This window comes from Bacillus sp. AFS037270, assembly GCF_002585305.1.
Window position 1 is genome coordinate 1 of sequence record NZ_NUNF01000039.1, and the last position, 57,671, is coordinate 57,671.

A 57,671-nucleotide genomic window follows, 5' to 3' on the forward strand; every position below is an offset into this window, starting at 1 on the left:
CGACAGCGCCACCGACGACAACGCCGCCGAAGCCAAAACCGGAGCCAAAACCGAAGCCAGAACCGATAGAAGCACCCAAGCGGAATAAGAAGAAAAAATAAGAGGAAGAAAAAACGGATGCAAGAATGGCAAAAACCAACAGGACTAAAGTTTCAAAAATGAACATCAACCAGCAATTGGCCTCCTAATTAAATTTAGTTTCACTGATTTAGGTCGTTAATTCTTAAAAAGGAGTTATTCGGAAATGAATACTCAGTCAAACACTGTTTCGGTTATAATTCCTGTTAAAAATGAGGGAAACCATGTACAAAATACCTTAGAATCTCTAATGGAAGCAAAAACAGATTATTCATACGAGATTATAATTGTTGATGACGGATCTACAGATGGTTGTTGTAATTTCATCTCTTCCTTAAAAAGTAAACGGCCCATAATATTATTTAGAGGAGAAAACTTAGGGGTTGCCAATGCCAGGAATTACGGAGCAGATCGTGCAAATGGAGATTTTCTAATATTCTGTGATGCGCATCTTTTCTTTGAGGATTTCTGGATGGATCGACTGCTCGAGTTGATCGAACAGGGAAAAGCAGCAGCAGTTGGCCCCGGTATAGCAGATGCATCAAATCCGGACAATGTGGGATATGGATATACTTGGAATGAAGAATTAGAACCAAAGTGGAATATTTATAAAAACAAAATATTTCAATCGCCGCTTCTAGCTGGAGGATGTATGGCGATTACAAAGGAAGCATTTGAGGATATTGGTGGTTTTGAACGGAATTTTAAAATCTGGGGTGTAGATGATGAGGAGATTTCTCTCAAACTATGGCTATTTGGATATACTTGTTTGGTGAGACCTGATGTAAAAATACTTCATGTTTTTCGGCCAGAAGCTCCTCCCTTCCATTTTAGCTGGGACGATTTAAATTTTAATCGGCTTCGGATGGTGTATAGTCATTTCAATGAATCTAGAATAAAAAAATTAAAAAAGATGATAAAACACTCAGACCCGGATACCATTGAAACGATGGTGAAAAATAGTAATATTTCGGCCCAAAGAAGCTCCTATATTGCACGACGAAAATATAATGATGACTGGTTTATGGAAAAATTTAAAATACCATTTTAATCAGTGAAGGACGTCCAATCTTCAAAACCGCTTGTGACCTGCGTGCAAGGTCTAGTGGGTTCGATTCCCACGCAGTCCCGCCAAAACTACAAAAATCTGATATTCAGCCGCACGGTGAATTTTTTACTAGTGCGGTTTTTTTAATTTTTTCGGTAGATCGAGGAAAAATGGCCACTACGGAGATGTTGGTGTTGCTGTTCTACCAGATTTCGATGCAAAAGAAAACAAGAAACTAAAGACGTTATATAATATATCTTAACAGCTTGATTTTATAAAACTTTATGGTTCTCTTTAACAAGAAATTCAAAGGTACTATATTCATATTTGAATCATCTTCTATTCATCAGTATTTCCCCTGTGGTTTCAGGAAGCACTAGGTAAAAAACTTTTACCTTTTTTTATTGGAGGATGGAATAGATGAGAAAAAAAACTGACTTAGTTTTAGATATTGCAGGAATGATTGCAACTATTTTTCACCGATATTTTGAGAGGATTTATCTTCAAAATTTGAAGTCTCATATGATGAGCTTATTAAGTTTAGAAAGGAAGTCCGTGAAGAATTATGGAAGGGGAAAATTAAAGATGAAGAATTTTGGGCTAAGTTGATAGAAAGGTTCCCAACAATGGTTAGTGAATATGCCGCAACCAAATTATTATCTGTGATTAAACCTTTGCCTGCTCTTGAAGAAATCCCGTTATGGAGTAAGTATGCTAATATTCATTTGTTAAGTAATCATCGCATAAAATGGGTGAACATATAATTAGACCTGTTGAAGACTACATAAAAAGTATAATCCTCTTTACCAAGAAGTGCTGGATGTATTTCTGCTCCTCTTCAGTAGTTCTTACTACTGGACTTCCGCTTGGCTCAGTAGGGTCACCTTTTAAATCCTAATTGTCAGATAGTCATCTTCGAAATTAGAGAAGTCTTCTTTTAGCCATTTATCTAAGATTTTCTAATACGGTTCGGAAGCTTTTAAATCAACTGCCTTGTTTTTCAAATATTGAAGGTTCGCTCGATCAAACTGAATTCTTTTGATACTATCAGTAGTATTTGGGAGATGGTAATTTTCTTCTCCTTTGAACTCAGTGTAAAGAAACACTTTTTTCTTGGGATAAAGTATCACAAACACATACTGTTTATGGTGTTTTTTTGGTTGGGACCATATGGATATTTTGTTTTAAATTAAGAAAACAGCCTTTGAATTAAAAAATGAAAAGCACTCTCTTGACAGAGCATCTCTGATAAAATACAATATTTCTAGAAATACTGAAATAACCATTGCTGAAAGGAGGTTTTTAGCGGTGAGTGATGATATTGCAGTAAAAGTCTATAAGGCACTAGGTGAATCGACTCGTTTACAAATCGTAAAATTACTTGCTCAACAATCAGAGTTAGCTTGCCTGGAAATGGCAAATCAATTAAAAGTCCCTGCCAATTCAACATTGACACATCATTTAAAACCACTACTTGATTGCGGATTATTAGCAGTTCGCAGAGAGGGAACCTTCAGATATTACAGTTTACAACGAGAAGTCCTTGAACAATACGCTCCCGCTTTGCTTTAATGTTAAAGCGGAATAATTTTAATTTTAATTTCAGTATTTATAGAAATACCGAATAATTGAAATGAACGGGGGAAAATGTATGGGTCAAATTAACAAAGAAACAAATTCTTGGGGAAATTTAAAAAATGGTTTAGAAAGTAAATTGTTTGAACCGATAAAAATCGGAGCTTGGAATTTACGCTCTCGTATCGCAATGGCACCGTTAACAAGATCCTTTGCAGATGATCAGACGGGCGTAGTAGGAGAGGATATTGTTGAATATTACCGAAAACGTGCTGCCGATGGAGTTGGTTTAATCATTTCAGAAGGAACCGTCATTAGTCCTCGTGGAAAAGGCTATCCTGGAATTCCAGGCATTTATTCAGACGAACAAATAAAGGGATGGAAAAAAGTAACTGATGCTGTGCATAAAGAGGGAGGAACAATGATCGCTCAAATATGGCATGTTGGTCGTTTATCTCATCACGAGCTTGCTGGAAATCTGCCTCCTCAAGCACCATCAGCTATTTCAGCTGAAGGCCTTGTCTCTCGTTTCCGTAAGCCATATGATGTTCCTGAAGAAATGACAATTAAAGATATTAATGAAGTAATCAATCAATATGCGCAAGCTGCGAAAAATGCAATAGCAGCCGGTTTTGATGGTGTGGAAATTCACGGTGCCCACGGATACTTAATTGACCAATTTAATTCAGATATAACAAATCATCGTACAGACGAATATGGTGGTGACCTTGCTCAAAGATTAACGTTCATGAAGGAAGTAATTAAAGCAGTTATCGACGCAATCGGTACAGAACGAACAATGATCCGATTCTCTGCTCATAAAGCAGATATACCAAATTACATGTGGGAAGATCCAGAAATGGCTATTCGTACATTTGTTGAGGCATTTAAGGAAGCGGGTGCAACAATGATTCACCCATCGATTATGCAATTTGATCGAGTGCTTGCAAATGGAAAAACGATGCATCAATTAGTCCGAAAATACTGGGATGGTGTCATTATTGGGGTAGGTACATTAAATCCAGAATTGGCGAATCAGGCGATTGAAGAAGGAATAATTGATGTCGCTGCTTTCGGACGTCCATTAATTTCTAATCCTGATTTTATTCATCGTTTAAAAAGTGGTGAAGAATTGGAAGAATACGATGTTAAGAAGCATCTTAATACATTAATTTAAAGCACTAGAATAGGAAGAAGCTTATATAGCTTCTTTCATTTTGTATGATATTTCAGTGTTTATGGAAATATAGAAATTAATAGTGATATTGAGGAGAAAATTTCACATGTCAAATACAGCAAAGATTTATATTTTAGCATTGATAAGTTTTTTAGTTGGTACTTCACAGTACATCATCTCAGGTATTTTAGATAAAATGGCAGATGCCCTAGGAGTGTCAATTGGAGCGGCTGGTCAATTAATTACAGTCTTTTCATTAGCCTATGCAATCGGTACACCTATATTAATGGTATTAACGGCTAAAATGGAAAGACGTAAATTACTGATCTATACGTTATTTGTTTTTATTATAGGAAATCTACTTTCAGTAATTGTTCCAGGGTATGGATTATTTATGATTGCTCGCATTATTATGGCTTTAAGTACAGGTGTAGCGGTCGTTACAGTTTTAAGTATCGCAGCAAAGATTACACCTGCTAATAAAAAGGCAAGTTCAATTGCAACAGTTGTCATGGGATTTACCGCATCATTAATCATTGGTGTTCCTATTGGACGTTTTATAACATCTACGTATGGCTGGAAATTTGTATTTATCGGTATCGCATTATTAGTTTTACTTGTCATTTTTATTGTTTTAAATACCATACCAAAAATGAATGGTGATGCTTCAATTCCTTTAACGAGACAAATTGCTATGTTCAAAAAACCAAAAATTGCTTTAGCATTATCAATCACCTTCTTTTTAATGACAGGGTACGGGATTATTTTTACTTATTTATCTCCATACCTTGTAAATACTGTAGGTATGAGTGATCATCTTTTAAGCATTACTTTACTTGTTCTTGGAGTTGCAAGCTTATTTGGTTCTAAACTAGGTGGCTTAAGTGCAGATAAAAGAGGCGTAATTTTTACATTAAAAAGAGGGTTACTTGTAAACGGAACATCTTTAGTTGTGCTTTCATTCATATCACATTCAATTATTGCAGTATTTATTATATTGATAGTCTGGTCATTTGCAGGATGGTCATCAGGTGCAACTCAGCAATATAATTTAGCAACGATATCTCCTGAATCCTCAGATGTGTTGCTAGGTTTGAACCAATCGATGATGCAATTAGGTTTTGCAGTTGGTGCAGGTTTAGGTGGAGTAATTGTGGGGCAAATATCATTATCTTCAATTACATGGTTCAGTGCGTTAAGTGTTGTGTTTGCAAGTATTACAACATTTGGATTATCACGTTTCTTAAATAATAAAAAGATAGTCAACCAAGGTTTGCTGGCACAAAAGCGAGCTTGATCAAATTGGGAGTCTGAAATCGTTATCTTTGCATTTTGTTTACACAATTTGGCTAGTCAATCGACTAAAGGTTCAGAGCTTTTGGCTCAAGAGTTTAAGGGTCCGCAATGGTTCCATCCAAGAGCATCCGCGGCAAAATATGACCCAAAAGCATCTGCTGCACGAATGCTGCCGTTGTATCAAAAGAATACATTCAAATAGAGAAAGACATTGTGAATCAATTAAAATAGGAAAATGGAAATTTAGGTGACACGATTCCACCAGATCTAGTGACAACTTCCGGTTTCTTCGTCTTTCCAGTATGTAAAAGGACGTTCCATGCCTGAGTGCGGAACGTCCTTTTTTGTGTGTCACAAAACAGTCGTTGGTGTGAGCGAGTGAGCACACAACATGGAGAAAAAATAACCCTTAAGAACAATTCTTAAGGGCATCAAAAAATATATAAAAGGGGGTCAGTGAAAAAGTATTTCACTTCATGTTTATTATCTTAAATTATCAACCTTAACTAATTCTTAATTTTTATGGAGGATTAAGGAATTATTATGAGTGAAAAAAGATAGAGCTTCTATTATTTTAAAGAAGGACAAAAGCAAGATGAGAATCAAAAAAAAGCAATGAATAATTGTTTAAACTGGAAGTTTGGGCAAAAATGGTGCCATGCTTGGTGCCCAAATATTTAAAATTACAAAACAAAAGAAAACACTAGAAGTCAAGGACCTTTGATTTATCAGTACTTCAAGGTCCATGAAGATACTATAAAAACAGGTGCCAGCAAACTTCAAAACTGCTTGAGACCTGCTTGCCAGGTTGGTAAAAGTCGTTAGCCAACAACTGAAAAAATTATCTTTAGTCCAATCCTGGTAAATTTGGATTATAAACAATTTACTAAAGCTTTTAATGAGCTGCTCGAATTGAAGGGCAGCTTTTTTTTGCATCTTTGGTTAGACATGAGTATATTTGTCTATCGTGAAACCAATTGTCGAATGTCATATTCGCTGATACAACTTTTGCACCAATTCTTACTCCAATAAGTAAACCGGCAGTAATTCAGTGGAATAAATGAGTATCAAGTATGGGCTAATATAGCATAATTCCACTTCGATTAAATAAAATGGATTGGAGAGTTTTATCCCGTTTTATTTCATTTGATCTTTCAATGGCTCTCAATTGTAAAGATCTTTTTTGATTTAATACAAGAAAGGGAGATTTTATGGATGTCTTAAGTTTAGACCCTTATTTACATGTTCGTACTGCGAAAAATCCAGTATACGCTCCTGTTGGTAACAAGTTACGCTTTATTGCTGATTATACTGGTGTACCTCAAGTATGGGAGCTCGATCGAGGTGAAGCCTGGCCTGCCCAAGTCTCTTTTACACAGGATAGAATAACCCTTATTAAGTATGTAAACGGTACATCTAATTTAATTATTGGGATGGATATTAAGGGAAATGAAAATGAGCAATTATACTTACTAAAGAAAGATAATAAACTAATAGATCTGACAAACTCACCAGAACATATTCATCATTATGGAGGAAGCTCTCCTGATGGAAAATGGATTGCCTGGTCTAGTAATCGCCGGCAACCAGCCTATTTTGATATATACATTCAAAATCTGGAAACACTAGAAATCCTTCTTGTTTATTCGGATAATGGGCTATTTTCATCCCTTAAATGGGCTCCAAAAGGAAATTCTCTATTAATTGAGAAAACAAATACACCTCTTGATAATGATTTAGGTATACTTGACCTTTCAACTGGAAGGGTGAACTGGATAACAAAACATTCAGGGGAAGCAAGCTTTAAAAATGTTCATTTTAATAAGGATGGAACTCATCTCTATTTATTATCCAATAAAGATAGAGAATTCTTTGGGCTTGCATTTATTAACTTAAAAACAAAACATTTCGATTGGATGGAGCATGGAGAGTGGGATTTCGAAAATCTAGAAATGAGTAATGATAAAGATAAGCTTGCCTTTACGATAAATGAAGGGGGAATTTCCAAAGGGATTATTTTAGACTTAAACACAAGCTATCTTTATACATGGAAAACACCACTTGGTGTCATATCAAAAATGAAATTTTCCCCTGATAATCAAAAACTGGCATATCAATTTAATGGACCAGCATATCCACCTGATATATGGGAACTTGATCTCAAAACAATACAAGCTGAGAGGCTTACATATGTTTCCCGATCACCAGCTCTGAGGGATAAATTGATTGAACCTGAAATCATAACCTTCCGCTCCTTTGACAACCTTCAGATTCCAGCATTTTACTACAAACCGAAAAACATCACTAAAAAACTGCCTGTTGTCCTTTATATTCACGGGGGTCCTGAGAGCCAAAGCCGTGCTGTTTACAACTCGATCCAGCAATATTTATTAAATCTTGGTTATGCTGTTTGTGCACCAAACGTTCGGGGTAGTACGGGCTACGGAAAAACGTACACCCATCTTGATGATGCCCAAAAAAGATTAGATGCTGTAACGGATCTGATTTATTTAGTTGAATGGCTAAAGACAAATAGGAGCATAGATTTTGAAAGGATTGCCATAATGGGCGGCAGCTATGGTGGGTTTATGGTTCTTGCTGCCATTAGCCATTTTCCTAAGTATTGGTCTGCCGCCATTGATATTGTGGGAATGTCAAGTCTTAGAACTTTCCTTGAAACAACAAGCCCCTGGCGTAAGAAGCAAAGGGAGACTGAATATGGAACAATAGAAAGAGACGGAAAATTTTTTGATAGAATTGATCCATTGAATCATACAGATAGAATCACTTCCCCGCTAATGGTTCTCCATGGGGAAAATGATCCCCGTGTCCCGATAACAGAATCCGAGCAAATGGTAAATAAATTAAAGGAACGAAATCATCAAGTTGAATTTATTCGGTTTGAAGATGAAGGCCATAAATTCGAAAAACTTAAAAATAAAAGTACTGCCTATAAAGAAATGATACAATTTCTCAATCGGCATATTGGTAAGTGATTTCTAAATGATGTCCTTTTATATCAGAAAGGAAATAAAAAGAATAGGAACTTCACAATGTGAGGTCCTATTTTCCAGATGATGGTTTTCTGTTAGAAATATTAAAGCACAGTTCGTATAATATTATGGGACTGCTCAAGTAGAGTTACCCACGTCACTAGTAAAAGTTGTTCAATAATGTTTAGGATATTCGTCTGACAAGTAAACAGTGGCAAAAAGGATACTTCTTGAGTCTTGAAAATGGTAGTTGGTTGTCTGGAATCTGAAGAAGGACCCAATCTAATCAATCGATTAATATCTTAAGTTGCCTTAGCTCGATACTCACATAGGCTAAGGCAGCCTAAGTTAAAGCCTAATGAATTTTACATAAAGTACTGGGCACTATGCATGATAAATCACAAAAAACTAATGCACATATTTTTAGCCATATATTACCTTCCGGGAGAAATTTGATAGGGAAGAAGTAAGAACAATGGAAAACATCCAATTTATAACATCAAGGAAAAACGAATGCAAAGATGGAGAAAATGGATAAATGATAATGTAATTCAATGTATCCGATCCAACAAAAAGTTTATTTTCAGTAATTACTCCTAAAAAGAATAGGTGAAAAATCCTCTGCATTGCATGTTCTATTAATAGTTTTTCAGTATAGGAAGTATTAGTATATATTTTGTTTGAATTTTGGAAGAGCCAAGATTGCTTATCGAACTTAATGTTAAATAAGTTCAAGCAAATTCTTAAATTGGCGGATTTGACAAAGGTACAAGTGATTTCTTTTGAGAAATACTAGTGATTCTTCCGAATATAGTTCATTAAAGCCTGTCAATTTAGCGCTGGTGAACACAAACTAGGACTCTCCAAAACTTTCAATCAGTTAAAAGCAGTATGTAAATTAGTTAATGGAAATTCAAATTTAAATTCCTAGTTGACACATTGGATTAATTTGTTTATTATAATGTAATAGATACATAATATTCCAAAAATGTATATAAAACGTATGAGCTTAGCTTATCAGTCAACTGAAGGCTGCTTCCATTCTAAATGGGAGCAGTCTTTTTTATTTAGTGTTAGAAGGGAGCAAAGAGCATGCAGGACTTATTTGTAAAAAATAGCAAACAGCGTAAGTGGCTTGAACGGCTGTACCCATTAGAAGCGGACTTTAAAGCACAAGCCTCGCAAATCGACAAGGAGGGCAGCTTCCCTAGGGAGAATATCCAGGCGTTAAGAAAAATCGGTTATACCAAATTGACCTTACCAGAGGAATTTGGCGGGGCAGGATTTTCTCTATATGATACCATTCTCTTACAAGAAAAACTGGGAAGCTATGATGGCAGCACCGCGTTATCGATTGGATGGACATTAATGACCGTTGGGGAATTATTTGAAAATCGGTATTGGAATCCAGAAAAGTTAGCCTTTTTTGCTGAAGAAGTGAACGATGGGGCCATCATTAACCGAGCAGTAAGCGAAATGGCTACAGGCAGCCCCATTCGCGGGGGCCGGCCCGAAACAAGTGCTAAGCGTGTGGCTGGCAAATGGGTGATTAATGGGCGGAAGAGCTATACAACCTGCTCACCGGAACTGGATTATTTTTTAACTTCTGCTTGGATAGAAGAAAAAGGAACGGTAGGATTTTTGCTGATTCCAAAAGAAGCGGAAGGACTAACCATCGAGGAAAATTGGAATGTGATCGCGATGCGTGGTACCGGCAGCCATGATCTTGTATTAGAAAACGTGATAGTGGATGAGTCGGACTTAGTCGAAATTCCCAGTTATCATACGGGGTTTAAACTGAATGGCTGGGGTCTGCTGATTCCTGCCACCTATTTAGGGATCGCGCAGGCGGCCAGGGACTATGCACTCGAATTTGCCAATACCCATTCACCCAATAGTATTAAGGGTCCAATCGCTCAGCTGCCGAACGTGCAGGCGTTATTAGGCGAGATGGACTTGGAATTATACAAAGCAAGATTTGCCCTATATGGTACGGCAGACGCTTACATTGATGAGGATCGTCAATCGGATATCACAAATGAAGCACTTGTAGCCAAACATATTGTGACCAACTCCGCGATTAGGGTGGTCGACAAAGCTATGCGATTAGTCGGAGCAAAAAGCTTACAGCTGACCAATCCACTGCAGCGTTATTACCGAGATGTTCGGGCAGGCCTGCATAATCCGCCAATGGATGATCTAACCATTTTAAAATTAGCTCAAACAGCTATTCAACAATATGAATCTAAGGGAGGAAAAGACAATGAAAATGAATAAGTTTTTTAAAATCGCCGCTACAGGAATCGCTTTAGTAACCCTCATCGCAGGCTGCGGCTCAACGGCAACAACTGGGGCAAAATCGGATGCGGGAGCTGTTAAGAAAGAAGTCAGAAAAGTAAAAGTAGCGTTTGATCAAGGTGGTAAACCAATCGGATACCTAGATGAAAAGGGCAACCCAACGGGATATGAAATTGAAGTCATGAAATTAGTGGATAAGGCATTGCCAGAATATGAATTCGAATATGTGCCAACATCCAGTGAAGACTTATTGGTAGGGGTGCAGCAAGGCAAATATCAAGTAGGGGTAAAAAATGCCTGGTTCACAGAGGAAAGAACGAAGAGTTATATCTTTCCGAAAGAATTCCTCGGACTCAGCGGCGTTGGCATTTTGTTAAAAAAGAAAAACGAAAATATAAAAGACTTATCAGACTTTGCTAAAGCTAAGCTTTCGTTAGCACCTATTGCGGCAAGTAATGCTCAATATACCATTGTGGATGAGTATAACCAAGCCAATCCAGACAATAAAGTTAAACTGGAAGCCGGAGATGCATTCTCAGTGGATGTCGTTCAATGGGTAAATGAAGGACGTGTAGATGGAGGCATTTATTTGGGAGCAACGTATGAAAAGCAAGTTCTTGCAAAGGACGGTCCTTATCATAATTTAGCAAATGACCTTGTTTTTAATGAGTTTGCAGTTGTCAAAACGTGGCCATTATTCAACAAAAAAGAACAAGAATTTGCAGATGCCTATGATCAAGCCATCAAGAAAATAAAAGGGGAAAAGAAGACAAACAAACTGATGGTTAAGTTCTATAATACTGATTTATTTAAACTATTGGATACTGTAAAAAGGTAACCATCTAAATAGAGGTGGAATATGCAAACGTATTTTGATAGTACTTACATTTGGGGAGCATTGCCACAACTTCTTTCGTTTTTACACGTAACCTTTATAGTTGCAGGTCTATCGGTTTTGTTCGGTACGATTCTAGGATTTATCTTAGCCGTAATGAAACTCGGAACGAGTACGGCTGCCAGAAAAATTGCCAATGGGTTTACCACCATATTAAGGTGTACCCCTTCTATTGTTCTTTTATTTTTAGTGTATTACGGGCTTCCGGCAATAGCCAGTAACTTTGGTACAGAACTGAATCATCTTCACACTTCGATTTATGTTGTGATTACCTTTTCGCTGCAATTTGGGGCCTTCATGTCTGAGGTGATGAGAACGGCCTATGAAGCGATCGACCGGGGACAATATGAGGCAGCGGTTAGTGTCGGGCTTAGTCCTGCCCAGGCATTTCGGAGAATTGTGTTGCCGCAAGCATTTGTTGTCGCATTGCCCAATTTCGGCAACAGCCTCCTTGAATTAATGAAAGAAGGATCATTAGCGTATACTATTGGTTTGGTTGATATTATGGGGAAAGCAAGCCTTATTATTTCAAATAACTATAATTCTCATTCCTTAGAAATTTATCTTGCCTTATCTCTTATATACTGGGTTTTATCCATTTTGATTGAACAGTTCTTTTCAAAGTTAGAAAAGATTTTTAGTAAAGGTAAACTGGTTATAAAAACGACATAGGGGGTGACAGCATGTCGGTCGGATTGGATGTTTCATTTTTAGTAAAAACCTTTTTTGTTGCATTATCTGGAGTGCCTATAGCCTTACTCATTACGATTGTCTCCTTACTCATTGCTCTGCCTTCAGGATTTTTGCTCGCCTTATCACGGATTAATCGAATTCCAGTGATAAGCCAGTTGGCACGAGTCTATGTTTCGTTTGTGAGAGGGACTCCTGTCATTGTTCAAATTTTTATTATTTTTACAAGTGTTCCGTTACTATTGGCTCCCATATTCGAGAAGTATCATGTTAAAACGAGTATCTACGATATCAATCCGATTTGGTACGCATTTATTGTTTTCTCGTTGAATACAACGGCTATTTTAATAGAAGTATTTCGTTCTGCTATTAGCACGGTCAGTAAGGGGCAGCTGGAAGCAGCTTATTCCGTTGGGTTGAACAATGTGCAAGCGTTTAGAAGAATACTCATTCCACAAATATTAGTGGTGGCATTGCCCAATATTTGTACAGCAACGGTCAATCTTATTAAAGCTACCTCTTTGGGTTATGCTTTGTCATTGAGAGAGATTACGTTAAAAGCTCAAGTGGCGGCCAATGTTGGCTACAATTTTATTGAAGCGTACATCGATATCTTTCTTGTCTATCTCATTTTATGCAGCTTAGTGGAAACCTTATTTAAGCTGTATGAAAAACGGTTAAGGAAGTATAAAGCAGCCGCTGCCTAAGATCATGATTGGAGGCAAAGTCATGTTAGAGATTAAAAATATCCACAAGTCCTTTGGTAAGAATGAGATTTTAAAAGGAGTAGATTTACAGATTGATAGGGGTGATGTGGTTGTCATTCTTGGCCCGAGTGGCTCTGGTAAGACCACATTGCTTCGGTGCATTAACTTTCTTGAACGAGCCGATCAGGGGCAAGCCATTTTTGGTGATATTCATGTAAACCTTAAATCAGCAACCAAAAAACAAATACATCAAATCAGGCAAAAGATTGCTTTTGTGTTTCAGAATTATAATCTGTTTACGAATAAAACAATATTAGAGAATGTGACAGAAGGTCTTATCATTGGAAGAAAGGTTCCGAAAGCAGATGCCAATGAGTTGGGGCAACAGGCCTTGGCGAAGGTCGGATTGGCAGATAAATTGAATGCCTACCCTAGTGAACTGTCTGGCGGTCAGCAGCAGCGGGTTGGCATTGCAAGAGCGATTGCGTTAAATCCAGATATTATTTTATTTGATGAACCAACGTCTGCACTGGATCCAGAATTAGTCGGCGAAGTCTTAACCGTCATGAAAAATATTGCAAAAGAAGGAACAACCATGTTAGTGGTGACCCATGAAATGTCTTTTGCAAAGGATGTAGCCAACCGAGTCATCTTTATGGATGGCGGTGTGATTGTAGAAGAGAATTCTCCAATGGAAATTTTCTCAAGACCAAAAGAAGAAAGAACGCAGCATTTCTTAAGACGGGTCATACCTGAGGATTTTATTTATAATATTTAATGAATGAGAAACCTCTAGAAATGGAGGTTTTTCTTCATTGCTCCCATCACAATGTCTTGTAACTAACACTTTAATCTGATTTGGTATAAAAAGATTAAAGTTTAATGATTTAGTTATAATTATATTTATTGGTTAAAATTAACTTTCATGTAAACGTGGATTAGAAAAAACAAATTAGACGAATGGGTCTGGTATCTAGGTTTAGCATTATAAGGTTCATTGTCAAAATACAAGAAATGTCGTTTATCTGAATTTTTTTATCACTAATTATTCTATGCATCATTCTTAAGCACGAAATAGTGTTCAATGAAAAATAAAAACATTGTATCTTTAAATTTGTTCCACTTTAACAATGACTATAAAAAATGGTCACACCTTTGGTAACAACTTGGTCACAGATTAGATGATTTTATAATTAATTAGATGGTTCGAATTTTGTAAAAATATTTTTACAAAAAATAAAAAATATTTTACAGAGTCTCAAAATTTTTTGGTATATTCGTTGTCTTATTTACTAAATCTTCAGGAATTAAGTGATTAATTTTGCCGAGAATAAAAGATTTTAAGGTTGAAAGAAGAACATTCACAAAATCTACAAATAAAGTTTAAAAAATTGGCACAATTATTGCAATATCTAAAGGCGAGGAAGCAAATGATGAATTCATCCTTCCGATGTAAGCGATTTCAGTATTAACAAAATGAGAGGAGAAGAAAGCATGAGCCAAAGCAGCAATGAATTAACATTTATTAATGGGAAAATTTTTACATCCAATCCAGAACAGCCTTATGCCAGTGCCATGGTCGTCCGAAATGGCAGGATTGCCTGGATCGGTGAAGAAGAAGATTTGAAAAAAATAGAAGGAAAGTGTGTCGACCTTAATGGTAAAAGAGTTCTTCCCGGATTGATTGACGCCCATTTACATCCGTTATATTTGGCTGGAGCTGCCAAGCAAATAGCTTGTACCCAGCCTCTAATTCATTCCATATCAGATTTACAAGAACAAATTCGTTTGGTGCTTGCATTACAATGTCAAGATTCCTGGATTCAAGGCTGGGGCTATGATGAAGGTAAATTATTAGAAGGAAGAGCCCCAACGCGCTGGGATTTGGATCAGGCAGCACCCGATGTTCCGGTAGTCATTACTCGAACTTGCGCCCATATCATATCAGTCAACAGTAAAGCATTGGAATTGGCAGGGATAACGAAGGATACTCCCGACCCGCAGGGTGGCAAAATTGACCGTGATGAAAACGGTGAGCCAACAGGTATTTTACGTGAGAATGCCAAAGATCTTGTTAATCAAGTCATGCCTGAAACGACATTGGAAGATGATGCGGCATTACTTGCAGAACTCAGCCCTGTTTTACTTTCACACGGGATTACAGCCATTACGGAATTAATGGGGCGGACAAAGCCAAATGGTTACTTAGAAATGTATCAATTGGCTACTGAAAAAGGACTAAAGCAGCGTTCCGTTCTTTATTATATTTGGGAAGATTTAAAAGAACATCCTGTCATTGAACAGCAAAAAATGGTAAGAGAAAATCAAATACACATTGGCGGAATTAAATTGTTTTCCGACGGAAGTGTCTCCGGGCAAACAGCCTGGGTCAACCCGCCATTTTTAGGGGAGGAAGAAAATTATGGCATCCAAATGACAACCAGGGAAGAATTATTGGCTGCCGCAGAAGCAGCAAAAAAACATAACATCCAGCTTGTGATCCATGCCATGGGTGAACAGGCAATCGATTTGATTGTTGATACCTTCTATGGGCAAAAAGGCTGGCTGACAGACGCACCATCGATCAGAATTGAGCATGCGGCCATGCCGACACCTGGTACACTGAAGCGGGCAGCAGAAACGGGAATTGCATTTGTTTCGCAACCCATCTTCCTGTTTGCAGAAATTGAAACCTATCTTCGTAATTTAGGTGCGGAACGAACTAAGCAAACCTATCCATTTAAAGCTATGTTAGAGGCTGGAATAAAAGTAGCATTTTCATCCGATGCTCCCGCCACCGCATGGGCTGACCCCGTAAATCCTTTCGTCGGAATCAAATCGGCCGTTACCCGTCTTGCCCACGACGGAACAGATACCGGAAAAACACAAAGGGTAGATGTTGAAACAGCGATTACGCTGTATACCCGAGCGGCACAGGAAATCATCCGGATCCCAAATGTTGGCCAGCTGAAACCAGGCTTCCATGCCGACTTCATTGTCTTGGATATAGATTTATTGGTCATAGATCCGGAGGAAATTGATCAGATACAAGTAGTGGAAACCTATATGGCTGGTAATTTGGTTTATAAATTAGATTCAATCGAAAAATTAGTAGTAGAATCATAAAATTTCAACTAAAAGAGGATGGGATGGTATGAAAGAAAAGGGGAAGGTTTTTTATGGTTGGTGGATTGTTGTAGCAACCTTTTTGATTATGACTTTAATTTATGCTCCGATTGCCAACTTGGTTTCATTATTTATTCTGCCTGTAACGAAAGAACTTGGATTTGGTCCACCTCAGTTTATGCTGTATTTTACCATAATGGCTTTGGCTGCCATGGCTGTAGGTCCAATAGCAGGTAAATTAATGAGAAAGATGGATGTAAGAGTATATATAACATTATTTATTTTAATTGCTTCTGCTGCATTTGTTGGTTTTTCATTTTCAACTAAACTGATTCATTTTTACCTATTTGCGATCCTAATGGGGGCAGGTATGGCAGGAGGTGCAATGATTCCTGCATCCGTTCTCATCACCAACTGGTTTAATAAAAAACGTGGTTTATGTTTAGGGATTGCTTTGTCAGGTAGTGGATTTGGGGGCGTAATCCTTAGTCCTTTAGTTAATTGGCTTATTACAGTCTACGGGTGGAGATCAGCCTATCTAGTCTTAGGAATTTTAATAGCTGCTGTATTAGTTCCGTTGGCTGTATTTGTAATAAGATTAAATCCAGCTGACAAAGGTCTATCACCGCTTAGTGAAGAAACGACTTTAATAAGTACACAAAAGAAAGAATTAACAGGTACAACTCAGGGCGAAGCATTAAAGTCCCTATCATTTTGGACTCTTTGTTTAGCGATCTTAGTTGGCGGGCTCGTTGTTAACGCAATGCTAATCAATCTTGCCCCCTATCTGGCTAGTATCGGTACAACTGCTAAAACAGCTGCATTGCTATTATCTTTAGGCTCGGGAATGGTAATTGTCGGAAAACTGTTAGTAGGTCGGTTATTTGACAAGCTGGGATTAGTCACAACATTACTTATTATATCTGCAGGAAGTCTGGTAAGTTTTCTATTTTTAATGAAAGCAAACATAATCTTACCAGCTATACTTTATACTGTTTTTTCAGGAATAGGCTCAACAGCGGTTACTGTAACACCTGCCTACATGACAGGAGCTCTTTTTGGTGAGAAGGAATTTGGAGCAAAATATGGAGTAGTAGCAATTTTTATTTCATTAGGTGCAGCCATAACGCCAATCGTGTCAGGTGCTATTTACAATATAAGCCATTCATATGGTTCACTTCTAACTGTTTTAATGGTTCTTTCTATTGTCCAATTTGGTTTATTTTTCATTGCAGCTAAAATAAAACCAAAGTTTGATTTAAATACTTTTAATGATGATAGAGCAAAAAGTGAAGGAGCATTATTATGAATAAAACCCTAGGAAAAGATTATATTTTAGCACGTGCGGAGGAAATAAAAGAGGAACTAATCAAATATCGTAGATATCTCCATCAAAATCCCGAAATCGGCTTTAATTTACCAAAAACGGTTGCCTACGTGGAAGAAATTTTAAAAAACATGGGTCTTGAACCTATAAAGGTAGGGACCTCCGGGTTAGTTGTAACTATTGGTAAGGGAAAGGGTAAAACTCTTTTGTTAAGAGGAGACATGGATGCTTTACCTCTAAAGGAAAATACAGATCTGCAATTTAAATCCACTAATGAATTTATGCATGCATGCGGTCATGATATCCATACGACATTCATGCTCGGTGCGGCAAAGTTATTAAAGGAAAAAGAAAATGAGATTAATGGAACGGTCAAGATCATGTTCCAACCAGCCGAGGAAATTGGCGCAGGTGCTAAGGATATGGTGGCGAATGGGCTATTGGAAAATCCAAAAGTAGATGCGGCACTGGCCCTGCATGTTGATCCAAGCTTAGAGGTCGGAAAATTCGGATATAAGCCGGGGATTGCAGCATCGTCATTGGATGGCTTTTTCCTAAAAGTACAGGGAAAAGGCGGGCACAGTTCTGAACCACAAAAAGCCATCGATCCATTGATGATTATTAATGCGATCTACTCGCAATTAAATAGTTTAGTTGGGAAAGTAGTAGACCCAAGAGAAATGGCCGTTCTTGTTATCGGGAAGATGGGTGGAGGAACTGTGGCAAATATTATTCCTGATTCTGCCCACCTTGATGCCACTTTACGTACATTTAATCCGAAAGTAAGGGATTATTTATTTAAAAGAGTTCCAGAGATTATTGATGCAACCGTTAAAATGTTACGCGGTACCTACAGCCTTGAAACAGTCTCAACCCCTTCTTTATTTAATAATGAAGAAATGTGTGAGCAAATGGCACCTTATGTAAAAGAAGTCATTGGAGAGAACAATTTGGAGGTCAACAAGGAGCCGTTGGCGGGCACAGAAGATTTTTCCTATATCAGCAATATTGTGCCAACGATGTTTATGTGGGCTGGTGCCAACGGTTTAGGAGAGAACAATTATCCGCTTCATAATCCGAACGTTGTATTAGACGAAGGAGTTATTCCATTGGGAGTAGCAGTCGTTGTTCAGACAGCCATAAATTGGTTAAACCAATATTCCAATAAGTAATAACTAAAAATATATTTTTTCTAAATGAATGATACCTTATTACTAAAGAAATCAAAGTGATAAGGTATCTTTTTCTATTCTTTAAAAAGGGCTGTTCTTTGAATTTAAATTTACCCTATAATAATGATAAAGTGTTTTGGTATAACTTTTCTTTAAAATACAAATTGAAATAAGGATAGTGTTCTTCCTTTAACAATAGAGGAATGGAGGTTGAATCTTGAAAATAGATATCAGAAATATCGAAAAATTAGTGGATTATGATAATATTTTAGTTGCCGATAAAGAAGGAATAATCATTTTTTTTGATTTAGCCGATTTAAATGTTCTTAGAGAAATTGGTCTTAGACCTGAGGAATTTATGGGAAAACATATAACCTCATTTTATAAAAACCTTACAAATGAAAACAGCACCATTATGAGAGTTATAAAAAGTGGAAAAGCCGAAAGTAATGTTAGACAACTGTTAGTTACAAAAAGCGGAAATCATTTCGAATCGATAAACTCCACATATCCGATTATTGACAACAATAAAGTAATTGGAGCAATTGAGTTCTCAAAACACATTTATTCCAAGGAAAATATCCAGTCTTTAGATAAAATGGCGAGCCATAAAGTTTATCGAAAAAATAATACCATTTATACAATTGAAAATATGATTACTGCCAATCCAAATATGATAGCCATTAAGAATAAGATAAAGAAAGTTGCAAAAACCAATTCTACTGTCTTAATAAATGGTAAAACAGGCACAGGAAAAGAGGTTGTTGCCCAGTCGATACACAATTTAAGTGATCGATACGGATCGCCTTTTCTTTCACTAAATTGCGGTGCGATTCCACCTAACCTGCTGGAGAGTACTTTGTTTGGTACGGTGAGAGGAAGTTTTACAGGCGCCACAGATATGCCAGGATTGTTGGAACAAGCTGAAGGTGGAACATTATTTTTGGATGAAATTAATTCTTTAGATTTTTATCTTCAGGCAAAACTGCTCAAAGCGATTGAAGAAAAAATGATAAGAAGAGTTGGTGGGAACAAAAATATTTATGTGGACATAAGGATCATTTCGGCAACAAATGAAGATCCGGAAATCCTAGTTTCTGAAAAAAGATTGCGGGAGGATCTTTTCTACAGATTGGGAGTTGTTCAAATTGATTTACCTACTTTAGCTGAAAGAGAAGAAGATATTGAAACATTGCTTGAGTATTATATTCATTTTTACAATAATCACATGAATATGTCTATTGACGGTGTAAAACCGGAAGTGTTGGATTGTTTTAAAAGGTATTCATGGCCAGGGAATATTAGAGAATTAAAGAATGCAATCGAAACAGCTTATATTAATGCTACTTCTAATCAGATTTCTATTGAGGATATACCTAAGAGAATTAGAAAATACACTGAGGTAGCAATAAGTAATCAAAAGAATACGAAGGAATGGACTTTAAAAAATGCGATTGTGGAGTTTGAGAAATCGATCATTATTAGTGAATTAAAAAATACAAATGGGAAATTAACAGAACTGGCAACACGATTAGGAATTTCCAAACAATTATTAAATTATAAATTGGAAAAATACAATTTGAGGTAAAATTTTTTTACTACTAGGTAAAAAATTTTTACCGTTTTTTATTTAGTTAAGTAATGGCAAAAAAATTATACGTTAAAGGAACACAGGGACGGTTTTCATGGCCTTTTTCGTTCATAAGTTAAAACAAAAGAACCGACAGCAGCCGTTCCACGGGCTCTGTAAAGTAAACTAATACTCGTATTAAAAGAGAGCAGATGCTCTATTTTTTGATAATATATTTAAATTGGTTAACTAGCTTTATAAACATTAATTAAGTGTTTAATTAAAACAGAAGTGTTAAAATAAGGTAATAAAAGTATAGTGGCATTATTTTAATTGAGCATAGGGAGAAATTTAAATGAAAGAGATTGAAAGAAAGATTTTATCCTTCCGGGATGAAAGAGATTGGAAAAAGTATCACAACGAAAAAGACTTGGCGATTTCTATTTCTCTTGAAGCAAGTGAGTTGCTCGAGAACTTTCAATGGAAGACCCCTGGAGAAGCACTAGCTGAATCAAGAGAGAATATTAAAGATGAAATAGCTGATATATTCATTTATCTAATCCAGTTAGCAGATAAAATGGAAATTAATCTTGAAGAAGAGGTCACAAGAAAGTTGATTAAAAATGCAGAGAAGTACCCAGTTAAGAAATAGGAGGACACGGTCAAGTGATCATTTATAATGAGACATCTTCCGCCTTTTTAAATCATATCTACGAAAATAAAATTGGCTATGTACTAAAGGAAAAAGTATTAAGTAAAATGAATAAGGTCGTTTCAAGCAGTGAATTACAGTCTTGGGAAAGATCTCTTCCTCAAATGGCAAAGGTACTGCGTGATGCTGATTTAAAAGAGGACACACACGTTTTATTAGAATATAAACTACCTTCCACTGAGAAAAGAATTGACTTTCTGATTACCGGACAGGATGACAAAGGTACAAAGAATGCGGTGATTATTGAATTAAAGCAATGGCAAAAGGCAAAAACTGCTGATGGGGACGGAATTGTTCGAACCTTCTTGGGCGGGAGAGAAAGAGAAACAGTTCATCCTGCATACCAAGCATCATCATATAAACGATACCTTCAAAATTTTAACGAGTCTTTGTATAGTGATACTTCTATAAAACTTCACTCATGCGCCTATTTACATAATTATATTATGGCTAGTATTGGTGAGCCGCTGCTCGACAAACGATATGACAAATATATTAAAGAATCTCCATTGTATTTTCAATTTAGTGATCGGGATCTAGCTAAGAATATCCGGCATTTAGTGTCAAAAGGAAATGGTAAAGAAATAGCCGATACGATTGAGAATGGCAAAATCCGTCCTTCCAAAAAATTAGTAGAGACTGTGGGATCACTAATTGCTGGTAATGAAGAATTTGTATTACTAGATGAACAGAAGGTTGCTTATGAAAAAGTAGTAAGTCTTTATAACCAATTAAAAATTCAGACGGACCAAAAGCATGTGATTATTATTAAAGGAGGTCCAGGTACTGGGAAATCGGTTATAGGATTAAATTTAATGAGCCATATGTTAAATTCAAGAGCATATGTAGAGTATATAACACCTAATCAGGCATTCAGGGAAGTGCTTCGCAAGAAGTTAATTGGTTCATCTGGTCATGTGGAAGTCAGGGATTTGTTTAAGGGTTCCGCTTCCTATGTACAAACACCTGAAAACTATTTTGATGTCCTTATTTGTGACGAGGCTCATCGGTTAAAAGAACATGGTCATATGAAGAAGAAAATTGAGGGAGAAAATCAAATTACACAAATTATTCGCTCCTCTCGTATAAGCGTGTTTTTTTATTGATGATTTTCAAAAAATCTCCAAAAAAGATATCGGTAGCGTTAAGGAGGTAGAATTGGAAGCCTCAAGGTTAGGTGCAAACGTTCACGCTGTAGAGCTTGAATCTCAATATCGATGCTCAGGTTCAGGTAATTACATTTCATGGTTAAATAGCTTATTACATAATGAAAAAGAAAATTTCTCTTTGGAAGGAGATTTTGATTTTAAAATTGTTTCAAGTCCCCAGAAGTTAAAAGAGGAAATCGTTGATAAACGCGGCGGTAGACTATTAGCTGGATACGCGTGGGAATGGACAAAAGAGCTAGTTGATGGAGAGCTTGCGAAGGATGTGGAAATCGAGGAACATAAATTTGCCTTGCCGTGGAATGATCCGAATCGACTTGACTGGGCTATTCATCCGGAATGCGCGAATCAAATTGGGTGCATTCATACCGTTCAAGGGCTTGAGATGGATTATGTTGGTGTGATTATAGGAAAAGACCTTGGTTTTGATGAGGAAACAAAGAAAATCATTGTAAGAAGAGATGAGTTTAAAGATAAAGGGGCAAGGCCTGCGAAGCCCAAAAAAGGTCAAGTTGATCCTTTAGATGAACTAGTTAGAAATACATATAAAACGTTGATGACTAGGGGGATGAAGGGGTGCTATGTTTATTGTTGTGATAAAGGATTATCAAAATATATTCAAGAATATACTTTTAATAAAATTAATTAAATGTTCCTACAATCCACGCATGTGGAAGCTGTTGCAAAATTAATATTGAAATAGATTCTAACTTTAGATTGGATGAGCTTTTATAAGAAATCTAAAGTATATTTTTATTAAAAATTTTGGATGGTTTATAAAAAGGGGTACCCAAGTGAAATTTTATTCATTGGGTACCCCTTAATCTTTATTTAAAACACTTTCGTAGTCCAATCCTCACAATTCCAAATATCGGTCGCAATTTCACGATAGAAATCAGGTTCGTGGGATACCATCAAAATACTTCCGCGATATGTCTTTAAAGCACGCTTCAATTCTTCTTTTGCGTCCACATCCAAGTGATTGGTAGGTTCGTCTAGAATTAATAAATTCGTTTCTGTGTTTAAAATTTTACACAATCGAACTTTGGCTTTTTCGCCACCAGAAAGGACTTCGATTTTACTTTCAATATGTTTCGTCGTTAATCCACATTTTGCAAGAGCAGCACGGACTTCAGCCTGATTCATACTTGGGAACTCGCTCCAAATCTCTTCAATACAAGTGTTGTAGTTGGACTGTTTAACTTCCTGTTCGAAATAACCGATGTATTGATACTCACCACGTTCCACTTTACCCGAAATTGGATTTATCAACCCAAGAATACTTTTTAAAAGAGTAGACTTACCAATACCGTTCGCACCCACGAATGCAATTTTTTGTCCGCGTTCCATTTTCAAATTCAGAGGGCGAGAAAGTGGTTCATTGTAACCAATAACAAGATCTTCAGTCGTGAAAATCCAACGACTAGTTGCACGAGCTTCTTTGAAAATAAACTCTGGTTTCGGCTTCTCTTTCCCCAATTCAATAACTTCCATTTTGTCGAGCTTCTTCTGACGAGACATCGCCATATTACGAGTCGCAACACTTGCCTTGTTACGAGCAACGAAATCTTTCAAATCAGCTATTTCTTGTTGTTGACGCTTGTAAGCGGACTCTAGCTGTTGCTTCTTCATTTCATATATTTTTAAGAAGTTATCATAGTCACCAACATAGCGATTTAACTCTTGGTTTTCCATGTGATAGATCAAGTTAACAACATTGTTCAAGAATGGAATATCATGTGAAATCAAGATAAATGCATTCTCATATTCCTGTAAATAGCGCTTCAACCATTCGATATGCTGTTCATCCAAATAGTTCGTAGGCTCGTCTAGTAATAGGATTTCAGGCTTTTCTAGTAAAAGCTTAGCTAGCAAAACTTTCGTACGTTGCCCACCGCTAAGATCATCTACATCTCGATCGAGTCCAACATCGTCTAATCCTAGACCACGAGCAACTTCCTCGACTTTTGAATTAATTCGATAGAAATCATTACTATCTAAAGTTTCTTGTAGCTCTCCAACTTCTGCAAGTAATGCATCGATATCAGCGCCTTCCTCACCCATTTTTGCATAAAGTTCATTGATCTCTGATTCAGCATCAAAAAGATATTGAAAAGCAGTACTCAAAGCCTCACGCATCGTGGTACCTTTTTGAAGTACAGCATGCTGATCTAAATAACCAACACGAACTTTTCGTGACCACTCAACCTTCCCCTCGTCGGGTTGCAACTTCCCAGTAACAATATTCATGAAAGTAGACTTACCCTCACCATTTGCCCCAACTAGTCCAACGTGCTCTCCTTTTAAAAGTCGAAAAGACACATTATTAAAAATCGCACGATCACCAAAACCGTGACTTAAATTTTGTACGTTTAATACGCTCATTTTTTAACCCCTTATCTAATGTCACATGTGGATATTTTACTAGATTTTTGCTGCTTTTTCTATCCTGAAGTTATTTTTTGTGAAAATTAAAGTCTGCCCCATCTTAATAAATGAGATTTTTGAATTATATTTACTTGGGCGTATAACAATTGCGTAAGAGTCTATTATACAACCGAACTTGGAGGTAAGATATAAGTTATTCCCATATGGGAATAAATGTAGAAAAAATGAAAGAATTGGTTGAGTTCTAAACTAAAATTTTTAAAAAACAAGTGTAAACTCATCAGCACCCCATGTGTTGCTACATACACTCTTCGCATGTGGAGTGTGCGGCGAAACGCATTTTAAAAGGGTAAACCAATAATACACTCCTGATATTCAAAACACATTCTTGGCATAATCAAAACTTAGTTCTGATATTCTGTGGATAACGTCTGTGTAAATGCAGGAAGAAAAGAAATAAAGAGGGTGGGAACAGAAATCCCATCCTTTTTGCCTGAATAAAAGCGAGAAAAAAGCCTAAAAACTAAGCCAAATACGCGTACTTTTAGGTGAGTCACAGCGAGATCATTATTGTTTCTTTCAAAAAGTATATAAGCAAACTGGCGAGAGTGAAGCGGATTATCAGTATAATTTAGCTCGCCAAGATTTGAGAATAAAAGATTTACGCGGTTATGGGATACAAGCCGTTATTTTAGATAGTTATGACGAAATTACGGAGATTCTTCAACAAATAGAGCGTGGATATCTGTTGAAAAATATTTTTATCTCAGGCAGTATTTCTGAGTTTGGGGAGGTATGGACAAAGCAGAAAGTTAATGATTTTACTCATAGATTAGCTAGAAAACTAGTTATTGAAGATTACCGAATTGTTTCCGGTTTCGGTTATGGTATCGGCTCAACAATTATTAATGGTGCTTTAGAAGAAATCATGAGGAGCAAATATAAGCATGTCGATGAACATCTGTGTTTACGTCCGTTCCCTCACTTCTCATCAGGGGACATACCCATGAATGAACTAAAAAAGAAATACCGTGAGGATATGATTCAGCAAGCTGGAATCGCAGTATTTATCTTTGGCAACAAAAAAGATGAAAATGGGAACATTATTGAGGCAGATGGGATGATTGAAGAGTTCCAAATAGCAAAGGAACAAAAAAAAGTTATAATACCAGTTGGGAGCACTGGTGGAGCAACTGCAACAATTTATAGTGAAATTTAAAAAAATAGTGAGCACTATCCATATTTGTATGGATACATAGATAGATTAGGAGAAGTAACTGAACCTGATTTAGTAATAAATTTAATAAGTGAAATCATTAAAAACCTGCAAATTATCTAAGAGGGTGGAAAAAGATTATGGCTCATAAAACTTTCATATCCTATAAGTACAGTGAGGCAAGAAGTTTAAGAGATTCGATAATTAAATCATTAGGTGAAGATGCTTTCTATTATCAAGGTGAAACTTCTGATTCTCCTGATTTAACGGATAAATCCACCGAAACTATAAAAAAAAAATTTGGCAGATATGATGTACGATACAAGTGTTACAATAATAATTATTTCGCCTAACATGAAAAAAAGTAAATGGATTGACTGGGAGATTGAATATAACCTTAAGAACATAAATCGAAAAGGGCCATGGACTAAGCTTTATAGATGCTTTATTTGAATCAACTTCAGCGGTATGTGTTACAGGTTTGGCCGTTGTAGATACGGGAACAACGTTCACATTATTTGGTCAAATCGTTCTTCTTTGTTTGATTCAAATGGGCGGTTGGGGCTTTATGACGACAGGAATATTTATGTTCATTATTTTAGGAAAAAGAATCGGATTAAAGGAGCGTTTATTATTGCAAGATTCATTAAATGTATTTACTCTCTCAGGAGTGGTCACTTAGGAAAGCGAATTATTCTTATTACCCTTATCGTTGAGTTGATGGGTGCGATAATTTTAGCAATAAGATGGGCGTTTGAGATGCCATTGAAGAAAGCCATCTATTATGGGATTTTCCATTCTATCTCAGCCTTTAATAATGCTGGTTTCGGCTTAGAATCTGACAGCCTTAGTAAATGGGTTGGAGATCCAACTATCAATATTGTAATAACGCTCCTTTTTATTATTGGAGGTATTGGTTTTACAGTAATCCTGGATTTATTTAATAAAAAATCTTTACGTAAGTTGTCCCTACACTCTAAAGTAGCTTTGTTGATGACACTCATTCTAAACATTGTAGGGACTCTAATAATATTGGCCTCAGAATATGATAATTCAAAGACGATTGGAAACTTTGGGTTAGGAGATAAACTTTGGGCATCCTATTTCCAAGGAGTTGTGCCTCGAACAGCAGGTTTTAATACCATAGATATTTCGCAAATGACCATTTCATCTCAAGTATTTATGATGGCCTTAATGTTTATAGGAGCTTCTTCGGGTTCTACAGGCGGTGGGATAAAAGTAACCACTTATGCCATTATCATTTTCGCATTTTGGACAGTCCTAACGGATCGGAACGATGTAAATATCTTCAGAAGAAGAATTTCATGGCAATATGTGAATAGGGCTTTATCAATCGTCGTTGCAGCTATCATTTTTATTTTCATCATTTTCTTTTTATTGACATATACAGAAAAGGCTGAAATGAGCAAAATCTTGTTTGAAACAATTTCCGCATTTGGGACAGTTGGTTTATCAGCAGGTTTAACAACGGATCTGACGCCCATTGGAAGAATATTGATTACCATCATGATGTTTATAGGTAGACTTGGACCCTTAACGATGGCTTTTGCACTTTTAAAAAATCAAAAAGAATCAAAAGTAAGATTTGCAGAAGAGAAAATACTAATTGGTTAGTAAAATGTTTTCTTATGGGGTGAACGCAGAAATATGGTAAAGCAAAGTTATGCAATTATTGGGTTAGGGCGATTTGGAACCAGTATAGCATCTAAATTATTTGAAGCAGAGCAAGAAGTGCTGGGGATTGATATAAATGAAGATCGAGTAGAGAATGGAAAAGAATTTGTTACGCATGCCGTTGTACTTGATTCCACCGAGAAGAATCACTTAAATCTGTAGGTATTCGTAATTTTGACTATGTGATTGTTGCGATAGGAAACGACATGCAAGCAAGTATATTAACCGTTTTGCTTTTAAAAGAATTAGGTGTAAAAAAAGTTATCGCCAAAGCCCTTAATAAACGTCATGGACAAGTATTAGAAAAAGTTGGTGCAGATTGGGTTGTTCATCCTGAAAGAGATATGGGGGCACGTGTAGCACATCAGCTTCTTTTACCTAATGTATTGAATTATATTGAGCTGTCAAATGAATACAATATAGAGGAAATTGTAATCCCTCCAAGTATGTCGGGGAGAAGTTTACGGGATTTTAATCTAAGAGCAAAATATGATTTAAATGCCATTGCAATCGTAAAAAATCAGGAATTGTTCATTTCTCCTTCTCCAGATCAAATTTTGAATGACGGAGATAAGTTAGCTGTTATTGGGCATCGGGACAAAATAAATGATTTTGTAAATAGGAAGTAATAAATGTCTTGAATGTTGTAGTTGATGGGACACCTAGCATTGATTGAAAGAAAAGAACCTAAATTAACTTAATAAAAAAAGGAAAAAAACGGCAGCAAATTAGCTGCCGTTTCAACTTAATAAGAACCTACAAAGTACCAGTCTTTCTCCATCTTATCAATTTCCACAAAGTCTCCATCAAATGCTTTTTTAGAAGTTGATCATTTGGTGTATTTTTATGTTTATCATATTAGGAAAGAAAATAGGGCTAAAAGAGAGGCTGCTGCTTCAGGAAAAGCTGTAATAGAGCGGCATGGAAAAGTTCTAACTCAAATCTGATCTGAGCAAGTGGTCTTTCCTGAGCGAAAAACAGACTTATGGATAGCTAAGGACCTTTTGTACCAAATTTCCTTGATGACCACGGCTCAATACCGAGGTCATCTTTTAGCTGCAAAGGATCTTTTTTTAACTGTCTATATTAAGGGTACAGTTCACACATTTCCTACCCTTTTTTATAAAGTTTTTTAAACGGACATAGTGAGATAAAATTATTATAGACTTCTCTCTAACAAAATTCCTACTTGTTCTGCCATAACTATAGTTGGATAAGGAATTCCATTCGTGATCCACCATTCCACAATCATATTTCAAATGACTGTTTAATCTTTACTTATAGACCTTCATCGGTAAATAAGTTAAGGACTGTCCCGTAGCAGAAGCAGTTAAATTTTCTTCTAATTGAAACCCTTCTACCGGTTCGATGCGAGAAAACTTTTGTAAGACTGCCTCTAGAGCAATTTTCATTTCTAATCGTGCAAGAGGGGCACCTAAACAGATATGTGGACCATTTCCGAATGTCAAATGTCTTTTATTATTTGAACGATGAATATTTAAAGAGAATGGATCGTCAAACATATTTTCATCCATATTACAAGCACTCATCCACGCAATGACAACATCTCCTTTTTTTAAGTCAGTGCCTAATAAATTATTGTCTTGTTTAACAGTACGATCTCTTCTAGACATATGAAAACGATATCGGAGCATTTCATCGACTGCGTTTAGCACTAATTCTATATGGTCTTTTAGTTCTCCATATAATGACTGGTCATCATAGAGCAATGAATAGAAAGTATTGGCAATCGCATGACTTGTTGTTTCAACCCCCGCACCTAAAAGCAACATTGTGGTCTGTACAATCTGCTCATCCGAAAACCCTTCGCCATCTATTTCAGCTTGGATTAAGTCAGAGATAATATCATCCGAAAGGTTCGATCGTTTTTGAACGACAATCGGGTAGAGATATTGGAAATATTCTTTGGCAGCATTTTGTTTCTCCAGCTCAATATCTTCCAATCTTTCTTTGTCATAAGGTTGGAAAAGAATATCAACCCATTTTTTGAACTGATACCTATCTTGTACCGGTACCCCAAATAAATCTGTTATGACCAGACTAGGAAATGGCGCAGCCAAGGCTTCAACAATATTAATAGTAGAGTTTTCTTGTATGGCTTCCACAAGTTCGGTTGCAATCTGTTGAATACGCGGTTCCCAGTTTTTTAAACTGCGGGGAGTGAAAGCAGCTGCTAACAAGGAGCGTGCTTTCCGGTGCTGAGGTGGATCTATGAGTGTAATATTCATAATAGGTGAGGTTTTTTCTTGTTTGTCTTTAGCTCCAACAAAAATTGTGGTTCTTGGACCTTCACTTGAAAAGTATTCATAGTTACTTAACACCTGTTTAACATCTTCATATTTAAAAACATTCCATGTATTTGTTTTTTCATGATAATAAATAGGATGATTTTGAAGCATTTCTTTGTACCAATTAATAGGAAAAAACTCTTCCGTACGTGATTGGAAATTAGTGATTTCATTCATTGGAATTACTTCTTTATTCATAATATTCTTCCTCCTGTAAATAAATTTACACAAAGTAATATTAATGGTTAATTGCTAATTATGTATTACTTCATGTCTTTTACTAATTACAAATTTACTCTAATCAGAGTAGTTTATATAGAGTAAATTGTACTAAAGAATTTTATTTTTGTTCTGTTGCAAAATTATATAAATGGGCTTTATTACTCTTGCGACTACACGCTTTCAGAAGCAATTTGGTTTAAGAAAAGTAAACGTTTCAGCGGCTGAGAATGAAGACAAATGGAGGTATGATGATTACTATTATGATAAAATTTAAAGGATTAAAGGACTAATTATAAGAAAGGAGATTTTCCAATGTCTCTTTCGTTATTTATACTCGGGAGTTTGGCTAATGAAAATAGTAACCCCTATCAATTAAAGAAAGCATTATTAGATGTAATTCCCATAAAAATAAGTGAAGGAAAATTTTACTATAATTTTGAGGCACTACAGAAAAAAGGACTAATTGAACCTGTTGAAACAATTGAGATAGTTAATCGCCCGAACAAAACCCTGTACGGGATAACTAAAGAAGGAAGGCGCTTCCTTGAGCAAGAGATTTATAACAGCTTTAAAAAAGTCTCAAAGATACAAGATTTGTACATATCCATTTATCTGTTAAAATACATTGATCCAGCGAAGGCAGCTTTTTTCCTTGAGGAAACTTTAAAACGAGAAAAGAATCGGTGGGCGGGATATAAAGAGGCTAAAAATAAAGAAGAATTCAAAGTGCGAAATGAATTACTTGATGAGAAACAGCAGAGGGCGGTTCAATTTATTAGTGAACATGCATTTAGTCAATCAGAACATAATATTCGTTGGATGGAAAAGCTCTTAAAATTTTTAAAGCTGTTCGAAGAATGAAATAAAAAGTAGGATGTCTATGTTCACAAATTACATAGGCATGCTGTTTAACAATTTTCTTCTCTTATTGTAGTATTATTAACGTAAAGGAAATCGGACCAACAATTCCTAATGATGCATTGGATCAATGTATTCCTAATTGAAAATGATAAAAAAGTATCCTCTTCTGAAGAAATGAATTGGGACTAATTACCAATACCGTGTAAATAAAAAGTATATGAGAAAGGCTAGGTATTCACATTTCCTAGCCTTTTTTATAAAGTTTTTTATTCGGTTATAGTGATAAAAATTATTATAGATTTCTCTCTAACAAAATTCCTACTTGTTCTGCCATAACTTTAGGTGGATAAGACATTCCATTCGTGATCCACCATTCCACAATCCCAACATATGAAGTGACAATAAATTGAAGAAGAACATCTTCATTTAATTCATGGTTCTTTCCTTGTGATGTATCGACTTCATCCTTGAACTCTTCAATAAGAAACTCATGGAACTGCCTACGGAAAGAAGGGGCTCCTTTACTTGCTAACATGGTTGAAAAGAATAAATAATGACTTTTGAGGTATTCAAACCATGGCAGATTCGCATCTTTATACTCCATTTCAGATGTCGATTCGCAAATTTCCCCCATTTTATCAATATGCTCTTCAATGAGCTTATCCAATAGGTCAAATTTATCCATGTAATGAAGATAGATGGTTCCCCGGCTAACATTTGCCCTGTCGGAAATATCCTGTATCGTGATGTCATCAAAACTTTTTTCTGACATTAGTTCAACTACTGCTTTTTTTATCGCTTCTTGGCTTTTAGCTATTCTTCTATCCACTTTAGTCATTTAGATTTAAACTCCTTTAAAGATAATTAACAATTTTTATTTATATGTTCACTAATGAACAAATTGTGTCCAATTAACAATTGCCAGTATTCAATTTCTATTTATAATTATATACAGTTGTTCATTAATGAATCAATATTTATTTTTGGAAACACTGGAGTTACGGATATTTGCAGTATCATATAAAGCAGTATAATCGGGGGGATTAAGTTACAACAGAAGACTTTAGCGTTACAATCAACCAAGTTATTTACGAATAGGGATTTATTCGTATTATTTTTGCCACTTATCATAGAGCAGGGTTTAGAATATCTGGTGGGATTGGCAGACTCCATTATGGTAGCCCACGTAGGTGAATCTGCTGTATCTGGAGTTTCCCTTGTAGACTTTGTTATGGCTTTACTCATTAGTTTGTTTGCGGCACTCGCAACAGGTGGGGCAGTAATTGCGGGACAATACTTGGGTAGGAAGCAGCTGGAAGAATCAAGGGAAGCAGCAAATCAATTGGTATGGTTTGCTGGCGCTGTGTCTATTATCATCACGCTCATTATCTATCTAATCAAACCACTAATTTTGAATGGACTATTTGGAAAATTACCGATGAAGTACGCACTAGTGCAAATACTTATCTGATGATCACTGGCATATCTATTCCATTCCTTGCGTTATATAATGCTGGAGCTGCCATATTTAGGACAGTGGGTAATGCAAAACTTCCCATGTATGTAATGTTGGCCATGAACATTGCTCACGCAGTAGGGAATGCCATCCTTATTTATGGCTTTCACTTTGGAGTTGAAGGCGTGGCCATACCGACACTTCTATCACGTATTACGGCAGCAGCGATTATTATCACGTTGGCTTTTAACAAAAAGCAGCCATTATATATAAAGAAAAGTTTAAAACACAAATTTAACTGGTCCATGATTAAAAGAATCTTAGGTATTGGTGTTCCATATGGATTAGAAAATGGTTTGTTCTATTTCGGAAGAATTGTTGTACTTAGTCTTGTTTCCACTTTTGGTACAGCAGCCATTGCAGCTAATGCGGTGGGAGGCACTATTGTAATGTTTGAAGTCCTGCCAGGTATGGCAATCGGCCTTGGGCTGACTGTAATTATAGCAAGATGTATCGGTGCAGGAGATTATGAACAGGCTAAATATTTTACCAAAAAAATTATGGGGATTGTGTATTCGGCACAAGTAGTAAGCTGTGCAGTGGTACTTGTTTTACTACCTGCCATATTAAATGTCTATGGATTATCAGAGACTGCAAGATCATTGACGACACAAATCGTTTGGTGGCATGCAGCTTTCGAAGTCATCATTTGGCCGCTAGCTTACACTTTGCCTGTAACGTTCCGTGCATCAGGAGATGCTAAATTCCCGATGTGGGTAGGGATTTTATCGATGTTTTTCTGTCGTATTGCGTTGGCTTATCTCCTTAGTATTTATTTTAACATGGGAATGTTCGGTACTTGGGTGGCTATGTTTATTGATTGGATTGTGAAAGCATTCATTTTCGTCGGTCGATATATAAATGGAAAATGGAATAAATATCATGCAATTTGATTAAGAACATTTATGTAAGTTTGTTATGATCTAAAGTATTGTTTTAATAAAAAACGAAAAGCTTAAATATAATTTTTAGAATGTGGGCTACGCAATGGTAGCCCATTTCTATTTTAATAAACAGGCCATATCTTTGTGCTTTACAAAGAAGACTTGGTTAATGAAAAATTTCTTAAAGTTAATAGACAATTTCAATTGATTTGTTCATTACTTAACAAAGTGAGTTGATTTAACCATTGATAACATGATGAATCAACGTATAATAATAAACAGATGTACATTAAGGTATTGGTGTTTATATTATTGATGGTTAATGGTTAGCCAAATATCCATTAATGTAAATCCAAATTTTAGCGATAACAAGAAAGGATTGTGTTGTGTCTTATGTGTAATAAACATCAAAACATTACAACCAGTGTACTTAGTGTTCCAAGTGCAAAAGCACCATTTGAAAAGACGACAATTGAACGGAGAGATTTACAGCCAGATGATGTCTTAATAGATATTAAGTATTGTGGAATCTGCCACTCCGATATTCATAATGCACACAATGATTTTGGCAGTGGTGTCTTCCCGATGGTTCCTGGTCATGAAATTGCAGGCGTTGTGACAGCTGTAGGTTCAGAAGTTACAAAATTCGCTGTTGGTGATCGAGTTGGTGTGGGTTGCTTTGTTGACTCGTGCGGAGAATGTGAATTCTGCCTTAGAGGCGAGGAGCAATTTTGTAAGAAAGGTGTTGTCGTTGTATTTAATTCAATAGGCTACGACGGTAATCTAACATACGGTGGATACAGCCAAAAAATCGTTGTAAAGGACAAGTTTGTTGTCCGTATTCCAGACGGACTTGATCTCGATGTAGCAAGCCCATTATTGTGTGCAGGCATCACGACTTACTCTCCAATGAAACATTGGAATGTCGGCCCGGGTAAGAAAGTTGCGATTGTAGGAATGGGAGGTCTTGGTCACCTCGCTGTACAATATGCCCATACTATGGGTGCTGAAGTTACTGTCCTTAGTCAGACTATGAATAAAAAAGAGGAAGCCATTGGTTTTGGAGCAGACCATTATTATGCAACCAGTGATCCTGCTACATTCACTGAGTTGGCTGGTCAATTTGATCTTATTTTAAATACAGTGTCTGCAAATATCGATGTTGATGCGTATCTATCCATTCTTAACGTTGATGGAACACTTGTAAATGTTGGTTTGCCAAACAAGCCAGATCAGTACAATGTTTTCTCCCTATTCGCTGGCCGTCGCAGTATTGCTGCTTCAAACGTTGGTGGAATTAGAGAAACACAAGAGATGCTCGATTTCTCTGCACAACATGGGATAGCCCCTATGATTGAAGTAATTCGTGCTGACCAAGTGGACGAAGCATATGAGCGTGTTCTACGTAGTGATGTACGTTATCGATTTGTTATTGATATGTCTACATTGTAATACAACTCTATTTAAATGAAAGAATGGGTCAATCAATGGGTTGACCCATTTTTAGTTCAGAATAATTAAATAATACGGCACAATAAATTATAGAATTAGGTCTTATTCTTATCAGTCCCTTGAGTTTTGAGCATGCTCAACTCTACTTTAAATATGGTAGGGTAAAACAAAATTAATAAAGATAGTGGATAATTAGAATTATTTTGTCTAATAATCAACAAATCCTATAAAAGTGTTTAGTTATCATTGTGTATAGGGAACAAGATAGGGGTAATTCTATTATTGTTAATCGAATTATTCGGTGTTAACTAGAAAGGATTGTGTTGTTTTTTATGTCAAATAATCAAAAAAACACAACTACGACGGGTGTTCTTAGTGCTCCAAAGGCAAAAGCACCTTTCGAACGCACTACCATTGAGCGAAGAGAATTAAAACCTGACGACATTTTAATTGATATTAAATTTAGTGGTATTTGTCATTCGGATATTCACAGTGCCTTTGATGAATGGGGCGGTGGAATATTCCCAATGGTTCCTGGTCATGAAATTGCAGGAGTTGTGGCAGCAGTGGGATCAAAAGTTACAAAGTTTGCTGTGGGGGACCATGTTGGTGTTGGTTGTTTTGTTGACTCGTGCGGAGAATGTGAATACTGCCAGAGCGGTGAAGAGCAATTTTGTACGAAAGGTGTTATCAGCACATATAATTCATTAGATTATGAGGGTAATCCAACTTACGGCGGATATAGCCAAAAAATCGTTGTAAAGGAAGATTTCGTTGTCCGTATTCCAGATGCTCTAGGATTAGATGTAGCAGCTCCGTTATTGTGTGCAGGCATCACTACATACTCTCCCTTGAAACACTGGAACATAGGTTCAGGTAAAAAGGTTGCCATTGTGGGGGTTGGAGGCCTTGGACACGTAGCTGTTCAGTTTGCACATGCTATGGGTGCCGAAGTAACTGCATTGAGCCAAAGTATGAAAAAGAAAGATGAGGCAATAAAGCTGGGTGCGGATAATTATTATGCAACCAGCGATCCTGCTACATTCAAAGAGTTGGCTGGTCAATTTGACCTAATATTAAACACAGTTTCCGCAAATCTAGATGTTGATGCGTATTTATCTATGCTTCGGGTAGATGGAACACTTGTAAATGTCGGTGCCCCAGCTGAGGCAGATAAGTATCATGTTTTTTCTTTAATCATGGGTCGTCGTAGCATTGCAGGATCCCTTGTAGGTGGAATTCGTGAAACACAGGAGATGCTGGATTTTGCTGCTAAACACGGTATAGCTCCTATGATTGAAATCATCCGTGCTGAACAAATAAATGAAGCATATGAGCGTGTTCTACGTAGTGATGTTCGTTATCGATTCGTTATTGACATATCAACTATGTAATTCTTATAGCTAATTTTCTCTATTACCTAAGTTCAGTCAATCTATTACTAACATCAAGGAGGGCTTCTTATGAGCCAAGAGAAAAACTTTTCTCCTAACAATGGTAATTTCGCAAAATTTGTCATAAATCACACCGACAAAAATAACAACCAGGAACAAAATGTAAGCCAAGTAAATGATGAGTTTGCTACTGAAAATGATGCTCAATTCATTGATCACAATAATGTTAAAAATGATGCACCCCAATAATGATTCCTTAGAAAATAAACCGCTTCGGTAGAGGCGGTTTTTCTTACGTCACTATTATTGGTTATTGGAATCTTAAAGCCACTTAAGTCATGATAGGTCCACTAAATTTTTAACAGATAATTAACAATTTCTATGGATTTGTTCACTAATTAACAAAAAGCGTTGATTTAACAATTGTAAGTAAGCTGTATCTATTTATAATAATAGACATAAGTACATTAATGAATCATTATTTATCTTTTATAGAGGTATGTTTTATCTGGTATGTCTCATATTCAAGGCAAAATTCTCATTATTACTGGTGCTTCCAGTGGTATTGGAAAGGCTACTGCAAAGGAACTTGCATCCAAAGGTGCCAAGTTTGTTCTAGCAAAATTATTAAAAAGTGAGGACTATTCAAATGGATTATGTGAAATTTGGAAATACAGGATTAGATGTATCTCGCCTTACCCTTGGTTGTATGAGTTTTGGTGAAGCTGACCGTGGTTATCCTAAATGGACACTTGGTGAAGAGGACAGTCGTCCTATCCTAAAAAAAGCCCTTGATTTAGGAATCAATTTTTTTGATACAGCGAATTTTTATTCAGAAGGTACAAGTGAAGAAATCGTTGGGAATTTTATAAGAGAATCTGCAAATCGGGATGAAATTGTCCTTGCGACAAAGGTTTATTTTCCGATGCATGAAGGCCCAAATGGTAAAGGTCTCTCCCGAAAGCATATTATGAGCGAAATTGATAAAAGCCTTAAACGCCTGGGCACAAATTATGTGGATCTGTACCAAATCCACCGCTGGGATTACAACACACCGATTGAAGAAACAATGGAGGCACTTCATGATGTCGTGAAAGCTGGAAAGTCAAGATACATTGGTGCTTCGTCTATGATGTCATGGCAGTTTCTGAAGGCGAACAATATTGCGGAGAAAAATGGATGGACTAAGTTTGTCTCAATGCAGAATCATTACAACCTTTTATACCGTGAAGAAGAAAGAGAAATGCTCCCACTCTGCAAGGAAGAAAAAATCGCCGTCATTCCTTGGAGTCCTCTTGCGAAAGGAAAGTTGACTCGTAATTGGGAAGAATCAAGTGCACGTTGGGAAAAAGAAGCGGTTGGACAAAAGTTTTACCCAGCAACGTCCGAGTCAGACCGACAAGTGGTTGAAAGAGTGGCGGAAGTGGCGGAAAAACGTGGTGTACCAAGAGCTCAAATCGCACTTGCCTGGGTGTTGCAAAAAGACACCATTACTTCTCCAATCGTTGGGTCTACGAAAGTATCTCACCTTGAAGATGCAGCAGCTGCTCTATCAATAAAGTTAACAGCTGAAGAAATTTCGTACATGGAAGAACCATATGTACCGCATCCAGTGCTTGGTATAGATTAATATTTTTGTTGTGGGCTGTATATATGCAGCCCACTCTCGATAAAAAGGGAGGATTAATTGTGCGTATAAGTGAAACAGCAAACAAAAACCACGAAGAATTGTTTCCAAATCATCAATCAACTCTAAAAGTAACAGATCCAGAACTGATCGAAGTCTTTGATAACTTTTATAGGGGGACAATTATATGTCCCTTTATTTGTGTTCAGAGAACTTTTTAGTGGTTGGCGGGTAAAGTATGAATTTTGGCGGGTTAGGCTAGTTACAGAGCAACCATGACTAGGTAATTTAATAGCTGTTCTGCGAAAAAATGAATGACTTTCAGATTAAAACAATGTGAAAAACGGAAAACATTAAAAATATGAAACCAGGGAGGAAGATTCATGTGTATTTATCACACACCTGCATGAGGGGACACATCATATGATACATTAGGAAATTCATAGTGATTCAATCACTACTACCTATAGAAAAGGATTATTGGGGGAGATGCTTTAAAAAGGAACTTCAGGGGGGACATTTTGAAGACATTATTATTGGAGAACATTTTAACTGCCATGAACATTCAGCCTAATGAAAAGCAAAAAGGAATACGGATCAAGACGGTCACTTATAACAGATTTGAAATTAGGAGTCATACGTTATATTTTCGTTGGAACAATAGAGAGGTTCCTGTTGAAAGAATAAAGAATTACAAAAATGTATTCATCGTCACAGATACGCCATTTTCTCAAATGGAAAGATTAAATCCTGAGCAAATCATTCTGGTAAAGGACCTCAAAGACACCTTCTTTAAATTCACTTCATATTATAGGCATCTGTTTAACATTCCCGTAGTCGCCATTACGGGTACATGTGGAAAGTCGACTACGAAAGAAATGCTAAAACATATTTTAGAAGAAACACACAATGTCCAGGCAACCATATCCAGCAAAAATGCCGATTATTACAACCTTCCTTATTTATTGGGAATGGATGAAGAGACGGATGTGGCAGTGTTTGAAACCGCCGTATCTAAAAAAGGGGATATGACGGAGTCCTGTAAGTATTTTTACCCGACGATTGGGATTATGACCATGATTGATATAGATCATACGGATAAAATTCGATCATTTGATGATTATCTAGCAGAAAAGGCAAAAATCTTGCAAGGTATGAACAATGAGGGAATTCTTATTTTAAATTCGGACGACCCTTATCTCTCCTCCATCGATACTTCTAAATTTAAGGGAGAGATTATCACATTCGGAAAAAACAAGAATGCTAGGTTTAGAATTAAGAAGTTTCAATATGATTTATCTGGCATGACTTTTTGGATGGAATATAAGAAAAGGGAATATAAAGGATATATACCAGGGCTTGGTGAGCATAGTGTCTATAATGCAGTCGCTTCATTAGCAGCAGCTAGCTTGTTAGGAGTGGATATTCGCTATGCTTTAAAGAGATTATCCTCTTATCATCACATGAGATCTCATTTTCAAATAATGGAAGGACGAAATCAAATTACACTGGTGGATGATACGTGGAAGTCAAATCCTGCCTCGTTAAGAAAAGGCTTAGAAACATTAAGCCGAATAGCACTGCCATCCCAACGGAAAATTGCTGTTCTGGGCAGAATGGCATCCCTGGGAAAATATGCAGATGAAGAATACGAAAAGGCAGGACATTTAATCGCTGCTTCGGGGGTCGATGTACTCATCACCAAAGGGTTTATTGCAAAGGATTTTCAGAAGCCAGCTATCGAGGCTGGAGTAAATCCTGATCATGTTTATCATTTTTCAGATGCAGATGAAATGAAGAGGTTTTTTGATTCGTTTTTAATCCCGAATGACCTTGTTTATTTCAAAACTGGAGGGGATGACTCGGACTTCGATGATGTCATCGAATATTTAAGAAGTTAAAATATCACATAAAAAGGCAGCTTTCCTTTAATGAATTTCAGCCTTGGAGGTGAAGTCCATGTGCGGCAAGCTGCCTTTTTAGGGATTTCAGTATGAAAAAAAAAAATAGGACGCCATAACAGCGGCCTTAATATCTGGGGCACTATATAACACTATCAATATCACAAAATGGTGGAAATGAAATGTTGAGGTATTTAGTGTTTTATATGAATTCACGTCTATCGTTTATTTGTATCAGCTAGATATTTAGCATATAAAATCGTATTTTTGGCTACATCTAATTCCAAACTATATATATTAGGTGGACCTGGTCTCCAATTCACTTCAAAAAGCCATAGTTTTTGGTTTTCATCAATTCCGACGTCAATTCCTAATTCATCCAATTCACTGTCATATAAAGAATCAAAATGATTGGAAAAACTGATCGCAAACTGTTCAAGATACCTTTGAATATCATACCAGGAGTCACCAAACTCTGTTTTTAAAAAAATATCCAGGTAAGTACTATAACCACCACTCCCCATATTAGAAGTTATGGTCCCTAAACGCCCGATCCTTGGATAGATAGAAGTAATCACCCATTTGCCTTCTCCATTTTTTTGTACATGCAACCGGAAATCAAAAACATGACCAGATTTTGTTTGACTAGTAATAAACTGTTGAACGACGTAATCTTGTTCTTGTATTTTAGGAGATAACCAGTCTAACAATTGTTTTTCATTCATAGATGATTCTAATCCTGCATCATTCATTTTGTAATGTTTTGAACCATTTTTTTCGATAAAAACAACGCCGCCTCCTTGATGCCCAGATAACGGTTTGATAATCACTTTTTGATATCGTTTGATCATGTCAAAAAAAATCTGAACGTCGGTTAATTCATAAAAAGGAATAAGGTAATGTTTAAATTTATTTGCCTTTTTAATTCTGTTATATACCGATAATTTGTCCCCAATCGAATGACTTGTAAACGGAATTCTATCATACAAATAATCAAAGATATGTTTTGTTTTCTCACTCGCAAGATAACTTGCATTATAAATGACATCAGGGAAAGGAAATTCCTTTTCAATCCATTGTCCATTTTCATAGGCTTTTCCTAAAATTTTTTGCTGTTTGATATTCACCTTACCTGGGGTAAAGTAAAAAAAATTTACACCTTCAGCTTTTGCGACAGCGGCATAAGCATATGCTTTCTTTACTTTACTTGGATCTCTACGATGATGAAGCATGCCAATTAGCGTCATTTTACTTCTTTCCACCTCTCCAAATACTTCTTCTAATTTTTGTTCAATCATTAAGAGCTCACGAGGAACATCATACTCATTCTTTGTCACTCAGGAATTTAAAGGGGGTCAAGGTAGAAGGTGATATTGCTGGCTGCTCGTATGGCCATTCTTTTCGCTTCTATTTTATTACTTGAGGATGCCAAAATGTATCCGCAACGATCTCCCATTGATAAAGGTGGACGTACGATCTGTCCTTTTCGGGGTTTTATATACACCTCTTCTACACCGGGATATTGAGAGCTGAGTTCTTTCCCCGTTACCTTACTTAATTTCCCTTTAGAATCAACGGTTAAATAATGTGCATATACATACTTACTGTGTTTTTTAGTAAGGCAAGGCTCATTTCCTAACATTAATTGAATGGTTTCCTCTACCAAATTAATTCCATATCCAACTTCAATGATACGATTCATCGCTCCGCCTGAGATTCTTGGATTAATCTCAATTATTTTCCATTCTCCATTTACTAAACGCATTTCGAGGTGACAGGCACCATTTCTCATCTGAAAAGCTTGTAAAATGGAACTTACTGTTTCAAAGATACGATTGTACATTCTTTGATTGATATTTGGTAGTAAACAATATCCGGTTACAATAAATCGTTGAAAAAGAGTAATTTGTTGTTCAATGATTGCTACAATATGAACTTTTCCATTGTGTACTAAAACCTCAATTAAATATTGCGGTCCTTCTAAATACTCCTCCAGTAAAATCTGTTCATGTTTTTTTAGTAAATCTTGTAATGCCAACTTTAACTGGTCCTCGTTATTTGCCAACATAACATCCTTTGAGCCGGCAGATGTGGGACACTTTACAATAAGAGGGAAATAGTCCTTGGCTTGATCAATAAATTCCTCTAAGGAAAAATCATCTGGATTATAAAGGGCATAATGGGGAGAATTTGGGTGTCCTTTGAGAAGCTCACGAGTTAAAACTTTATTTTCCATTATAAAAATGGAATCGGTAGAGACTATACTTGTACAAAATTCTTCTGCTAAGCCGGCTGCTAGATGAACGTAAGAATGGACAAAACTCAAAATTCCCTTTATTTGTTTACCTTGTTGTTGTAGTTGGTTAAGGTTTTTTCTTAACTCATCATAATTGGATAAATCCACTAAAATCATTTGATGGACGTCGGGAAATTCTGTTCTTTGGTGAATAAATTTTTGTTTATTGGTGAATAACACCGTAAAATAGCCGAGTCTTTCAGCGGCTTTTATAGCTTCTCTACTAGATCCGGATTTGTTTGTTTCAATAAATACAATGGTTCGCATAAAGCCTCATCCTATCTTTGCTGATTTTTTAATGAAGGATTAGATTTACCCATTTTATTTTTTAATTATCTAATAAGTACAATTTATTATATTGTCGTAAGATAACAGTGGTATGGACAAACGTCATCATTCTTAAGACAATTAAATTAAAAAATGAAAAGTGAGACTTCTATATGTAAAACGGTCTTCAAATCATTGCTGGCAGAATTAAAATATACCAATGGTAAACTCTCAGTAACCTATAATAATTCATAGGGGCTATTTTTATGCAGAACCACCATTTAAAGACTGGTTTTGTCGGAACACCATATCTATGCAGAGTTCTGTCAGAGAACGGAAACAATGATTTATCTTATACTTTACCGCTAAACAAAGATTATCCAAGCTGGTTATATGCAGTAACGATGAGAGCTACAACCATTTTTGAACGTTGGAATTCTGTATTACCAGACGGCAAGATTAGGGGCACCGACATGAACTCTCTAAATCACTATGCTTATGGTTCAATCGAGGAATGGATGTATCGAAATGTTGCTGGAATTAATCCCGTAGAAGAAAAGCCTGGCTTTAGACAGGTAAGGTTGGCACCGAAGCCTGATTATAGATTAAAGCATGTTAAGGCAACCCTGAATCCTGCTGCAGGATTATACGAAAGTCAGTGGGAATTGAATGACGAAGGACAGTTGAAATTTAAGTTTCTTATTCCGTTCAACACTGCTACTACAGTTGAATTACCAGATGCATAGCTAGGAAACGTAATTATGAATGGTAAACCTTTAGTCGATGCAGAAATGAAATCAAGTGAGTTTGAAAACCGGGTGCATGTTGAATTATATAGTGGAAAATGGGAGTTTTTCTACACGCCAGAGGTTGACTATATATTACGCTGCAGTACACAGATGTCAGAAAAAAATGGAAACGTTTAATAATCAGGAACGCTGGAAAGAAAGTAACTTACAACAAATATGACATCCAATAGGGAGGAGATTTATATGCTAAGAAAAAATATTGACCAAGGTTGGGATTTTATTAACGGTAAACCTTCCATGATACCTGGATATGGACAGCAAGGGAAAACCGTGAATTTGCCGCATGACCATCGAGACGGATACCAATCCGGATGCACCTAGTGGGAAACATACGGGTTAATATGGTGGATGAGTAGGACTTAATGATCCCAAAATGCCCCCTCTTATATAAGGTACGACCGAATTTTCTATCTGACTGCATCTTTATTTTCTTTTTATCCAAAACGGACTATACAAAATATAAAAACTTAAAATCATTACCATCTCAAGGGAGAGAAGATACCAAGGCCACTGTCCAAGGTAATCTAAAAGAGAACCCGATTTTGGTTTTTTCATGATATATAGATAATTCGCTCCCAGCCATTTATTGAGGAAAAAGACAATGCTTGAATAAATGTTTACAATAAAAATGGTTACCCACATCCCATGAAGAGTCGGGCAGTAATTTAAAACCAAAACCATGAATATACAAGCCAGCACCACCCCTCCATGTGACACAAAGAACTCAAAATATTCAAAGTGCGGGTACGAATATCTTCCAAGGTCAGGAGTTAAAATAGCTTGAATAGAACTGCCCAACCCTGCAAAGTAGAGGAATTGAAAAAGTTTTTTACTCTTGGTAAAGAGCATCACAATAGCTAGAATGACAGAAAGATCACTAAGCTGAAGTGGTAAAGCCCTTTTCAATGACCATGCATGCTCATATAGAAGCCAAATTTGCTCCATAGCGGTAGAAAAAAAAAGGAGGAAGGCTAAAAAGAATCTTAAATATCTTCTTTTACTTTTCTCTTTTAGCTCGCTTCTAAAAATAAACAGGAGAGTGCATAGAACTAAAATTATACCAAGTGGCAAAAAGTGTTCCACTGAAAAAAGACGGAAAGAATGAAGATTAGAATGAATTTGAAAAAATGGATGCATTTTTTCCACCCCATTATTTTGATAATTTCTCATTATAATTTGGGGCAAATTCTTCCATTACTATACCACCCTTTAAGTTTTTCATAGTTAAATTCAATTGTTCTTCACCCACTTGCGTTCCTAACGTGATTGGAGAAGCTACTCCAAAGAACTAGGCATTTAAGCACTAAGGGAGAAAGTTGTTTTTAAATGAAGTCTAGAAGCACCCTAATACTGCGTAATAAAAGTGAACTGCTTTATGGTGAATTAACCTTTCAAGAAATTTAGTTTACTCGAAGCGTTCACATAATTGTAGAAAACTTAAGTAGAGACAGAATTATTATGAAAAAGTAGAGTGATATAATTTTACGGAATTTTAAGGCACTTCTACATGCCCTTGTTTAAGAAATCTTGGCTATCAAATTACAGAGGTGTCTCGAATTAAGCGGTGGGTAATTCTTTCTGAGAGTGCTGTCCCTAAGCTTTGGTTGAAGATGGTATTAGACACCAGTTCTTTTCTAATTTGAGGAAGAAAGGCAATGAAAAATGGTATAATTAATAATAGACATGCCATAACAGAATGGGAGTATGATTTAGCTCAATTAAAGAAAAAGTATTACAAGAATTACTTTACATGGCCAAAAATATAATTTGGATAAAATTTATATGATATTGGCAAGGAGGTAACAGACTTGACAGATATTAAATATGAAATCACACAAAAGATTGCCGTACTTTCAGAATCCGCAAAGGGATGGAAGCGAGAACTTAATCTGATTAGCTGGAATGGACGTGAACCCAAATATGATATCCGTGACTGGTCCGAGAATCATGAGAAAATGGGAAAAGGAATTACATTGTCTAAAGAAGAGTTAGACAAGTTGAAGGAAATTCTTAACTCACTTTAACTCTTGAGTTTTACAAAGATATGACTAGCAGATTGAATACCTTTTTATTATTAAGGCATCCTTATTGGGTGCTTTTTATGTATGGTTAAAAATATCGAATCTATCTTTATTTTGAATAGTGGTTAATATAATATAATTATGTAAACTCGAAGAAAATGAAATCGATCTTTTAATTAACGGTTGGGTCAATTTTAACCCAAAATAGCCGATCCCTCTGAATGGTTTTGGCAATTAAAAATGCGATTTATGACAGTGTTTTATGAATGCAAAATAAAAAATACAAGTAGTGCATAAAAACTTGTATGTTTTAGGCTCTTTAATACGATTTCTTAATGTGTTAAAGCACCAGTTTGTTTTAAGTGCACTACTTCTCAAGTAAACCTGAATTTTTATGCTTTTTGTAAGTCAATGGTGTCATGTTCATTGTCTTTCGGAATTTATTTATGAAATAGCTTGTGCTGTTAAATCCTACTTGATAGGCAACATCTGTAACATTGGATTCTGGTTGTTGTAATAAAATTAAACTTTTTTGAATCCTAAAATCAGTTAAGTAATTCAGAGGTGTTTTCTTTAAAATTCGTTTGAAGTATCGACAGCACTCGGAACGGCTTAATTGACCAGCTTGTGCAATATCGTCTAAAAGGATTTTCTCAGGATAATGAAGGTGGATCCAATTTAACATCTGCTTCATTCGATGATTCTTTATCATTGCCGTCTGTTCGTATTCTAATTCAATACCATTGATAATTAGGTTCTTCCAAATTAATGTTAGATGTAGGCTGATGTCAATTTCATAGTATGGTGGATTTTCTTTTATCAACTGATTGATTTTCATAATAGAGCTTAAAATATTATTCGCCCAAAGCTCCTTTGGAACCAAGACTAAATAAGGAATATTAGTAGCCTGAATATAAGGGTTTACATGTGTTGTATAAAGTTCTTGTGATAAAACGAAACTTGGTGATACATTTAAACATATATAGGTACAGCCAGAATCATTCTTATCTTTTGCCATATGCAGGCAGCCACTATTTATAAATAGCCCTTCGCCTTCTTGAACAGTAATATATTCTTCATTTATTTGAAAAAGGGCTTCTCCTTTTACAACGAGAACGAACTGAAATTCATCATGCCAATGAAGTGGTATATATCCATTTATATTTTGGTTAATCGTTGTTTCGTAGCATGCGAGCGGTAACACAACTGTCCGATGTTCCGTTAATTCTTTTAAACTTTGGTCAACTATAAAATCCTTAATTTGCATTTTATCACCTCAATATTCTTATATTTCTTCATTCAATTTTGGTACTTATTTCAGGGTTTTCCACTTATCATTTAAAATATTATATCACTATTTTTATATCGTTGGTTTACTCTGAAATTACAAGTACCACTACATAATAATCTCCACTCAAAACCATTTCATCTTCACTTTAAATGTAATTTAATGTTCATCTTCTATTCACAATCTGATTATAAACTAAGGATGTCAAAAGGAGATTGGAGGAATGAAAGATGAACATTGCTTGGAAAGAAATTAGAAAAAATAAAATAAGGTTTTTGATTTTGGGTTCAATTGTTTTTCTCATTAGTTTATTAACGTTTATTATATCTGGGTTGGCAAATGGATTATCACAAGACAATGCTGCATTAATTAAAGATTTACCAAACGGACAATTTTATATGGCTAAAGAGGCAGATCAAACCTATAACTTGTCAAAAATAGATAGTAGTATCCAAAATAAAATTTTAGACAAGCACAAGGAAGCTGTTGCATTTTCAGTTCAAATGGGATTTTTAAATGATCGTGATGGTAAGCAGCGCAGCCTGGCCTTTGTTACATCGACTCATTCAAAGTTTTTTAAAAATGTTAAAAAAGGGGAAATCGTACTGGATCGTTCTATGGAGGATGATGGTATTGAGGTTGGAGATACGTTAACGAATAATCAATATAATAGTAAGTTTATTGTAAAAGGTTTTGTTGACGACAGTAAATACAGTCATGCACCAGTCGCTTATATCAGTATCGAGGACTACAAAGAAATTTACCGAGTTAATGAATTACAATTGATTTTCATCCCTGGGGGGAATTCAACACAAGCATTTCCTGGCTTACAATCATTTTCGAAGAATCAGTTCCTGAATACCATTTCGAGTTATAAAGCTGAACAGATGTCTCTAAATATGATTATTTGGTTTTTAATTGTCATTAGCGGTATGTTGTTTGCAATCTTTTTCTACATGATGAACGTTCAAAAAATGGGTTTATACGGCATTCTAAAAGCAATCGGTGTAAAAACAAGTACCTTATTCAAAATGATGTGGACACAAATGATTTTTATTACAGTCATTGCCCTTAGTATATCCATTGCACTCAGTCAGGTTTTTAATCGGATTGCACCTAAGGGAATGCCTTTTAGTCTAACCCCTGAAACAACCGTACAATTATCACTAGTCTTCCTTATAATCGGATTAATTGGTGCTACGATTTCAGGTATACAAATTAAAGAAGTTGAACCATTACAAGCCATTCAACAAGGAGAGGTTTAATGTGTCGATATTTACAATAGATGAGGTTAGAAAAACCTTTACAAATGGTGAAGTGAAAGAAGAAATCCTCAAAGGAGTTAATCTTTCCCTTAGCGAAGGTGAGGTCACCGCATTAGTGGGTGCTTCAGGTTCTGGTAAAAGTACACTTCTAACCATAGCGGCAGGTCTTCAACCCGCATCAGCTGGGCAAGTAATTTTCAATGGGGAGAATATGACTACAATGAATTCAGAACAAGTGCGAAAAATACGAGCAAGTAAATTTGGTTTTGTCTTCCAATTTGCTCATCTCGTTCCTTTTCTGACGGTAGAAGAGCAATTGATGCTAATGCTGGACGTATCAGAATCGAATATAAAGAAACGTGAACAGAAAAAGGAAATAGACAAAATCCTAAAATTGGTTGAAATGGATCATCGGAAAAATGCCTATCCTTCTTCATTATCAGGCGGGGAAAAACAGCGGGTTGCAATTGCCCGTGCCATTATCCATAAACCAAAAATTCTCTTTGCAGATGAACCAACTGCCAGTTTGGATTCTAAAAGGTCTAAAGATGTTATGACGTTAATTCGAAACCTAACGAAAACCCTAAACATTTCTACTTTAATGGTTACCCATGACGAAGAAATGCTCGCATATGCTGATCATATCATTAAAATGAGCGACGGACAGATTTTGCAAAAATAGGAGAAAAAATATGACAAATATTTTAATGGTTGACGACGACATTAATATACTAAAACTTGTCAATATATATTTATCTAATGAAGGCTATAAAGTATTCCAAGCAAAAGACGGTATGGAGGCTTTGGGAATATTAAAAAAGGGAGCCTGTGATTTGGCAATAGTGGATGTGATGATGCCATATCTAGACGGTTATGAGCTGACGAAAGAAATTCGAAAAGAGTATGATATTCCAGTGATCCTTTTAACCGCAAAAAACCAAATCGAGGATAAGGAGCAGGGATTTCGAGTTGGAACGGATGATTATCTGGTTAAGCCGTTTGAACCAAAGGAATTAATTTTCCGTATAAAAGCATTGCTGCGGCGATATGACCACCAGCCGGATGAATCCATTCTGCGTATTGGCACTACTACGATAAATAAAAAGAGCTACGAAGTTCAAGTTGGGAATAGAACCTTGCTTTTACCTTTAAAAGAATTCGAACTTTTATATTATCTAATTTCTAACCCCAGACAAGTGTTTTCTAGAGAACACCTGATTGAACAGATTTGGGGGTTGAATTACGAAGGGGATGCGAGAACGGTAGATGTTCATATTAAAAGATTAAGGGAACGTTTTTCTAAATTAACGAATGATTTTCAAATAAAAACAGTACGGGGTGTTGGATATCTCTTGGAGGTTCCATCGTAAATGAAAACCCTTTATGTCAAATTCATTGTTGTAACAATTGGAATGATGTTTATAAGCTTTATCCTGGCTTTTATCATCTCCAATACTTATTATCAACAAAAACTAAAGCCTTATAATGACCATAAAAACACAAAAATAGCGCTTGATATTGCTTCTTTTGCTGAACAACATCCTGAGATCAGCTTGACAGCCTATTTAAAAAGCATTTCTACAGTGGGCTATCAAATATGTCTGGTAGATAGCAATGGAAACAGAACTTATTTTGGAGAATCCTTCAGAGACAAAGGTCTTTCTGTTTCAACTCAACAGGATGTATTAAACGGTCATATTTTTCACGGTATGCTTCATTTTCCGCAGGAAACCTTTGTCACAGGATTTTTTTCAAATGAACTAAAGAACACAATTGGCGTTCCTTTGAAATATAAAGTTAGTAATTATGCTCTTTTTGTTAGGCCAGATATAAAATTTCTTTTTAAGGAGATGCACATTTTATTTGCATGGATCCTTATATTATCGATAACTTTAACTATTGTGATGGTGATTATTAATACAAGATACTTAGTAAAACCGATCTCCCACCTAACCAAAGCTACAAAATCACTAGCAAATGGTGATTTTAATGTAGAAGTAGAAATAACACGTCATGATGAGTTAGGGGAACTTTCCCATAGTTTTTTACGAATGGCAAAAAAATTAGAACAAATGGATGAAATGAGAAAGGAATTTATCTCGAATATTTCACATGATATACAGTCCCCTCTTTCTAATATAAAAGGATATACAAATCTTTTGGATAATCATTCAATAAGCAAAGAAGAAAGAGCTCAATATGTATCAATTATTAACGGTGAAATAAGAAGGCTATCTACATTAACAAAGCAATTGTTACTCCTTGCCTCATTAGATCGAAATGAGGATATTGTGAAGAAAAAATTCTTCAACGTTGGACAGCAAATGAAGGAATTGATACGAAATTACCAATGGGCTATAAGTGAAAAAGGAATAATGCTTAGCTACTCCCTGCCGGATATAGAAATTATTGGCGATCCATCCCTACTAAATACGGTTTGGGATAATCTTTTATCAAATGCTATTAAATATAATAAACCTGATGGAAGCATCGAGATATCAATTGAAAAAAGAGAAGAATCGGTCATCGTAATGTTTGTGGATACAGGAATAGGGATGAGCGAAATGGAATTAGAAAGGATATTTGAGCGTTTTTATCGGGCAGATATGGCACGATCAAGAACGATTGAGGGAACAGGTTTAGGTCTGTCGATTGTTGCCACTATTGTCAAGCTTCATTCCGGGAATATTACTGTTCAAAGTAAAGAAAAAGTTGGTTCTACTTTTATTGTAGAATTACCAGTTAAATAAAATTATTGTGCCATACGCTATTTATTAGATTTATGTAGATAGAGTATGGCATTTTGTTTATGTGGCAGCGCCGGCATTACGCACTTATTTGGATTATGAAAATCGGCCGTATATGGGGTACGTCAGCAAAATGCGGATTTACAATGGTAAGCCCATTTTCAAGACTTGGAACTTTTCAGACAACTTTGTTCCTGTCTTTTGTCCCACTTCGTATTAATTTTTGAAGATATTCCTCAAGTATTTGCCGATATTGCTAGACTTTGCTTTCTTGTGCTCCGTATTATACGATAGTCCAAAACCGTAACCATACTTGTCCCCAGATTTTGCTTGGTATACATAGGAAGGGGCTTCATCAAAGCCTGGTACGTCCATCTTGTCGTTTGCCACCGCTTCCTGATTTGCTGGTATTGTGATAGGAAGTTTTCCTGTCGGATTAAATTTCCCGCGAATCACATCCATTAAAGCTTCCGTTTTCACTCCGAACGTTCCAATGACAGCTGCCGCATTCGGTTCAATTTCTTGAATCAGCCAGGGATTACTAAAGTTGATGACCGTTATAGTCGGTAAAGTTTTCTGTATGTTGATAATCCGATTTTTATTCTGAATTTGCGTAGCAGGTCCTATAGAAATCACTGGTTGCTTCGAAAGCAGATCTTGTTCGGGTTTTATCCATACAAGTGCATGTGTAGCTTCTTCCAAATGATCCGTCAAAGTGATGTCCGGATCATATTTCTGAATGGTTTTTCTAAAGGCAATCGTATTGGCATTCTGTTCAGCAGCTGGGAACGACTCAACATAAAGTTTCATATCTTTTATTTTTTTATTATTAAGGGGCAAAAGATTCTGATCATTGCGTAATAAGACGATCGACTTCCGGTGAGCTAAGTCTGCCTTTTCTTGTGATGCCGGATTATTGACCACTTCAAGAGCCCTTTTCGGATTCACATAGGGGTTTTCAAATAAGCCCAATTCCATCATTTCTGTGAGCAAATATGATACGGATTGATTGATTTGCGCCATACTTACCAAACTTTGTTCTACTGCATTTATGAATGGCTGTGGATTATTCTGTCCGGAAAAAATATTTGCTCCAGCATCCAATGCTTTAGCTACTCTTTCTTCCTTCGACAAATGTTTAGCACCCCATGCCATATCAATTATTGCCCCCGTATCTGAGTTGACATATCCTTTAAAACCAAGTCTCTCACGCAATAAGTCGGTTATAAACGCTTTATTAAAAACAAAACCAACTTCTTCAAATTGCTGTTTTTCGTTATAGGGAGGAAGCCCTTGATCTGCACTTTTATTACTTGGATAAGCATAGTAAGGCAGTATTGAAGTTGTTCCAGCTTTAATGGCTGCTATAAACGGTGGCAGATGATACTTTTGCAAGCTACCTGTTGTTGGATAAATATTAAAATTTCCGTCCTTAAAATGCGGATCTTTCCCCAAATATCTTGATCCCCCACCAGGGAAATGCTTTGTAGTTAAAGAAACACTGTTTTTGTCAAGTTCTTCACCTTGAAAACCTTTGATTAACGTATAATTGATATCTGAAACAAGTTTAGGACTTTCTCCAAATGTTTCGATAATCCTTGCCCATTGCGGTTGTGTTGCAATATCAGCATTGTAGCCATACATTTTACGAAGACCAGTAGAAGCCCATTCTTTTCGTGCAATTTGAGCAAATTCTCTAACCAAATCAAGGTCTCGGGTTGCAGCGAGTCCTAAGGAGTCTGGCCATATGGAAAATTGACCAGGACCATCTTTTGCTGGTACATAGTAATCTTTTGTATTTTTAAAATCGGTAATATCTGCGATCATAGTGAAATGGTTTCGGGGATTTGAAATAAGAACTGCCGGTATTCCTAATCTTGTTCCCTCAGTCCTTTCTTGCAGTATATTATTTGTATTGGCAATAACATCAGCACTAGGTGTACTGCGATAAACAAAATAACGTGCATGTTGATCAATTAAATTATTCGGATGTCCCAGCTTTGGCCCCTCAATTTTCCGAAATTCAGGTATAATCATAAGTCCGGCTTTTTCCTCTAGGGTCATTTTGGATATAAGGTCAGCGACTCGCTTTTCAACTGATAACTCCCAGTTTTCATAATCATCTAGTTTTCCATTTGAATTTAAGTCTTTAAATACTTTTCCATTGACAGTAAGCGTTTCTTTTACCCTTGCCAAGACCAGCGGGTTAACATTTTGGGCATCCACCGAAGGTATGATAAAAAGAAAGAATAAAACAATTGTCATTAAATAAGTGAGAGCCTTTCTTCGTTTCAAATTCATCCATTTCCCTCGTTTCAATCATTCATGTTGGTTGATAAGGAATAAAATTAAATAGTCTAAAATATGTAAGATATTATGCACTTTTTGTATATTTGGGATTTTTTTTCATTCATAAAACATACTTATTATATTTTTGATATAATACTTTCATAATAAAAACTCCAACTTTTTTACTATATTCAATATGAATTTAACTCAAAAACAAGAATAACTAGTAAATTTCCACTGTATAAAGGTTAATATGCTCAAGGAATGACAGAAAGAGGTCCTGTTAATGAAAGAAAAATTATTACACATGAGAGATAAACTAAACGATATTAGTCGGCGTAATCGTTCCATCCGCTTATTAAAGCTCTATAATAAGTGGAGTTTTGATTTAACCGAATTAGACACTCTCTCTAAGCTATCAAAGGAAAAATTAAGTCAGTCCATTGTTGAACAAATTGTAAAGCAATCAAAAAATGAAATTACCTTAGTAAAGCCAACGATTGAAAAAGAGACCTCAATGGCCATTTCTAAAAAGTTGACTGATTTATATAGAAATATAAAAGGAATTGAGGATGAATCAGGGATTCATGATTTTTATTTAGGTTTCCCATTTCTATCTGGAACTTTAACGGACGGGACGTTTTTCCAAGCTCCACTTTTTTTATACCCACTTAGACTTGAAAAGAATAATGTGAATTCACAAAAGTGGGTTTTAAAATTAGAGGAGGGAGAGCCTCAAATAAACCGTACGTTGTTCTTAGCCTTTAAAAAGCTAAACAACCTTACCTTCACTGAAGATTTTTACGATCAAGCAGCAGAGATAGCTGCTAACTTCAGCTTCGAGGAATGGATTTCATTTTTGAAAAAGTATGAAATGAATGTTTCCTTTGCGCCTAAAGGGTTAACAAAATTAAAAGAGTACAATAAAGAAGAAGAACCGGCAGTTGGAAACTTGACCTTATTAGAAAACGCGATCATCGGAAATTTTCCACAGGGAGGATCCTCGTTAGTTAAAGATTACGAGGAGTTGATTTTGTTATCTGAAGAAAGTGACTTATCATTAGCGGGAGAATTAATCGAGCCGCAGGATATTGAATTTGATAGTGAGCTTGGTGACCAAGAAAGAAAAGTGGATACCCTTGAAGAGGTTGGGATTTTAAACCTCTTACAAGCAGATGGTTCACAAGAGGAAATATTAAAAGATGCTCGTTATAAAAAGGGATTGGTGGTTCATGGACCGCCTGGTACAGGGAAGTCCCAAGTTATCGTTAATCTTATTACGGACGCATTGAAACAAGATAAGAAAATTTTGGTGGTTTGTCAAAAGCGTGCTGCCTTAGACGTAGTTTACCAGCGTTTGGATGGATTGGGATTAAGTAATCACGTTGCCCTTGTACACGATGAAAAGAATGATAGAAAAAAACTATATGCTAAAGTGGGAGCAGTTCTCGAGCAAAATCAAGTATCGTTTGAAAATGCCCTAAACCAATTAACATCCACTTCCAATAAACTGTCATCTCAAGAGAATTTATTAAATAGCATCGCTCAAGCACTATACAGTTACCAAGACTTTGGTCTGAGATTATATGATTTATATGGCTTAGCAAAGGCTGTAGAGGATACCACGCAAATTATTGAACTAAATGAGGTATTGCAATCCTTAAATAAAGATTTGTTAGTGGACATATCTGAAAAAGTTTATACTTTTGCAGAATGGTATGAACGTTTTGGGGACGATGATTTTCCACTTAAAGACCGGAAAACTTTCGCCAATTTTAATATGAAAGAGAAACTTGAAGTCATTGAATTGTTGAATGATGTGATTGAAAAGGCGAGAAAAGCAGTTGAATACATTGATACCCTAGATCATGAGAAAATAACGCCTGGGTACACTTGGTTAATTGAGAATAAATTAGATAAGATTTATCCCGATCTAGAAGACGGAAACAAAAGGACATTACAAGGATTACGTTTGTGGTGGTGGACCTCGGTTTCAGGTAAGAATATTATCGAAGAATTGCTTGAAGGCGAAAAATTTAAAGGGACAAGTTCTTCCGAATGGCTCAAAATTAAGAAGTCTTTGATAATTATGCATCAGCTAGGTAAAGTGACGAAAACCATGTCAGAAGAAATAGAAAAGCTCAAAAAATATCTAAATGATTCAAAGGTAAATGACCTAAAAGCGAGAGTATCAGAAGGTGATATCCCTCTGAGTGAGTTAGATAAGATGAAAGAGTACATCCATCGAGATTTTGAAGAGTTGCAGCAGATGGATGTATATTGGAATAACTGTTCTGACATTGAGAAGAAAGTCATTCTTCTTTTACAAAAGAAAACGAATAAAAATGAATCGACTCTTTCTGATTATTGGGTCGAGCTGTTTAAAAATTCATCGTATGTTCATTGGATTGATCAAGTTGAAAAGAAACACCCGGAAGTCCAAAAGGTATCTACCAATGAATTTTCAAGAATTAGGGATTCCTTTGCAAACCTTATTGAGGATAAAAGAAAACTAGGTGGTGAATTCCTTATTCATACCCTGACGAAGAAGGTTGAATCAGTTCAAACTTCCGATTCAAGAAATATAAGAGAACTAAAACATCAGGTCGGAAAAAAGAGGCAGGTTTGGCCGTTACGAAGATTAGTAAATAAATTTGCAGGGAATGGTCTTGTCGATATTATGCCTGTATGGCTTGCTTCGCCAGAAATTGTTTCATCCATTTTTCCATTAAAAGAGGGAATATTTGATTTAGTCATTTTTGATGAAGCATCCCAATGTACTGTTGAAAGTGGAATCCCTGCGGTCTATCGGGCAAAGCAAGTGGTTATTGCTGGTGATGAAAAACAGCTGCCTCCATTTAATATGTTTCAATCCTCTTTTGTTAACGAGGATGATGAAGAAGAAGAATACGATACGGACGATTCCGTTAGTTTATTAAATCTGTCAAAGAGAAGATTCCCAGAAAAACTTCTTCAATGGCATTATCGTTCTAAATATGAGGAACTTATTAATTACTCTAATCATGCTTTCTATAATGGTCATGTCCAAATTGCACCGAATGTGATTCCGTTTAAGAATCCACCAGCAATAAAATGGAAAAAGGTCGAAGGAAGATGGTTAAATCAATCAAATGAAGTGGAAGCCATTGAGGTAGTCAATATACTAAAAGATATTCTAATAAATCAGCCGGGCAAAACAATTGGAATTATTACCTTCAATTCCAAACAACAAGCAAAAATTCAGGATTTCATAGATAAAAGGTTAAATGAGGATGAGCAGTTCAGCGCTGTTTACAACCAAATGTTAACAAAAGATCTTGATGAAAGAGTCTTTATTAAAAATATTGAAAATGTCCAAGGGGACGAAAGGGACATAATCCTTTTCTCCATTGGATATGCCAAAAATGAGGAAGGCAAGGTCTATAACCGATTTGGGATGCTAAACCAAAAAGGTGGAGAAAATCGTCTTAATGTTGCAGTTACGCGGGCAAAAGAAGGAATTACGGTTGTTTCAAGTATTGAACCAGAAGAGCTGAACGTTGCCAATACTGCTCAGATGGGTCCTAAATTACTGAAAGCCTATTTAAAATACGTAAGGGCTGTATCCTATTCGCAACTGGATCAAATTAAGGCGGTTATACAAGAGGTAAATGAAAGTGTAAGTACTCATGTTCAGGCTAGAGAACTGCACTTTGATTCCCCGTTTGAAGAACAAGTTTATAGGCAGCTAAGAAATCTTGGTTATGAGGTTGCTACTCAAGTGGGTATGTCGGGGTACCGTATTGATTTGGCGATTGTTCATCCACAGGATTCATCCAGATATATCCTAGGAATTGAATGTGATGGAGCTATGTATCATAGTTCAGCGAATGCAAAGGAAAGAGACGTATACCGTCAAAAGTTCCTTGAAAGCCGGGGATGGACAATTGATCGAATCTGGAGCCGAAATTGGTGGAAGAATTCTTCCTCGGAGATTGAGAGAATTGACCAGAAAGTAAAAGAATTGTTGAGAGTTGAAGGTGTTCGGGAGAAAGTTGTAAAGTAAAATAGTAAATCAAGAGAGTGCAAAGTAATTTTCTTATACAGGAAATCATTTTGTGCTTTTTTTGTTAAAGGCCACAAGTCAAAGAGGAAATGAAGATTTAGGTTTGTGTTTGAATTTTTGACCAGTTTAGCAAGTTTTAAGCGGTATGTAGAGGATTTATCCAGAAGATAAAAATTCGTTCCCCAGACTAATCGAATGGGGAAACTTGTTCTTTATTAATAATATAATTAGAATATTAAAATAATAAACGCAATTCACTCTAAAAAATTAAATTTCTAATAAAATATGTTTTTTACCCTATTGTCGGGTTACTATTAAAATACTCCTAGGGTATAAAAATTTTTGTATTTTATTAAATTGATAGAATTATTATACAAAAAATACTTTTTCCTGTTTGATATCTGTGGTATATTAAAAAAGTATTGTTTTTATTATATTAAAAATAATCTAAAAAGTAGGGGTGTTATTTGATGAGAAAATTTGGTTTATTTAGTTTATTTTTAATTCTGACTGTCTTTATCGCAGCGTGCGGTAGCCAGGAAACATCAGGAGAGAAAACGAATAGTGAAAAGGTATATAAAGTCGGCGTGGACACGACTTACCCTCCATTTGAATATAAGGATGGAAATGAATATAAGGGTATTGATATTGATTTGATTAATGCCATTGCGAAAAATCAGGGCTTTAAAATTGAACTTAATCCTATGGACTTCGGTGGTATTATTCCAGCCATGCAAGCCAATCAACTTGACGTAGCTATTGCAGGGATGAGTATTACAGATGAAAGAAAAAAGGTAGTAGATTTCTCAACTCCGTATTTTGATGCAGGGTTAACAGTTGTTGTTAAAAAAGATAATTCAACTATTAAATCAGTTAAAGATCTTAAAGGAAAAACAGTTGCTGTAAAAAAAGGAACAACGGGTGCTGAATATGCACAAGCTAATGCATCGAAACTAGGAATTAATGTCGTTCAGTTTAATGATAGTCCAGCAATGTTCCAGGAAGTTTCTAATGGAAATGCAGATGCACTTATTGAAGACTACCCTGTTATCTCTTACGCTATTGCCCAAAAGGACCTTGGTTTGAAAATTGTCGGTGACCGCTTAAATGGAGATCAATATGGAATTGCTGTTTTGAAAGGGCAAAACAAGGACTTAATTGAAAAAATTAATAAAGGTCTTGCTGAACTCAAAAAAGATGGAACATATGATAAAATTGTAAAAACTTATCTTGGTGAATAAATACTGATTGGGCGCGCATAAAGCGCGCTTTCTTTTTGAAAGGGGATGAAACAGTGGATATAATTGTTGCAGCTTTACCAATATTACTAAAAGGATTACAAGTCACAC

General features: G+C 36.1%; 49 protein-coding genes and 2 pseudogenes (1 of these 51 running past the window's edge). 43 read left to right on the top strand and 8 right to left on the bottom strand.

All coding sequences use genetic code 11. The annotated features are described in order from the left end of the window. The first annotated feature begins 244 nt into the window (after window positions 1-244). The 19 genes from COD92_RS19285 (at window position 245) to COD92_RS32915 (ending at window position 22,479) form a co-directional block, all read left to right on the top strand. The gene (locus COD92_RS19285) at window positions 245-1,129 is read left to right on the top strand and encodes a glycosyltransferase family 2 protein (protein ID WP_098530162.1); all 885 of its coding nucleotides are present in this window, start codon (window positions 245-247) and stop codon (window positions 1,127-1,129) included. Between the two features lie 417 nt (window positions 1,130-1,546). Continuing rightward, window positions 1,547-1,735 carry a hypothetical protein gene (locus tag COD92_RS19290; protein ID WP_098530163.1) on the top strand — a complete coding sequence of 63 codons (189 nt, stop codon included), beginning with the start codon at window positions 1,547-1,549 and terminating at the stop codon, window positions 1,733-1,735. Between the two features lie 699 nt (window positions 1,736-2,434). Continuing rightward, window positions 2,435-2,698, top strand: coding sequence for an ArsR/SmtB family transcription factor (locus tag COD92_RS19295; RefSeq protein WP_088087250.1), 264 nt, complete (start codon window positions 2,435-2,437; stop codon window positions 2,696-2,698). A 79-nt stretch (window positions 2,699-2,777) separates the two neighbouring features. Continuing rightward, the gene (locus COD92_RS19300; RefSeq protein WP_098996484.1) at window positions 2,778-3,878 is read left to right on the top strand and encodes an alkene reductase; all 1,101 of its coding nucleotides are present in this window, start codon (window positions 2,778-2,780) and stop codon (window positions 3,876-3,878) included. Between the two features lie 106 nt (window positions 3,879-3,984). Further along, window positions 3,985-5,175, top strand: coding sequence for an MFS transporter (locus tag COD92_RS19305; RefSeq protein ID WP_098530165.1), 1,191 nt, complete (start codon window positions 3,985-3,987; stop codon window positions 5,173-5,175). Between the two features lie 48 nt (window positions 5,176-5,223). Further along, window positions 5,224-5,376, top strand: coding sequence for a potassium-transporting ATPase subunit C (locus COD92_RS33410; RefSeq protein ID WP_218014480.1), 153 nt, complete (start codon window positions 5,224-5,226; stop codon window positions 5,374-5,376). A 1,009-nt stretch (window positions 5,377-6,385) separates the two neighbouring features. Beyond that, window positions 6,386-8,170: a S9 family peptidase gene (locus COD92_RS19310; protein WP_098996485.1), complete on the top strand. Its 1,785-nt coding sequence runs from the start codon at window positions 6,386-6,388 to the stop codon at window positions 8,168-8,170. A gap of 1,089 nt (window positions 8,171-9,259) precedes the next feature. Further along, complete coding sequence (locus COD92_RS19315; protein WP_098530167.1) at window positions 9,260-10,444, top strand: acyl-CoA dehydrogenase family protein; 1,185 nt, start codon at window positions 9,260-9,262, stop codon at window positions 10,442-10,444. Further along, the gene (locus COD92_RS19320; protein WP_098530168.1) at window positions 10,431-11,303 is read left to right on the top strand and encodes a transporter substrate-binding domain-containing protein; all 873 of its coding nucleotides are present in this window, start codon (window positions 10,431-10,433) and stop codon (window positions 11,301-11,303) included. Before COD92_RS19315 ends, COD92_RS19320 begins: the two co-directional genes overlap by 14 nt. Before the next feature lie 21 nt (window positions 11,304-11,324). Further along, window positions 11,325-12,032 carry an amino acid ABC transporter permease gene (locus tag COD92_RS19325; protein WP_098996486.1) on the top strand — a complete coding sequence of 236 codons (708 nt, stop codon included), beginning with the start codon at window positions 11,325-11,327 and terminating at the stop codon, window positions 12,030-12,032. A gap of 11 nt (window positions 12,033-12,043) precedes the next feature. Next, the gene (locus tag COD92_RS19330; RefSeq protein WP_255286639.1) at window positions 12,044-12,757 is read left to right on the top strand and encodes an amino acid ABC transporter permease; all 714 of its coding nucleotides are present in this window, start codon (window positions 12,044-12,046) and stop codon (window positions 12,755-12,757) included. Window positions 12,758-12,779: 22 nt separating this feature from the next. Then, window positions 12,780-13,535, top strand: a complete 756-nt coding sequence (locus COD92_RS19335) for an amino acid ABC transporter ATP-binding protein (RefSeq protein ID WP_098530170.1) — start codon at window positions 12,780-12,782, stop codon at window positions 13,533-13,535. Window positions 13,536-14,251: 716 nt separating this feature from the next. Next, window positions 14,252-15,883: an amidohydrolase gene (locus tag COD92_RS19340; protein WP_098530171.1), complete on the top strand. Its 1,632-nt coding sequence runs from the start codon at window positions 14,252-14,254 to the stop codon at window positions 15,881-15,883. Between the two features lie 28 nt (window positions 15,884-15,911). Continuing rightward, a complete protein-coding gene (locus COD92_RS19345; protein WP_098530172.1) occupies window positions 15,912-17,192 on the top strand; it encodes an MFS transporter in 1,281 nt (426 codons plus the stop codon). Next, a complete protein-coding gene (locus COD92_RS19350; RefSeq protein WP_098530173.1) occupies window positions 17,189-18,382 on the top strand; it encodes a M20 metallopeptidase family protein in 1,194 nt (397 codons plus the stop codon). The genes COD92_RS19345 and COD92_RS19350 overlap by 4 nt, the downstream gene beginning before the upstream one ends. 217 nt (window positions 18,383-18,599) lie before the next feature. Beyond that, a complete protein-coding gene (locus COD92_RS19355) occupies window positions 18,600-19,970 on the top strand; it encodes a sigma-54 interaction domain-containing protein (protein ID WP_098530174.1) in 1,371 nt (456 codons plus the stop codon). A 337-nt stretch (window positions 19,971-20,307) separates the two neighbouring features. Next, window positions 20,308-20,604, top strand: coding sequence for a nucleotide pyrophosphohydrolase (locus COD92_RS19360; RefSeq protein WP_098530175.1), 297 nt, complete (start codon window positions 20,308-20,310; stop codon window positions 20,602-20,604). 14 nt (window positions 20,605-20,618) lie between these two features. Further along, window positions 20,619-21,770, top strand: coding sequence for a DNA/RNA helicase domain-containing protein (locus COD92_RS32910; RefSeq protein WP_255295286.1), 1,152 nt, complete (start codon window positions 20,619-20,621; stop codon window positions 21,768-21,770). A gap of 28 nt (window positions 21,771-21,798) precedes the next feature. Then, the gene (locus tag COD92_RS32915; RefSeq protein WP_255286644.1) at window positions 21,799-22,479 is read left to right on the top strand and encodes a DNA/RNA helicase domain-containing protein; all 681 of its coding nucleotides are present in this window, start codon (window positions 21,799-21,801) and stop codon (window positions 22,477-22,479) included. A gap of 182 nt (window positions 22,480-22,661) precedes the next feature. On the opposite strand, the gene COD92_RS19370 is transcribed toward COD92_RS32915, so the two are convergent. After that, window positions 22,662-24,215 (bottom strand): ABC-F family ATP-binding cassette domain-containing protein, encoded by a 1,554-nt coding sequence (locus tag COD92_RS19370; protein WP_098530176.1) that lies wholly within the window; start codon window positions 24,213-24,215, stop codon window positions 22,662-22,664. 649 nt (window positions 24,216-24,864) lie between these two features. Here COD92_RS19370 and COD92_RS19375 point away from each other — a divergent pair. The 4 genes and pseudogenes from COD92_RS19375 (at window position 24,865) to COD92_RS19390 (ending at window position 27,758) form a co-directional block, all read left to right on the top strand. Next, on the top strand, window positions 24,865-25,437 hold the full coding sequence (locus COD92_RS19375; RefSeq protein WP_098530177.1) for a hypothetical protein: 573 nt from the start codon (window positions 24,865-24,867) through the stop codon (window positions 25,435-25,437). A 309-nt stretch (window positions 25,438-25,746) separates the two neighbouring features. Beyond that, the gene (locus COD92_RS32920; RefSeq protein WP_255286642.1) at window positions 25,747-25,887 is read left to right on the top strand and encodes a TIR domain-containing protein; all 141 of its coding nucleotides are present in this window, start codon (window positions 25,747-25,749) and stop codon (window positions 25,885-25,887) included. Beyond that, window positions 25,856-27,069: pseudogene (locus COD92_RS19385) on the top strand (TrkH family potassium uptake protein); the annotation flags it as partial. The gene COD92_RS32920 and the pseudogene COD92_RS19385, both read left to right, overlap by 32 nt. A 33-nt stretch (window positions 27,070-27,102) precedes the next feature. Continuing rightward, window positions 27,103-27,758, top strand: a pseudogene (locus tag COD92_RS19390) (potassium channel family protein). Window positions 27,759-28,403: 645 nt separating this feature from the next. Here COD92_RS19390 and COD92_RS19395 read toward each other — a convergent pair. Next, window positions 28,404-29,636 carry a cytochrome P450 gene (locus COD92_RS19395; RefSeq protein WP_098530178.1) on the bottom strand — a complete coding sequence of 411 codons (1,233 nt, stop codon included), beginning with the start codon at window positions 29,634-29,636 and terminating at the stop codon, window positions 28,404-28,406. A 336-nt stretch (window positions 29,637-29,972) separates the two neighbouring features. Between COD92_RS19395 and COD92_RS19400 the strand changes: the two genes are divergently transcribed. After that, window positions 29,973-30,521 (top strand): PadR family transcriptional regulator, encoded by a 549-nt coding sequence (locus COD92_RS19400; RefSeq protein ID WP_098530179.1) that lies wholly within the window; start codon window positions 29,973-29,975, stop codon window positions 30,519-30,521. 292 nt (window positions 30,522-30,813) lie between these two features. Here COD92_RS19400 and COD92_RS19405 read toward each other — a convergent pair whose 3' ends face one another. Further along, entirely contained in the window at window positions 30,814-31,359 is a 546-nt protein-coding gene (locus tag COD92_RS19405; protein WP_098530180.1) for a TetR/AcrR family transcriptional regulator, read from the bottom strand. Window positions 31,360-31,680: 321 nt separating this feature from the next. On the opposite strand from COD92_RS19405, the gene COD92_RS32520 reads away from it, so the two are divergent. The 8 genes from COD92_RS32520 (at window position 31,681) to COD92_RS19445 (ending at window position 39,295) form a co-directional block, all read left to right on the top strand. Then, window positions 31,681-31,992 carry an MATE family efflux transporter gene (locus COD92_RS32520; protein ID WP_218014481.1) on the top strand — a complete coding sequence of 104 codons (312 nt, stop codon included), beginning with the start codon at window positions 31,681-31,683 and terminating at the stop codon, window positions 31,990-31,992. Continuing rightward, a complete protein-coding gene (locus COD92_RS19410) occupies window positions 31,992-32,930 on the top strand; it encodes an MATE family efflux transporter (RefSeq protein ID WP_218011278.1) in 939 nt (312 codons plus the stop codon). Before COD92_RS32520 ends, COD92_RS19410 begins: the two co-directional genes overlap by 1 nt. Before the next feature lie 384 nt (window positions 32,931-33,314). Next, entirely contained in the window at window positions 33,315-34,373 is a 1,059-nt protein-coding gene (locus COD92_RS19415; RefSeq protein WP_098530181.1) for an NAD(P)-dependent alcohol dehydrogenase, read from the top strand. A gap of 332 nt (window positions 34,374-34,705) precedes the next feature. After that, window positions 34,706-35,767 (top strand): NAD(P)-dependent alcohol dehydrogenase, encoded by a 1,062-nt coding sequence (locus COD92_RS19420; protein ID WP_098530182.1) that lies wholly within the window; start codon window positions 34,706-34,708, stop codon window positions 35,765-35,767. A gap of 69 nt (window positions 35,768-35,836) precedes the next feature. Further along, window positions 35,837-36,016 carry a hypothetical protein gene (locus tag COD92_RS19425; protein WP_098530183.1) on the top strand — a complete coding sequence of 60 codons (180 nt, stop codon included), beginning with the start codon at window positions 35,837-35,839 and terminating at the stop codon, window positions 36,014-36,016. Between the two features lie 264 nt (window positions 36,017-36,280). Next, entirely contained in the window at window positions 36,281-36,490 is a 210-nt protein-coding gene (locus COD92_RS33625; protein WP_098530184.1) for an SDR family NAD(P)-dependent oxidoreductase, read from the top strand. Beyond that, window positions 36,417-37,397 (top strand): aldo/keto reductase, encoded by a 981-nt coding sequence (locus COD92_RS19435; protein WP_098530185.1) that lies wholly within the window; start codon window positions 36,417-36,419, stop codon window positions 37,395-37,397. The genes COD92_RS33625 and COD92_RS19435 overlap by 74 nt, the downstream gene beginning before the upstream one ends. 518 nt (window positions 37,398-37,915) lie before the next feature. Continuing rightward, on the top strand, window positions 37,916-39,295 hold the full coding sequence (locus tag COD92_RS19445; protein WP_098530186.1) for a UDP-N-acetylmuramoyl-tripeptide--D-alanyl-D-alanine ligase: 1,380 nt from the start codon (window positions 37,916-37,918) through the stop codon (window positions 39,293-39,295). Between the two features lie 218 nt (window positions 39,296-39,513). Here COD92_RS19445 and COD92_RS19450 read toward each other — a convergent pair whose 3' ends face one another. Both COD92_RS19450 and COD92_RS19455 read right to left on the bottom strand, forming a co-directional pair. Further along, window positions 39,514-40,542: a YheC/YheD family endospore coat-associated protein gene (locus COD92_RS19450; RefSeq protein ID WP_098530198.1), complete on the bottom strand. Its 1,029-nt coding sequence runs from the start codon at window positions 40,540-40,542 to the stop codon at window positions 39,514-39,516. Window positions 40,543-40,640: 98 nt separating this feature from the next. After that, a complete protein-coding gene (locus tag COD92_RS19455; protein WP_098530187.1) occupies window positions 40,641-41,858 on the bottom strand; it encodes an ATP-grasp domain-containing protein in 1,218 nt (405 codons plus the stop codon). A gap of 266 nt (window positions 41,859-42,124) precedes the next feature. On the opposite strand from COD92_RS19455, the gene COD92_RS19460 reads away from it, so the two are divergent. The 3 genes from COD92_RS19460 (at window position 42,125) to COD92_RS32140 (ending at window position 42,988) form a co-directional block, all read left to right on the top strand. Continuing rightward, window positions 42,125-42,604 carry an alpha-L-rhamnosidase-related protein gene (locus COD92_RS19460; RefSeq protein ID WP_098530188.1) on the top strand — a complete coding sequence of 160 codons (480 nt, stop codon included), beginning with the start codon at window positions 42,125-42,127 and terminating at the stop codon, window positions 42,602-42,604. Window positions 42,605-42,619: 15 nt separating this feature from the next. Beyond that, window positions 42,620-42,784: a hypothetical protein gene (locus COD92_RS32135; RefSeq protein WP_176541190.1), complete on the top strand. Its 165-nt coding sequence runs from the start codon at window positions 42,620-42,622 to the stop codon at window positions 42,782-42,784. Between the two features lie 66 nt (window positions 42,785-42,850). Then, window positions 42,851-42,988 carry a hypothetical protein gene (locus tag COD92_RS32140; RefSeq protein WP_176541191.1) on the top strand — a complete coding sequence of 46 codons (138 nt, stop codon included), beginning with the start codon at window positions 42,851-42,853 and terminating at the stop codon, window positions 42,986-42,988. A 102-nt stretch (window positions 42,989-43,090) separates the two neighbouring features. Here the strand turns inward: COD92_RS32140 and COD92_RS19465 are convergent, their stop codons facing one another. After that, the gene (locus tag COD92_RS19465) at window positions 43,091-43,804 is read right to left on the bottom strand and encodes a YwaF family protein (protein WP_098530199.1); all 714 of its coding nucleotides are present in this window, start codon (window positions 43,802-43,804) and stop codon (window positions 43,091-43,093) included. Window positions 43,805-44,475: 671 nt separating this feature from the next. On the opposite strand from COD92_RS19465, the gene COD92_RS19470 reads away from it, so the two are divergent. Continuing rightward, entirely contained in the window at window positions 44,476-44,691 is a 216-nt protein-coding gene (locus COD92_RS19470) for a YdbC family protein (RefSeq protein ID WP_098530189.1), read from the top strand. Window positions 44,692-45,055: 364 nt separating this feature from the next. Here the strand turns inward: COD92_RS19470 and COD92_RS19475 are convergent, their stop codons facing one another. Beyond that, window positions 45,056-45,949: an AraC family transcriptional regulator gene (locus tag COD92_RS19475; protein ID WP_255286645.1), complete on the bottom strand. Its 894-nt coding sequence runs from the start codon at window positions 45,947-45,949 to the stop codon at window positions 45,056-45,058. A 257-nt stretch (window positions 45,950-46,206) separates the two neighbouring features. On the opposite strand from COD92_RS19475, the gene COD92_RS19480 reads away from it, so the two are divergent. From COD92_RS19480 to COD92_RS19495, 4 genes are read left to right on the top strand one after another with little or no spacing between them, the layout of a single operon-like run. Beyond that, window positions 46,207-47,241 carry an ABC transporter permease gene (locus COD92_RS19480; RefSeq protein WP_098530191.1) on the top strand — a complete coding sequence of 345 codons (1,035 nt, stop codon included), beginning with the start codon at window positions 46,207-46,209 and terminating at the stop codon, window positions 47,239-47,241. A gap of 1 nt (window position 47,242) precedes the next feature. Further along, the gene (locus COD92_RS19485) at window positions 47,243-47,923 is read left to right on the top strand and encodes an ABC transporter ATP-binding protein (RefSeq protein ID WP_098530192.1); all 681 of its coding nucleotides are present in this window, start codon (window positions 47,243-47,245) and stop codon (window positions 47,921-47,923) included. Window positions 47,924-47,933: 10 nt separating this feature from the next. Further along, entirely contained in the window at window positions 47,934-48,611 is a 678-nt protein-coding gene (locus tag COD92_RS19490; RefSeq protein ID WP_098530193.1) for a response regulator transcription factor, read from the top strand. Further along, entirely contained in the window at window positions 48,612-49,991 is a 1,380-nt protein-coding gene (locus COD92_RS19495; RefSeq protein ID WP_098530194.1) for a sensor histidine kinase, read from the top strand. Between the two features lie 213 nt (window positions 49,992-50,204). Here COD92_RS19495 and COD92_RS19500 read toward each other — a convergent pair whose 3' ends face one another. Continuing rightward, window positions 50,205-52,289: a glycoside hydrolase family 3 protein gene (locus COD92_RS19500; RefSeq protein ID WP_098530195.1), complete on the bottom strand. Its 2,085-nt coding sequence runs from the start codon at window positions 52,287-52,289 to the stop codon at window positions 50,205-50,207. Between the two features lie 274 nt (window positions 52,290-52,563). Between COD92_RS19500 and COD92_RS19505 the strand changes: the two genes are divergently transcribed. From COD92_RS19505 to COD92_RS19515, 3 genes are all read left to right on the top strand, one after another. Beyond that, window positions 52,564-56,322: an AAA domain-containing protein gene (locus tag COD92_RS19505; protein WP_098530196.1), complete on the top strand. Its 3,759-nt coding sequence runs from the start codon at window positions 52,564-52,566 to the stop codon at window positions 56,320-56,322. Between the two features lie 470 nt (window positions 56,323-56,792). After that, window positions 56,793-57,563: a transporter substrate-binding domain-containing protein gene (locus tag COD92_RS19510; RefSeq protein WP_098530710.1), complete on the top strand. Its 771-nt coding sequence runs from the start codon at window positions 56,793-56,795 to the stop codon at window positions 57,561-57,563. A 53-nt stretch (window positions 57,564-57,616) separates the two neighbouring features. Continuing rightward, window positions 57,617-57,671: the start of an amino acid ABC transporter permease gene (locus COD92_RS19515; protein WP_098530711.1), read on the top strand. It continues 590 nt past the right edge of the window; only the first 55 of its 645 coding nucleotides appear in the window; it begins with the start codon at window positions 57,617-57,619; its stop codon lies beyond the right edge, outside the window.

Excerpts from the sequence above, each read along its gene's own strand:
- COD92_RS19285 (WP_098530162.1), top strand. The coding sequence starts at position 245 with ATGAATACTCAGTCAAACACTGTTTCGGTTATAATTCCTGTTAAAAAT.
- COD92_RS19290 (WP_098530163.1), top strand. The coding sequence starts at position 1,547 with ATGAGAAAAAAAACTGACTTAGTTTTAGATATTGCAGGAATGATTGCA.
- COD92_RS19300 (WP_098996484.1), top strand. The coding sequence starts at position 2,778 with ATGGGTCAAATTAACAAAGAAACAAATTCTTGGGGAAATTTAAAAAAT.
- COD92_RS19305 (WP_098530165.1), top strand. The coding sequence starts at position 3,985 with ATGTCAAATACAGCAAAGATTTATATTTTAGCATTGATAAGTTTTTTA.
- COD92_RS19310 (WP_098996485.1), top strand. The coding sequence starts at position 6,386 with ATGGATGTCTTAAGTTTAGACCCTTATTTACATGTTCGTACTGCGAAA.
- COD92_RS19315 (WP_098530167.1), top strand. The coding sequence starts at position 9,260 with ATGCAGGACTTATTTGTAAAAAATAGCAAACAGCGTAAGTGGCTTGAA.
- COD92_RS19320 (WP_098530168.1), top strand. The coding sequence starts at position 10,431 with ATGAAAATGAATAAGTTTTTTAAAATCGCCGCTACAGGAATCGCTTTA.
- COD92_RS19325 (WP_098996486.1), top strand. The coding sequence starts at position 11,325 with ATGCAAACGTATTTTGATAGTACTTACATTTGGGGAGCATTGCCACAA.
- COD92_RS19330 (WP_255286639.1), top strand. The coding sequence starts at position 12,044 with ATGTCGGTCGGATTGGATGTTTCATTTTTAGTAAAAACCTTTTTTGTT.
- COD92_RS19335 (WP_098530170.1), top strand. The coding sequence starts at position 12,780 with ATGTTAGAGATTAAAAATATCCACAAGTCCTTTGGTAAGAATGAGATT.
- COD92_RS19340 (WP_098530171.1), top strand. The coding sequence starts at position 14,252 with ATGAGCCAAAGCAGCAATGAATTAACATTTATTAATGGGAAAATTTTT.
- COD92_RS19345 (WP_098530172.1), top strand. The coding sequence starts at position 15,912 with ATGAAAGAAAAGGGGAAGGTTTTTTATGGTTGGTGGATTGTTGTAGCA.
- COD92_RS19350 (WP_098530173.1), top strand. The coding sequence starts at position 17,189 with ATGAATAAAACCCTAGGAAAAGATTATATTTTAGCACGTGCGGAGGAA.
- COD92_RS19360 (WP_098530175.1), top strand. The coding sequence starts at position 20,308 with ATGAAAGAGATTGAAAGAAAGATTTTATCCTTCCGGGATGAAAGAGAT.
- COD92_RS19370 (WP_098530176.1), bottom strand. The coding sequence starts at position 24,215 with ATGAGCGTATTAAACGTACAAAATTTAAGTCACGGTTTTGGTGATCGT.
- COD92_RS32920 (WP_255286642.1), top strand. The coding sequence starts at position 25,747 with ATGTACGATACAAGTGTTACAATAATAATTATTTCGCCTAACATGAAA.
- COD92_RS19395 (WP_098530178.1), bottom strand. The coding sequence starts at position 29,636 with ATGAATAAAGAAGTAATTCCAATGAATGAAATCACTAATTTCCAATCA.
- COD92_RS19400 (WP_098530179.1), top strand. The coding sequence starts at position 29,973 with ATGTCTCTTTCGTTATTTATACTCGGGAGTTTGGCTAATGAAAATAGT.
- COD92_RS19405 (WP_098530180.1), bottom strand. The coding sequence starts at position 31,359 with ATGACTAAAGTGGATAGAAGAATAGCTAAAAGCCAAGAAGCGATAAAA.
- COD92_RS19410 (WP_218011278.1), top strand. The coding sequence starts at position 31,992 with ATGATCACTGGCATATCTATTCCATTCCTTGCGTTATATAATGCTGGA.
- COD92_RS19415 (WP_098530181.1), top strand. The coding sequence starts at position 33,315 with ATGTGTAATAAACATCAAAACATTACAACCAGTGTACTTAGTGTTCCA.
- COD92_RS19420 (WP_098530182.1), top strand. The coding sequence starts at position 34,706 with ATGTCAAATAATCAAAAAAACACAACTACGACGGGTGTTCTTAGTGCT.
- COD92_RS19425 (WP_098530183.1), top strand. The coding sequence starts at position 35,837 with ATGAGCCAAGAGAAAAACTTTTCTCCTAACAATGGTAATTTCGCAAAA.
- COD92_RS33625 (WP_098530184.1), top strand. The coding sequence starts at position 36,281 with ATGTCTCATATTCAAGGCAAAATTCTCATTATTACTGGTGCTTCCAGT.
- COD92_RS19435 (WP_098530185.1), top strand. The coding sequence starts at position 36,417 with ATGGATTATGTGAAATTTGGAAATACAGGATTAGATGTATCTCGCCTT.
- COD92_RS19450 (WP_098530198.1), bottom strand. The coding sequence starts at position 40,542 with ATGACGCTAATTGGCATGCTTCATCATCGTAGAGATCCAAGTAAAGTA.
- COD92_RS19455 (WP_098530187.1), bottom strand. The coding sequence starts at position 41,858 with ATGCGAACCATTGTATTTATTGAAACAAACAAATCCGGATCTAGTAGA.
- COD92_RS19460 (WP_098530188.1), top strand. The coding sequence starts at position 42,125 with ATGCAGAACCACCATTTAAAGACTGGTTTTGTCGGAACACCATATCTA.
- COD92_RS32135 (WP_176541190.1), top strand. The coding sequence starts at position 42,620 with ATGAATGGTAAACCTTTAGTCGATGCAGAAATGAAATCAAGTGAGTTT.
- COD92_RS32140 (WP_176541191.1), top strand. The coding sequence starts at position 42,851 with ATGCTAAGAAAAAATATTGACCAAGGTTGGGATTTTATTAACGGTAAA.
- COD92_RS19465 (WP_098530199.1), bottom strand. The coding sequence starts at position 43,804 with ATGCATCCATTTTTTCAAATTCATTCTAATCTTCATTCTTTCCGTCTT.
- COD92_RS19480 (WP_098530191.1), top strand. The coding sequence starts at position 46,207 with ATGAACATTGCTTGGAAAGAAATTAGAAAAAATAAAATAAGGTTTTTG.
- COD92_RS19490 (WP_098530193.1), top strand. The coding sequence starts at position 47,934 with ATGACAAATATTTTAATGGTTGACGACGACATTAATATACTAAAACTT.
- COD92_RS19495 (WP_098530194.1), top strand. The coding sequence starts at position 48,612 with ATGAAAACCCTTTATGTCAAATTCATTGTTGTAACAATTGGAATGATG.
- COD92_RS19500 (WP_098530195.1), bottom strand. The coding sequence starts at position 52,289 with ATGAATTTGAAACGAAGAAAGGCTCTCACTTATTTAATGACAATTGTT.
- COD92_RS19505 (WP_098530196.1), top strand. The coding sequence starts at position 52,564 with ATGAAAGAAAAATTATTACACATGAGAGATAAACTAAACGATATTAGT.
- COD92_RS19510 (WP_098530710.1), top strand. The coding sequence starts at position 56,793 with ATGAGAAAATTTGGTTTATTTAGTTTATTTTTAATTCTGACTGTCTTT.